This is a genomic window from Larkinella sp., from assembly GCF_965227735.1.
Taxonomy (GTDB): Bacteria; Bacteroidota; Bacteroidia; order Cytophagales; family Spirosomataceae; genus Larkinella.
In genome coordinates, this window is record NZ_OZ245776.1 from 1,960,576 (window position 1) to 2,018,246 (window position 57,671).

At 53.3% G+C, this 57,671-nt stretch carries 39 protein-coding genes and 2 tRNA genes (1 of these 41 running past the window's edge); 14 read left to right on the top strand and 27 right to left on the bottom strand.

Annotated features, from left to right (window positions below):
• Nucleotides 1–50: 50 nt before the first annotated feature.
• Nucleotides 51–866, bottom strand: coding sequence for a formate dehydrogenase accessory sulfurtransferase FdhD (gene fdhD / locus ACO064_RS07460; RefSeq protein ID WP_421826764.1), 816 nt, complete (start codon nt 864–866; stop codon nt 51–53).
• A 256-nt stretch (nt 867–1,122) separates the two neighbouring features.
• Here fdhD and ACO064_RS07465 point away from each other — a divergent pair, with 256 nt between their 5' ends.
• The 9 genes from ACO064_RS07465 (at nt 1,123) to ACO064_RS07505 (ending at nt 13,858) form a co-directional block, all read left to right on the top strand.
• On the top strand, nt 1,123–3,258 hold the full coding sequence (locus ACO064_RS07465) for a bifunctional aldolase/short-chain dehydrogenase (RefSeq protein WP_421826765.1): 2,136 nt from the start codon (nt 1,123–1,125) through the stop codon (nt 3,256–3,258).
• 122 nt (nt 3,259–3,380) lie between these two features.
• The gene (locus ACO064_RS07470) at nt 3,381–4,655 is read left to right on the top strand and encodes a sugar isomerase (RefSeq protein WP_421826766.1); all 1,275 of its coding nucleotides are present in this window, start codon (nt 3,381–3,383) and stop codon (nt 4,653–4,655) included.
• 143 nt (nt 4,656–4,798) lie between these two features.
• The gene (locus ACO064_RS07475) at nt 4,799–6,196 is read left to right on the top strand and encodes an FGGY-family carbohydrate kinase (RefSeq protein WP_421826767.1); all 1,398 of its coding nucleotides are present in this window, start codon (nt 4,799–4,801) and stop codon (nt 6,194–6,196) included.
• A 13-nt stretch (nt 6,197–6,209) separates the two neighbouring features.
• On the top strand, nt 6,210–6,785 hold the full coding sequence (locus ACO064_RS07480; RefSeq protein ID WP_421826768.1) for a Crp/Fnr family transcriptional regulator: 576 nt from the start codon (nt 6,210–6,212) through the stop codon (nt 6,783–6,785).
• A 111-nt stretch (nt 6,786–6,896) separates the two neighbouring features.
• Nucleotides 6,897–7,631, top strand: a complete 735-nt coding sequence (locus ACO064_RS07485) for an SDR family oxidoreductase (RefSeq protein ID WP_421826769.1) — start codon at nt 6,897–6,899, stop codon at nt 7,629–7,631.
• 100 nt (nt 7,632–7,731) lie between these two features.
• Nucleotides 7,732–8,208 (top strand): MarR family winged helix-turn-helix transcriptional regulator, encoded by a 477-nt coding sequence (locus ACO064_RS07490; RefSeq protein WP_421826770.1) that lies wholly within the window; start codon nt 7,732–7,734, stop codon nt 8,206–8,208.
• A gap of 79 nt (nt 8,209–8,287) precedes the next feature.
• Nucleotides 8,288–9,619, top strand: a complete 1,332-nt coding sequence (locus ACO064_RS07495) for a TolC family protein (protein WP_421826771.1) — start codon at nt 8,288–8,290, stop codon at nt 9,617–9,619.
• 22 nt (nt 9,620–9,641) lie between these two features.
• On the top strand, nt 9,642–10,697 hold the full coding sequence (locus ACO064_RS07500) for an efflux RND transporter periplasmic adaptor subunit (RefSeq protein ID WP_421826772.1): 1,056 nt from the start codon (nt 9,642–9,644) through the stop codon (nt 10,695–10,697).
• Between the two features lie 29 nt (nt 10,698–10,726).
• On the top strand, nt 10,727–13,858 hold the full coding sequence (locus ACO064_RS07505; protein WP_421826773.1) for an efflux RND transporter permease subunit: 3,132 nt from the start codon (nt 10,727–10,729) through the stop codon (nt 13,856–13,858).
• 111 nt (nt 13,859–13,969) lie between these two features.
• On the opposite strand, the gene ACO064_RS07510 is transcribed toward ACO064_RS07505, so the two are convergent.
• Complete coding sequence (locus ACO064_RS07510) at nt 13,970–14,683, bottom strand: head GIN domain-containing protein (RefSeq protein ID WP_421826774.1); 714 nt, start codon at nt 14,681–14,683, stop codon at nt 13,970–13,972.
• Between the two features lie 230 nt (nt 14,684–14,913).
• On the opposite strand from ACO064_RS07510, the gene ACO064_RS07515 reads away from it, so the two are divergent.
• A complete protein-coding gene (locus ACO064_RS07515; RefSeq protein ID WP_421826775.1) occupies nt 14,914–15,546 on the top strand; it encodes an HAD-IA family hydrolase in 633 nt (210 codons plus the stop codon).
• A 234-nt stretch (nt 15,547–15,780) separates the two neighbouring features.
• Here the strand turns inward: ACO064_RS07515 and ACO064_RS07520 are convergent, their stop codons facing one another.
• The 6 genes from ACO064_RS07520 to ACO064_RS07545 form a co-directional block, all read right to left on the bottom strand.
• Entirely contained in the window at nt 15,781–19,008 is a 3,228-nt protein-coding gene (locus tag ACO064_RS07520) for a PKD domain-containing protein (protein WP_421830997.1), read from the bottom strand.
• Between the two features lie 498 nt (nt 19,009–19,506).
• Nucleotides 19,507–20,121, bottom strand: coding sequence for an ABC transporter ATP-binding protein (locus ACO064_RS07525; protein WP_421826776.1), 615 nt, complete (start codon nt 20,119–20,121; stop codon nt 19,507–19,509).
• Nucleotides 20,122–20,237: 116 nt separating this feature from the next.
• Nucleotides 20,238–21,032 (bottom strand): acyl-ACP--UDP-N-acetylglucosamine O-acyltransferase, encoded by a 795-nt coding sequence (gene lpxA, locus ACO064_RS07530; protein WP_114407409.1) that lies wholly within the window; start codon nt 21,030–21,032, stop codon nt 20,238–20,240.
• Between the two features lie 99 nt (nt 21,033–21,131).
• Nucleotides 21,132–22,526 carry a bifunctional UDP-3-O-[3-hydroxymyristoyl] N-acetylglucosamine deacetylase/3-hydroxyacyl-ACP dehydratase gene (locus ACO064_RS07535; RefSeq protein WP_114407410.1) on the bottom strand — a complete coding sequence of 465 codons (1,395 nt, stop codon included), beginning with the start codon at nt 22,524–22,526 and terminating at the stop codon, nt 21,132–21,134.
• Nucleotides 22,527–22,601: 75 nt separating this feature from the next.
• Nucleotides 22,602–23,633, bottom strand: coding sequence for a UDP-3-O-(3-hydroxymyristoyl)glucosamine N-acyltransferase (gene lpxD / locus ACO064_RS07540; RefSeq protein WP_421826777.1), 1,032 nt, complete (start codon nt 23,631–23,633; stop codon nt 22,602–22,604).
• A 74-nt stretch (nt 23,634–23,707) separates the two neighbouring features.
• Nucleotides 23,708–24,982: an HD domain-containing protein gene (locus ACO064_RS07545; protein ID WP_421826778.1), complete on the bottom strand. Its 1,275-nt coding sequence runs from the start codon at nt 24,980–24,982 to the stop codon at nt 23,708–23,710.
• Nucleotides 24,983–25,157: 175 nt separating this feature from the next.
• Between ACO064_RS07545 and ACO064_RS07550 the strand changes: the two genes are divergently transcribed.
• Nucleotides 25,158–25,231, top strand: a tRNA-Ile gene (locus ACO064_RS07550).
• Between the two features lie 149 nt (nt 25,232–25,380).
• Here the strand turns inward: ACO064_RS07550 and ACO064_RS07555 are convergent.
• The 19 genes from ACO064_RS07555 to ACO064_RS07645 all read right to left on the bottom strand — a co-directional run bounded on the left by ACO064_RS07555 (nt 25,381) and on the right by ACO064_RS07645 (nt 52,456).
• Nucleotides 25,381–25,608, bottom strand: a complete 228-nt coding sequence (locus ACO064_RS07555; protein WP_421826779.1) for a hypothetical protein — start codon at nt 25,606–25,608, stop codon at nt 25,381–25,383.
• A 94-nt stretch (nt 25,609–25,702) separates the two neighbouring features.
• Nucleotides 25,703–26,245, bottom strand: coding sequence for an ATP-binding protein (locus ACO064_RS07560; protein WP_421826780.1), 543 nt, complete (start codon nt 26,243–26,245; stop codon nt 25,703–25,705).
• A gap of 336 nt (nt 26,246–26,581) precedes the next feature.
• Nucleotides 26,582–28,006, bottom strand: a complete 1,425-nt coding sequence (locus ACO064_RS07565) for a phytoene desaturase family protein (protein WP_421826781.1) — start codon at nt 28,004–28,006, stop codon at nt 26,582–26,584.
• Nucleotides 28,007–28,104: 98 nt separating this feature from the next.
• The gene (soxC, locus tag ACO064_RS07570; protein WP_421826782.1) at nt 28,105–29,334 is read right to left on the bottom strand and encodes a sulfite dehydrogenase; all 1,230 of its coding nucleotides are present in this window, start codon (nt 29,332–29,334) and stop codon (nt 28,105–28,107) included.
• Between the two features lie 2 nt (nt 29,335–29,336).
• Nucleotides 29,337–29,948 carry a c-type cytochrome gene (locus ACO064_RS07575; RefSeq protein WP_421826783.1) on the bottom strand — a complete coding sequence of 204 codons (612 nt, stop codon included), beginning with the start codon at nt 29,946–29,948 and terminating at the stop codon, nt 29,337–29,339.
• A gap of 115 nt (nt 29,949–30,063) precedes the next feature.
• Nucleotides 30,064–31,716, bottom strand: a complete 1,653-nt coding sequence (locus ACO064_RS07580) for a hypothetical protein (RefSeq protein WP_421826784.1) — start codon at nt 31,714–31,716, stop codon at nt 30,064–30,066.
• Between the two features lie 12 nt (nt 31,717–31,728).
• Nucleotides 31,729–33,126, bottom strand: coding sequence for a DoxX family protein (locus ACO064_RS07585; RefSeq protein ID WP_421826785.1), 1,398 nt, complete (start codon nt 33,124–33,126; stop codon nt 31,729–31,731).
• 10 nt (nt 33,127–33,136) lie between these two features.
• Nucleotides 33,137–34,480, bottom strand: a complete 1,344-nt coding sequence (locus ACO064_RS07590) for a RagB/SusD family nutrient uptake outer membrane protein (RefSeq protein WP_421826786.1) — start codon at nt 34,478–34,480, stop codon at nt 33,137–33,139.
• Between the two features lie 2 nt (nt 34,481–34,482).
• Entirely contained in the window at nt 34,483–37,521 is a 3,039-nt protein-coding gene (locus ACO064_RS07595) for a SusC/RagA family TonB-linked outer membrane protein (protein WP_421826787.1), read from the bottom strand.
• A gap of 776 nt (nt 37,522–38,297) precedes the next feature.
• Complete coding sequence (locus ACO064_RS07600; RefSeq protein WP_421826788.1) at nt 38,298–39,083, bottom strand: SDR family NAD(P)-dependent oxidoreductase; 786 nt, start codon at nt 39,081–39,083, stop codon at nt 38,298–38,300.
• Nucleotides 39,084–39,121: 38 nt separating this feature from the next.
• A complete protein-coding gene (locus tag ACO064_RS07605; RefSeq protein ID WP_421826789.1) occupies nt 39,122–40,003 on the bottom strand; it encodes a phytanoyl-CoA dioxygenase family protein in 882 nt (293 codons plus the stop codon).
• 269 nt (nt 40,004–40,272) lie between these two features.
• Nucleotides 40,273–40,343: transfer RNA gene (locus tag ACO064_RS07610), tRNA-Cys, on the bottom strand.
• Nucleotides 40,344–40,715: 372 nt separating this feature from the next.
• A complete protein-coding gene (locus ACO064_RS07615; RefSeq protein WP_421826790.1) occupies nt 40,716–42,200 on the bottom strand; it encodes an SLC13 family permease in 1,485 nt (494 codons plus the stop codon).
• The gene (locus ACO064_RS07620) at nt 42,173–43,138 is read right to left on the bottom strand and encodes a creatininase family protein (RefSeq protein ID WP_421826791.1); all 966 of its coding nucleotides are present in this window, start codon (nt 43,136–43,138) and stop codon (nt 42,173–42,175) included. The genes ACO064_RS07615 and ACO064_RS07620 overlap by 28 nt, the downstream gene beginning before the upstream one ends.
• Nucleotides 43,139–43,149: 11 nt before the next feature.
• Complete coding sequence (locus tag ACO064_RS07625; protein ID WP_421826792.1) at nt 43,150–44,589, bottom strand: APC family permease; 1,440 nt, start codon at nt 44,587–44,589, stop codon at nt 43,150–43,152.
• Nucleotides 44,590–44,592: 3 nt separating this feature from the next.
• The gene (locus ACO064_RS07630) at nt 44,593–45,759 is read right to left on the bottom strand and encodes an LLM class flavin-dependent oxidoreductase (protein ID WP_421826793.1); all 1,167 of its coding nucleotides are present in this window, start codon (nt 45,757–45,759) and stop codon (nt 44,593–44,595) included.
• A gap of 140 nt (nt 45,760–45,899) precedes the next feature.
• Entirely contained in the window at nt 45,900–47,624 is a 1,725-nt protein-coding gene (locus ACO064_RS07635) for an amidohydrolase (RefSeq protein WP_421826794.1), read from the bottom strand.
• 46 nt (nt 47,625–47,670) lie between these two features.
• Entirely contained in the window at nt 47,671–49,122 is a 1,452-nt protein-coding gene (locus tag ACO064_RS07640) for a RagB/SusD family nutrient uptake outer membrane protein (RefSeq protein ID WP_421826795.1), read from the bottom strand.
• Between the two features lie 145 nt (nt 49,123–49,267).
• Nucleotides 49,268–52,456, bottom strand: coding sequence for a SusC/RagA family TonB-linked outer membrane protein (locus ACO064_RS07645; protein ID WP_421826796.1), 3,189 nt, complete (start codon nt 52,454–52,456; stop codon nt 49,268–49,270).
• 930 nt (nt 52,457–53,386) lie between these two features.
• On the opposite strand from ACO064_RS07645, the gene ACO064_RS07650 reads away from it, so the two are divergent.
• The 3 genes in view from ACO064_RS07650 to ACO064_RS07660 are tightly spaced (at most 51 nt apart) and all read left to right on the top strand, a layout consistent with a single transcriptional unit that may run on beyond the window.
• The gene (locus ACO064_RS07650; protein WP_421826797.1) at nt 53,387–53,740 is read left to right on the top strand and encodes an ACT domain-containing protein; all 354 of its coding nucleotides are present in this window, start codon (nt 53,387–53,389) and stop codon (nt 53,738–53,740) included.
• A gap of 51 nt (nt 53,741–53,791) precedes the next feature.
• Nucleotides 53,792–57,040, top strand: a complete 3,249-nt coding sequence (locus tag ACO064_RS07655; RefSeq protein ID WP_421826798.1) for a SusC/RagA family TonB-linked outer membrane protein — start codon at nt 53,792–53,794, stop codon at nt 57,038–57,040.
• 13 nt (nt 57,041–57,053) lie between these two features.
• A protein-coding gene (locus ACO064_RS07660) for a SusD/RagB family nutrient-binding outer membrane lipoprotein (protein WP_421826799.1) crosses the window boundary here: on the top strand, nt 57,054–57,671 show its beginning. 819 nt of this gene lie beyond the right edge of the window; only the first 618 of its 1,437 coding nucleotides appear in the window; the start codon lies at nt 57,054–57,056; its stop codon lies beyond the right edge, outside the window.

Consider the following 57,671-nt stretch of genomic DNA (forward strand, 5'->3'; position numbering starts at 1 on the left):
AAACCGCTGTCAGGGCCTTCGACCGTAACGACGGCCCGGCGCTGACCGGGTTAATTGTACTGATTAAACCGGTTTTCCCGGACAAAACCGAGCAGCGTCATTCCGGCTTCCTTCGCCAGTTCCACCGCCAGACTCGACGGCGCGCCCACGGCGGCCAGCAGCGGAACACCCGCCATCCAGCATTTCTGCACCAATTCAAAGGCGACGCGCCCGCTGACCAGCACCCCAAAACGGCTCAACGGCAACCAGCCCTGCCAGAAAGCCGCACCGATGAGTTTGTCCAGCGCGTTGTGCCGCCCGATGTCTTCCCGAACCAGCAGCAACTGCCCGGTTTCATCGAACAAAGCCGCTGCGTGTAGTCCTCCCGTGTAAGCAAACGTCCGTTGGGCGGCCCGCAGCTTTTCCGGTAAACGATGAATTAGTTCCGAATCTACCCGAAAGTCGGAAGAAAGGGGTGTTTTGCAAACGGTTTGAACGGCTTCAATCGACGCTTTTCCGCAAATCCCGCAACTGGAAGCCGTATAACTGTGACGTTCGAGCCGCTGCCAGTCGATTTTGACGTCGGGCTGTAGCTCAACGCGGAGAACGTTGCCTTTTTTCTCCGAATCGGTAACACAATGTCGAACGGAAATGATTTGGGAAGGCGCAGAAAGTATATTTTCAGTAAATAAAAAGCCGAGGGCCAGTTCTTCGTCGTGGCCCGGCGTCCGCATCGTCACGGCCACGCTGCGCTGCTGGCGGTCGTCGGGCGGGCCAAATCCCAGGCGGATTTCCAGTGGTTCTTCCACCGCCAGCAGGTCGCTGTGCGCCTGAGGTTCATGGCTTTGACTGATTTTCTGAATGGTTACGGGTGCTACGGCCAACATACGGTTTTTATATTCTTTATTTAAAAAACCCAATTAACAGAAAAGAGTTTAAACGCGCTAAATTGGCAGATTATCGTCTCAAAAGCATCGGTTGACAGACAGAAAATTCATTTTTCAGGCACAAAATAGGACAGTACATGAAAGTAAGGCTGTCGGAAGCCATTATCTTTGGGTATAATTTGGTTAAAACCGCTTTTAAGTACAGAATTAAGGCTCTGAAGTTTCAATCGCGTCGGCGTTCCGACATCAATTCGATATGCTCAGTACGAACAAAACACGGCAGGCGAACGAGTTTCGTCATGTAAGCTACTTGTGGGACGAAGCCAAAGCCGCTCAACTGGCCGGTGACGAAGTAGCCCTCCTCATCTATCGTTCTAACCTCTTAGGTGCCGACCTCCGGCTGACCAACTACGGTGGCGGGAACACCTCCTGCAAAGTGATGGCCAAAGACCCGCTGACGGGCAATGATACGGAAGTGATGTGGATCAAAGGTTCTGGCGGAGACATTGGTACACTCAAAAAAAGCGGTTTGGCGGCTCTCTACGTCGATCGGCTGCGGAGTCTGAAAAACGTCTACCGGGGTATCGAGTTTGAAGATGAGATGGTGGAACTGTTCAACCACTGCATTTTCGATTTGTCCTCCAAAGCGCCTTCGATCGATACGCCCCTGCACGGTTTTCTGCCGTTTGCCCACATCGACCACCTGCACCCGGACGCGGCCATTGCCATTGCGGCTGCCAAAGACGGCAAGAAAATTACGCAGGAACTGTTCGATGGCACCATCGGCTGGGTCGAGTGGCAACGTCCCGGTTTTGACCTGGGGCTGAAACTGGCCGAATGCCTGGAGCAGAATCCGGGGATTCGGGGCATCATGCTGGGCTCACACGGTTTGTTTACGTGGGGCGACACGGCCTACGAAAGCTACATCAATACGCTGGAAGTCATTGAGAAATGTGCGGAATACCTGGAAGAAAACTACGGCAAAACCCGCCCGGTTTTTGGTGGTGCCAAACTCGACAGCCTTGACAAAGATGCCCGGCTGAAGCAGGCGGCAACCCTGGCCCCGGTTCTGCGCGGTTTCTGCTCCAACCATACGTCGATGGTCGGCCATTTTACGGACGACGAGCGTGTGCTGGAATTCATCAACTCCAACGATCTGGACCGGCTGGCTCCGCTCGGAACCTCCTGCCCCGATCACTTCCTGCGGACCAAAATCAGCCCGCTGGTGCTCGACCTGAAACCGGACGAGGACGTGACGGATACCGCAGCGATTCAGGAAAAACTGGCTCCGGCGTATGAAGCCTACCGGGCGATGTACCAGGAGTATTATGAAACCTGCAAACACCCGAACAGTCCGGGCATCCGCGATAAAAATCCGGTGATCCTTCTGTGGCCGGGTGTGGGTATGTTTGCCTTCGCGAAAGACAAGCAAACCGCCCGGGTGGCAGCGGAGTTTTATACCAACGCGATCAACGTGATGAAGGGGGCCGAAGCCATTTCGGAATATACCTCGCTGCCGCGTCAGGAAGCGTTCGACATTGAATACTGGCTGCTGGAAGAAGCCAAACTGCAGCGGATGCCAAAACCCAAACCGTTGTCGGGCAAAATTGCACTGATTACGGGCAGTGCGGGCGGAATCGGAAAAGCCATTGCCAAGCGGTTTGTGGCCGAAGGCGCGGTGGTGGTCATCAACGACAACGACCCCGACCGGCTGAAAGGCGCGGATGAGGAATTCCGCCAGCAATACGGCCGGGATACGCACACCTCCGCAACACTCGACGTAACCAGTGCCGAGACCATCAGCAAGGCGTTTGAAGCGGCTGCGCTGGCGTTCGGCGGGGTGGATATCGTGGTGAACTGCGCCGGTCTGTCGATCTCGAAACCGATTGAAGATCATACCGAAAAAGACTGGGATCTGCTGTATGACGTTTTGGTAAAAGGCCAGTTTCTGGTCACCCAGAAAGGCGTTGAGATCATGCGGAAGCAGAAACTGGGTGGCGACGTCATTAACATTGCCAGCAAAAACGGTCTGGTTTCCGGCCCGAACAATGCAGGTTACGGTTCGGCCAAAGCCGCTCAATTGCACCTGAGCCGACTCAATGCCGCCGAACTCGGCAAAGATCACATTCGGGTCAATGTCGTGAATCCGGATGCGGTGATTTCCGACAGCAAAATCTGGGCGGGTGCCTGGGCGGAAGGCCGGGCGAAAGCCTACGGCGTGACGGTGGCTGAACTGCCGGCGTACTACGCGAAACGGACCTTGCTGAACGAAATCATTCTGCCCGACGATATTGCTAACGCCTGTTTCGCGTTCGTCGGCGGTTTACTGAGCAAATCCACGGGCAACGTGCTGAACGTGGATGGCGGTGTGGCGATGGCATTTGTTCGATAATGTATGTCTTTGTTACACAGAGTTAATCAGAGATTATCAGGGTTAATCAGAGAAAAACTCTGGTTACCTCTGATGTTCTCTGATTAACTCTGTGTAATAAATCTCTTAACCCCTACCCTGTCATGCAACTCGAAGCGTATAAAATAGCCGATCATAACCAGAAGGCACTGGAAGCGCACCAGCGCAAGCTGTCATTCTGGACCGAGGAAGTCGCTAATGCGGAGGAGATCATAAAAAAACTGATCGATTTTCAGATTGCCATTCCGAGTTGGGCGCTCGGCACCGGCGGCACCCGGTTCGGGCGTTTTCCGGGCGGTGGAGAACCGCGTTCGCTGGAAGAAAAAATCGAGGATGTTGGACTGTTGCACGCCCTTAACCAGTCGAGCGGAGCGATTTCGCTGCACATTCCGTGGGACATTCCGAAGGATGGCGAAGCCATCAAAAGTCTGGCGGCTAGTTTCGGCTTGCGGTTTGACGCCATGAACTCCAACACGTTTCAGGATCAGCCGGGTCAGGAAAACAGCTACAAATTTGGTTCGTTGCAGCACGTCGACCGGGCGGTTCGGCAACAGGCCATCGACCACAATATTGAGGTGATTCGGCACGGCGTTGCCTTGGGTTCCAATTCGTTGACGGTTTGGCTATCCGACGGCTCCTGTTTTCCGGGGCAGCTCAATTTTCGGAAAGCGTTTGAGCGTACGCAGGAAAGTTTGCAGGAAATCTACGCAGCCCTGCCCGACGACTGGAAAGTTTTTGTCGAATACAAAGCCTTCGAACCCAATTTCTATTCGATGACCGTCGGCGACTGGGGCTCATCACTTCTGTTCGCCAATAAACTCGGACCAAAAGCCTACACGCTGGTCGATCTGGGTCACCACCTGCCCAATGCCAACATCGAGCAAATCGTTTCACTGCTGTTGATGGAAGGTAAACTGGGCGGTTTTCACTTCAACGACTCCAAATATGGCGACGATGATTTGACCGTCGGCAGCATTCGTCCGTATCAGTTATTCCTGATTTTCAACGAATTAATTGAAGGGATGGACGCTAAAGGCATGAATCACGCGACGGATTTGGGTTGGATGATCGACGCCAGCCACAACGTCAAAGATCCGCTGGAAGATTTGTTGCAATCGGTCGAAGCCATTCAACTGGCCTACGCACAGGCATTGCTGGTTGATCGGACGGCGCTGGAAGAAGCCCGCGACGCCAATGATGTGGTGCGGGCGCAGGAGATTTTGCAGGAAGCTTACCGCACCGACGTCCGGCCCCTGGTGGCCGAAGCCCGTCGGCGCGCGGGTGGTGCTTTGCAACCCCTGGCTCTCTTCCGACAATTGAACATCCGCCAGCAACTCATCGGCGAACGCGGCCTAAAAACCATCGCCACAGGACTTTAAATTCAATTGTGAATGAGCGAATGAGCGACGGGGCCGCCCGCGCGGTGAGTGAATAGCTCCGCCAACTACATACTTTCTGCGAAGCTATTCACTCACCGCGCGGGCGGCCCCGTCGCTCATTCACTCATTCACTCATTCAAAAAATGAAAACGCCCGTTATTGCCATTTTCGACGTCGGGAAGACGAACAAGAAGCTGTTTCTGTTTAACGAACGGTATGAAATCGTGTGGGAGCGATCGGAACCGTTTGATGAAATCGTGGACGACGATGGCGATCCGTGCGAAGACGTTGCCCGGCTCACGGCCTGGGTGCAAACCCTGCTGCGGGAGGTCTTGCAGTTACCCGAGTTCGACATCCGGGCGTTGAATTTTTCGACCTACGGAGCCAGTTTTGTCCATCTGGACGAAGAAAGCCGCCCCATCGGTTATTTGTATAATTACCTGAAACCGTATCCGGCCAAAATCCGGCAGCAGTTCTACAGTACGTACGGCGACGAAACGACGCTGGCGATGCAAACCGCTTCTCCGGCTTTGGACAGCCTGAATTCGGGCCTGATGCTGTACCGGATCAAGTATGACAAACCGAAGTTATTTCGCCGGATCTGGTATTCGCTGCACTTACCCCAATACCTGAGTTACCTGTTCACCGGCCAGGTTTTGACAGACGTCACCAGCATCGGATGCCACACGATGCTGTGGGATTTCAACAAAAATCAGTACCACGACTGGGTCATCGCCGAACAACTGGACAAGCTTTTCGGGCCTATTTTCACGTCGGACAGCGTTCTGAACGCCATCTGGCTGAACCATCCGCTGAAGGTTGGCGTCGGTTTGCACGACAGTTCGGCGGCTTTGATTCCGTATCTGGCCTCTTTTCAGGAACCGTTCGTGCTGATTTCGACCGGAACCTGGTCCATCAGCCTGAATCCGTTTAACACCATTCCGCTGACGGCGGAGGAGTTGCAGTACGACTGCCTGTGTTACCTGCATTACCAGGGCCAGCCGATCAAGGCGTCGCGCCTGTTTGCCGGGTATGAACACGAACAGCAGACCAAACGAATTGCCGCCCATTTCCAGACACCGGTCGACCAGTACAAGCAGGTCGATTATGATTCGGAACTGATTCAGTATTTGCGGGAATCGCGTCCCAATTCCGACAACCGGTTTGAGGACGTTAAAGCCCCTCCGCTCCAGGAATCGTTGTTCCGCCACCGCGATTTGTCAGTTTTCCGGTCCTACGAAGAAGCTTACCACCAGTTGATGCTCGATATTGTATCGCAACAGTTGATTTCGACCAACCTGGTGCTGGAAAACTCGCCGGTCAAGCGCATTTTTGTGGATGGCGGATTCAGCAAGAACCCGATTTACATGAATTTGCTGGCATCGGCTTTCCCCCACACCGAGGTGTTTGCGGCTTCGATGGCGCAGGCGACGGCGCTGGGATCGGCCCTGGCGATTCACCACCACTGGAATACCAAACCGTTGCCGGGTGATACCATCGAGCTGAAACATTACTCGGCTACCGGCCGGTATGCGGTTTAGGCACTGCGGATTCTTGGAAACCCTAAAAGCCTTTCTGAACACCCTCACACCCCTTCGTCCCGAAACCTGGCAACGGGTGGAACCGCTTTTTTCAGAAATCCGGTTGCCGAAAGGCCAGTATTTTCTGGAAGAGGGACGTAGAGCCACGCAAATTGGCTTTCTAACGGAAGGCATAATCCGGGCCTTTTACCGGAATCAGGCCGGTATGGAATACAACAAGCATTTTTTCGTCCCGAATTCCTTCGCGGGTGGTTATGCTTCGCTGATTACCGGCAAACCCAACCAAATCTGGCAGCAGGCCATGACCAACTGCCGCTTGCTGGTAGCCGATTTTGCGGCCTTCTCGGCCCTTTATGACAGCGCTCCCGATCTTGAACGGGCGGCCCGGATGCTGGCGGAACGGTTTTTTGTTCAGAAAGAAGAACGGGAAATTGAACTTGTTTTGCTGGATGCCCAAACCCGCTATGCGCTCTTCCAGCAACACTATCCCGGACTCGAACAACGCATTCCGCAATACCACATTGCTTCCTATCTGGGCGTCACCCCGACGCAGTTAAGCCGCATCCGCCGAAAAATAGCGCAGCGCTAACTTCTTTACCTATGTCATTTTTTTCTCGTTTCGTGTCTGGTAGTTTTGGCGGCAAACAATACGATAGTAGACTCTTTTTCAATGGTTTACTATCAACTGACAGCCTATTCTATGAAAGTCACGAACAATACGATTCTGCTGACGGGTGGCACTTCGGGCATTGGGTATGAACTGGTCAGGCGGTTTTATGAACTCGGCAACCGGTTGATTGTGGTTTCCAGTGATCCGGGTAAGTTAACCAACCTCTGCAGTCAATTTCCTGACATCGACACCATTCCCTGCAATCTCGCTGATCCGACGCAGGTCAATGCCCTGATCCGACGGTGCCTGGACGACTATCCAGACATCAATGTGCTGATCAACAATGCGGGGGTTCAATACCCGTACGATTGGCTAACCGAATCGGATGGTTATCAGAAAATCAGCGACGAAATCACGATTAACCTGACCAGCCCGCTGCAATTAGCCTACGGCCTTCTGCCGGTTTTGTTGAAACACCGCGAGGCCGCTCTGGTGACGGTGTCATCCGGTCTGATTTATGCACCTAAAAAATCGGCACCGGTCTACTGCGGAACCAAAGCAGCTATTCACACGACCACGAAAGCCCTGCGTTATCAGCTTGAGAAAACCGGTATAAACGTTTTCGAAATTATTCCGGCGCTGGTCGATACGCCCATGACGGCCGGCCGGGGAACGAATAAACTCACGCCCCAACAACTGGTGGATGAGTTTATTTTCCACTTCCGGAAGAACCAGTTGGAAAGCCGGATCGGGAAAACCAAACTGCTCCGGCTACTCCAGCGGCTCTCGCCCGCATTGGCCGACCGGCTGATGAAGAATGGGTAGCTTTTACCGCTCATCCTCCTGATCGACCGCATCCTCAAAAAATACAAAACTTTTTCAAAGAGAATTTGGTTGATATATCAACCTATTATAAGTTTGCAACATGATCACGCAGGAAGAAATCAGTATACGGGAAAAGATATTCAATCAGATGGGTGGACTTGTGGTATTTAATGTGAACCACTTTTTACACCAGGTTGCCAAGAAGGCCAACCGGGATCTGGCCAAAGCCGGTTTTACACTTCAGTATGAACAGCTTCCGGTGCTTTTTGTCGTCAATTTTGCCCCCGATGGCTTGCTTTCGCAGCAGGACATTGCCAATGCGTTACAGAAAGACAAATCAGGCATTCAGCGCTCTATTCGCACCCTGGAGCGCGACGGCTACCTCCGAATCACTCCGGACAACATCGATCGACGCAAAAACCTGATCCAGTTGACCCCGGCCGGCAAGATGATTATCGATCAGATTATCGAAGCGGCTAAAAGACAGGATGAAGACGTACGACGCCAGCTTGATCCGGAAGAGGTCGATACGCTGCTCAAACTCCTCCGGAAGTTGACGGCTTTGGTTGAAAGTTAATTTTTTATTGATCCGTATTGTTGATATATCAACAGTAGACCTGTCAACAATATAAGTTTTTCTTCGTTTATTACCAATCATGAAAAAGATCCTTGCTCTCTTTTTATCCCTTTCACTCACCGCTTCGCTGCCCGGTTTGGCGCAGACGAACTGGACGCTGAAAAACGCCATCGACTATGGTCTCCAGCATTTTGGCACCGTCCGGATTGCGCAATACCAAACCGAAACCGCCAATCAGCAGGCTCGCCAGGCGTTGGGGCTTTATTTACCGCAGGTTTCGGCCACCGGTAACTTCACCGACAACCTCAAACTGCAATCGACCCTGCTCCCGGCGGGCCTGGGCGGGAGCACCGAACCCACCCGGATTACACTGGGTTCGAAATACCAGACAAACGTGAATGCGCAGGTAACGCAGGCGATTTACGATAAATCGCTGCTCCTCGGCCTGAAAGCCGCCAAACCAAACCAGCAACTGGCCGAACTGAATACGCGCCAGACCAAAGAGGAGATCATTTATAACATCACGAGCAACTACTACCAGGTGTTTATTGCCCAGCAGCAGATTGCGTTACTGAAAGACAATATCGAACGAACGCAGCAGGTGCTCGACGTCCTGAAACTGCAACGGGACAACGGCGTCATTCAGCCGGTCGATTACACGCGAACGGAAGTGAACCTGAACAGCACCCGCTCGCAGTTGTCGCTGGCCGAAAACGACCTGAATCTGGCCCTCAACCGGCTGAAATACCAGACGGGTCTGCCGCAGGAGCAGGAACTGACCCTGGCAGACCCGCAGATTCTGACCCAGTTGCCCGTAGTACAACCCGGTGAGTTCGATGCCAAAAACCTGACGACGTTCCAGCAGGCCGAAACCAATTTGCTGCTGCAACGTCTTCAGTTGCAACGGACCAAAGCCGGTTATCTGCCTACGCTGAATTTTTCCGCCAACTACGGTTCGCTGGTGCTGGCCAATGAATTCAACCAGTCCTTCAAAAATTTTATGGGTTTCGGAAGCATTGGCGTTCGGCTGAACATCCCGATTTTCGACGGTTTGCAACGGGATGCCCAGGTGCAGCAGGCCAAGCTGACGGTGCTGACTCAGGAAGAACAGCAGAAACTGAATACGGCATCCTTCCGTCTCCAGTTCAACAACGCCCAGTCGCAGATTCAACGGGCGCAAACAAACGTTCAGAACGACGACCGGAACGTGAAGCTGGCGCAGGAGGTGTATAACATCACGACCTTGCAATACAAACAGGGAACCAAACCGCTGACGGATTTGATCAACGCCGACAACTCCTACCGGGAAGCCCAGTCCAATTACATCAATTCGCTCATTAATTTCTACCAGGCCCGGCTCGATCTGGAGCAGTCGCAAGGCACGTTGTTAAGCTTTTATAACCAGCTCTGATTACTAAATACAACCGACTAAAATGAAAAAGACCACCATTATCGTTGTAATCGCTGTTCTGGCCATTACGTCGCTCATCGGCTTCCGGCTGGCTTCCAACAAGAAGAAAATCGATGAAAAAAACCAGATGCCGACTAACACCAACACCGCTATTCCGGTGACTGTCGCGCCGGTTGCCGAAGGAACCGTCAGCCAGCAACTGGTCAAAACCGGCAATCTGATTCCGTTCAAGGAAGCGGACATTACGGCGACAACTGCGGGAAAAGTGACGCAGGTCAACTTTGATCTGGGTTCTTCGATCCGGCAGGGCGCGACGCTGGTGCAACTGGATAACAAACTGAAAGAACTGTCGCTCGAAGCCACCCGGCTGAACATTGAAAAGCTGAAAAAGGATGTGACGCGGTATACCACCCTGCTGGCGGGCAATGCGACCACCGAAATTCAGTTGAATGAGACAAAATACAACTACGAAAACGCCGTCAATCAGGCGGAGCAGATTAAGAAGCAGATTGTGGATGCCAACGTAAAAGCACCGATCAGCGGCCGGATTGTGAAGAAAAACATCGAACCGGGCGAATACATTACCGTTGGGACGGTGTTGGGAACGGTGTTGGACGTGGCCCGGCTGAAAGTGCAGGTGCCGGTGAATGAAAGTGACGTGTACCGGTTGCGCGAAGGCCAGACGGTTCGCGTGTCGGCGGATGTGTTTCCGGGAAAAACGTTCAGTGGCCGTATTTCGTACATCGCTCCGCAGGGGACCGAAGAACACAATTATCCGGTTGAAATTACCATCGACAACGCCGGTGGACTGAAAGCCGGGACGTTTGTCAACGTTGATTTCTCGCAGAAATCCAACCAGAAAGCCCTGCAAATTCCGCGCATGGCCCTGGTCGAGAGCATCAAAAATCCGTATGTCTACGTGGTGAATGGCAATGTCGTACAGAAACGTGTCATCAAAGTGGGCCGGGAGTTCGACGATTCCATCGAAGTGCTGAGTGGCTTAGCCGCTGGCGATCAGGTCGTAACGACGGGTCAACTGAACCTGAGCGACGGCAAAACCGTACAGATCACCAAATAACCGTACCCACGGCTTAAACGACTCAAACCATGTCCATATCCGAAATAGCGGTCAAACGGCCGTTGCTGGTAATCACCATTTTTATTGTACTCATCCTGTTTGGAGCGCTGAGTTACAAGCAACTGTCTTACAACCTGTTGCCCAAGTTTGAAGCCAATGTCATCAGCGTGGCCACAACCTACCGGGGAGCCTCCGCCGACGAGGTGGAAACCAACGTGACCAAGCGCATTGAAGACGCGCTATCATCGCTGGAAGGGCTGGATCGCATGACCTCAACCTCACAGGAAGGGGCTTCGATTGTGATTATCCAGCTTAAAAACGGCGTTAGTACCACCCTGGCCCAGCAGGATGCACAGCGGAAAGTGGAGCAGATTGTCAACCTGTTGCCCGACGAAGCCGACCGCCCGATTCTGAACAAATTCTCGACCGACGAAATTCCGGTTTTGCGGATGGGGGTTACGGCCGATATGTCGCCAACGGCCCTGTACGACCTGATCGATAATGATATCAAACCGCAGTTGTCAAACGTTTCCGGCGTGGGTCAGGTCAACGTTATCGGTGGTAACGAACGCGAAATTCAGGTGAATGTAAACCCGGAAAAACTCCGGGCCTACGGCGTGTCGATTGGCCAGGTTTCGCAGGCCATCAACGCGGCCAACACCAGTTATCCGGCCGGTCAGTTGGAAACGCGGGAATCGCAGTATTCGATTCGTTTTGATGCTTCCGTCGAAACGACCAACCGCCTGCGCGAGTTGATCATTGTCCGCAAACCCAACGGCAGTCAGGTGTTGCTCAAGGATCTGGCCGAAGTGGTGGACGCAACCACCAAACCAACCGCCATCAACCACATCAATGCCCTGCCGGCCATCGGGCTGCAAATCCAGAAACAGTCGGATGCCAATGCGGTGTCGGTCAGCCAGTTGACGCAGGTCAAGCTGACACAACTGGAAAAGCAATACAGCCAGTTCAAGCTGAAATTCAACATTGCTTCCGATCAGTCGATCTACACCCTGGCGTCGGCCAATGCCGTCGTCTTTGATATGGGGCTGGCCATTCTGATCGTGTCGGTGGTCATGCTGCTCTTCCTGCACAGTTTCCGGTCGGCCATGTTCGTGCTGGTGGCCCTGCCATCTTCGATGATTCCGACCTTTGCGCTCATGTACATCATGGGTTTTTCGCTGAACCTGATGACGCTGATGGCCTTGTCGCTGGTGGTCGGCATTCTGGTCGATGACTCGATTGTGGTGTTGGAAAACATCAACCGCCACCTCGAAATGGGCAAAGACAAACGGACGGCAGCGTTGGACGGACGGAGTGAAATTGGCTTCACCGCTTTAGCGATTACGCTGGTAGACGTCGTGGTGTTTGTGCCATTGGCCATGACCGGCGGTTTGATCGGGAACATCCTGCGGGAATTTGCCCTGGTGGTGGTTTTCTCGACGCTGATGAGTCTGCTCGTCTCGTTTACGCTGACGCCTTTGCTGGCATCGCGCTTTGGCAAAATTGAAGTATTGAGCAAAAGCTCTTTGTGGGGCCGACTGAACCTCGGTTTCGAAAGCCTGATCGACCGGCTGACGGCCGCTTATGGTCGGATTCTGGTCTGGGTGCTGGGCCACAAACGCTACGTGTTCATCGGTATTTTTGCCCTGCTGGTGGGTTCCATTGCCTTGGTGCCGGCCGGTTTTATCGGTGGTGCTTTCATGCCCGCCAGTGATCAGGGCGAAATGAACGTTCAGATCGAACTGGCCCCAACAGCTTCGATTTATCAGACTAACGCCCTGGCGCAACGGGCGGAGCAAATTATTATGAAGCACCCCGAAGTGACCAATGTGTTCACCAACGTGGGGTATACCAGCAGTGGGATTGCCACGGCGTCGAACAGCAACATTGCCGATTTGAACGTCAAGTTGATCGATAAAAAACTGCGCACCATATCGACCGAAGCCTTCGGCCAATTGCTGAAAGAAGAAGTGGGAAAAATTCCGGGTGTGAAAGTAACGGTTGTTCCGGTGGGGCTCGTTGGGGCTTCGCAGGCGCCGATTCAGATTGCCGTGAAAGGAACGAACCTGGCCGACATCCGGAAAGCCGCTGCGCAGGTGAAAGAAGTAACCCAGTCGGTGCCGGGCACACAGGATGTGAAGTATTCGGTCAAAGACCCAAAACCGGAAGTAACCGTCAACCTCGACCGTGATAAAATGGCCCAGTTGGGGATCAATGCTTCTGAAGTCGGGATTGCGTTGCAGAATGCTTTCCGGGGCAACGACCTGTCGAAGTTTAAGCAAAAGGGGAATGAGTATGACATTCTCATCAGCCTGGATCAGTTCGATCGTACCAAGCCGGAGGACATCAGCCGATTGACGTTTGTCAACAACCAGGGCAAAACGTTTGAACTCTCGCAGTTTGCTCAGGTGCAGGAGCAAATCGGCGAAAGCGTGCTGGAACGCATCGACCGGCTTTCTTCGGTAACGGTTAATGCCCAAGTGGTGGGTCGTCCGGTGGGAACCGTTGGTACGGATATTCAAACCAAAATGGCGAACGTGAAATTGCCGGAAGGCGTTTCGATTCAGTATCTGGGTCAGTTGCAGCAACAATCCGACGCTTTCGGTAGCCTCGGACTGGCGTTGATGATTGCCATTCTGCTGGTGTATTTCATCATGGTGGCACTCTACGAAAGTGTGGTCTATCCGTTCGTCGTCCTGTTCTCCATTCCGGTAGCCCTGGTGGGTGCCTTACTGGCGCTGGCCCTGACGATGGAAAGTCTGACGGTTTTCTCAATTGTCGGGATGATCATGCTGCTGGGTCTGGTAGCCAAAAACGCCATTTTGATCGTTGACTTTACGAACCAGTTGAAAGCCGAAGGGCACGATGTGGTCGACGCCCTGATCGAGGCCGGAAAAGAGCGGTTACGCCCGATTCTGATGACGACGCTGGCAATGATTCTGGGGATGTTGCCGATTGCGCTGGCCAGTGGTGCCGGTGCCGAAACCAAAAACGGGATGGCGTGGGTCATCATCGGCGGTCTGACGTCGTCGCTGATTTTGACGTTGCTGATCGTTCCGTCGATGTATCTGGTGGTCGATCGGATCATCGCCCGGTTTACCGGAAAGAAAGTAAAACCGAAAAAACCGCAGGAACTGGAAGTGGCACAGGCGATTGATTGATTTCTGGGAAGTAAGAGGTGAGACGTGAGAATAAAGAAAGGAGCACTTGTCGGTGCTCCTTTTTGGTTAAAAAGTCTTTTCTCTCTACTCTCACTTCTTGCATCTTTGAAATCAGTCCTTGCGCACGGTGCTTGACCCCGACAGGTTGGTTTTTACCTCGGGTACGCCCCGATACCGCACGCTGCTGGCGCCACTGGCTTTTACGTCGAGCAGTTTCGACACGCGCACGCGGGCCGTGCTGGCTCCCGACAAATCCAGCTCGGCTTCATCGACCGGATAATCGAAGGCTTCCACTTTGCTGGCTCCCGACAGTTCGCCGATCAGCAAGCCACTGGCGCCCCGGAGGTCGAGGTCCGATGCGCCCGACAGGTCGATATTGGTCCGGTCGGCATCGATGTCGACCGTTGAACGGGATGCGCCCGTCAGCCGGATGTCGAAATCCCGCAGACCCTGAAAACCGCTGATGTCGGAACGTGAAGCACCGGAAAAATCGACGCCCCGCAGGCTTGGCATCGTAATGGAGATGTTCATGTCGTAGCGCCGGTGCCGCGACGAGCCATTGCGATAGCGGGCATACAGCGTGCCGGCGCGGGTGTAGAGGTCAAGATCATCCAGATCCCGGCGGTTTCCGCGGGCTTCGATGCTAAAGTTACTGCCTTGTTCAACGCTGATGGTAAAGGCACTGCCCATGTCGAGCCGGTCGAAGTTGGTCAGGCCAAACGAGCGGTCATCTTCTTCGTAAGGGCCGACGTGTTCAAAGTCGCAGGAGGTGAGCGACACCAGGGCGAAAAGAAAAAAAGCGGAAAGAATGGTGGAAAATTTCATGATTGTCATAGCGATTTGTGGATGTATTTGCTGTTGTATGCGGCTATGACCCGCGTCGGAAGCGCTCCCCCTATGCGGTTTTGAAAAAAAGTTTTTAGTAGAAAAAAAAGTTGGGGGATGATGGATGGAAAAACCGCTTATCGGCCTGACCTTTGGGCGTTTCTCTTGAACAAGTTCCCATCCAAAGTGCCTTTCAGGATTTTATATCGGCTAGTAAAACAACAACGACGATGAATTACAAACTGGTTATTTTCGATTTCGATGGCACGCTGGCCGATTCGTTCCCTTATTTTTTAAAAACGGTAAACGTGCTGGCGGAAACCTATCATTTTCCACCCATCGATCCTGAAAATGTCGATCAGCTCCGGGGCATGGATGCCCGTCAGTTAATGAAAAACGCCAGGTTGCCCGCCTGGAAAATACCGCTCATTGCCAACGCCTTTATTCGCCAGATGGGCAAAGACATTGCGCAAATTCCGTTATTTGAAGGTATTTCCGATCTGTTAAAGCAGTTGTCGAATCTGGGCGTCCGGCTGGCCATTGTCAGTTCGAATTCGGAAGAAAATATCCGCCGGGTGCTGGGACCCGAAACGGCAGCCCTCATTACGCACTACGGCTGTGGCAGCTCGCTGTTCGGGAAACAGCACAAATTCAGGAAAGCCCTGGCGAAGGTGGGCGTTCAGCCCGGCGAAGTGCTTTGTGTCGGCGATGAAATTCGGGACCTGGAAGCTGCGAAAGGAGCCGGTATTGCCTTCGGTGGCGTTGCCTGGGGCTACACCCGCGCCGACATACTGGAAGCCTACGCCGATAGTACGGTTTTTTATACCGTACAGGACATCGTCAAAACCGTAGTCTCAGCCTGATCAGGTACAGGCATTTACACTCCTTTTTTCTCCTCTTTTTCCGCCATCCAGTTTGTCACAATGGATAAGGGCCAGAATAGCGTAGACACAATGGCTTTATGCCAATTCGGTTTGCCAGGGGCGCGTAACGCTTTTCCGCAATACCAGGCCAGAACAACAAAGGATATAAACCATGCCAATGCCATATCGTTGGTAATTTAGGTGTCGTTAAAGATAATAAAAAAGGTAACCAATTCACTCCAGTACTTCGACCCACCCCTTGCATTGCGTTCCCCGTTGCGTCGTCAGCAGGTAATAATACAGGCCGCCCGGTGCTTCATTCCCCCAGGTGTTTGTGTAATTTTCACTGCGGTAAATCAGTTTGCCCCAGCGGTTAAAAATCTCCAGCTTTGCTCCTGTGAATCCCACGTTGAACACATCATTTTTTCCGTCGTTGTTGGCCGTTACAACGTTCGGAACCTCACTCATGTTCTCGATGATAACCGGCAGATTGAGCGCCAGACTGCACCCGTTTTTGGAAGACGTTACTGTAATTTCATACTGCCCGGATTGCGGATATTGATACGGCTCGGGCGAGTTCGTCCGCAACGTGTCACCATTGCCCATCGCCCACGCCAGGCCGGTGGCCCCCGTCGTTTTGTTGACCAGCTCCACTTTCATGGGCCGCCCGCATTCCGAACTAAGCCGCACCTCGGCAACGGGCCGGAAGGAATCGTCGGTGGTAATCGTCACATTTTTAGTGGCTGAACACCCGTTTTCGTTTGTGATCTTTACGGAATAGGTGGTGGTTTGCGTCGGATTCACCACCGGGTTTCCCACCGTCGCCGTGCTCATTCCCTGCGTGGGTGTCCAGGCATAGGTGGTGCCACCCTCCGCCAGCAGTTGAACCGGTTGCCCCGGACAAATCGTGGTGTCTTTGCTGACCTTGAAATTGGCGGAAAATACTTTAATCACTTTTTTGGCGACATCGACCCGCTTGCAGGTCAGCCGGTTGTAGGCTGTCAGCGTAACCGTGTATTCGCCCGGTTTATCAAACGTATGGCTCACCTGCGCCGGGTTGGTCGAGGTGCCTGTATCGCCAAAATCCCACGCATAGGTAATACCGCCTTCGCTGGTATTGACGAAATTGAGCGTCAACGGCGTACAGCCCTGTATGACGTCTTTCTGCGTTCCCTGATAGGCATCGAAGGTAGCTTTCAGCCGGTCGATGTCGAATTTGAAGGCCGCATTGTTGCAGTTGGGGCTTTTATTGGTTGTGGACCACACCTGGGCCGTCGCCGGAAAGGACGTTCCTCCACAGGCACAGGCCGCGTGGTAAATGACCCCGCTTTTATCGAACCGGCTGGTTCCGCCATCGACGTGATCCCCGCGTCCGACTTGGTTTTCGCTGCCGAAAAAGGTAGCATATAGAAGCGATTTTCCGCCCTGCTCCAGCAACGCCAGCCAGAAATTACTGCCATCAGTCGTTTTTCGGAAGGCATCCGCCGTAACGGGCAACCCACGCGTACTGCTGTTGGCGTTGGCACTCCGGACGTTCACGTTGCCGCCCCAGCCCGACAAATAAATGTTACCGCATTCATTCACCAGAAAAGCCGTCGGCGAAATATCCGGCCCCACCCGGCCGGAACCGATGACGGTTGAAAACACGGTTTTTGACAGCGTGGGGTCGAGTGCGTGGATGAACTGACTGCCTCGGGCGTTCTGGTACACACTGTCCGTCACCGCGTACGTCCCCCGGGTTAGTCCGAAAACGTGCGGATTTTCCTGCGGATCAAGGTCGATGAGATAAGCGGCATCGTCGGCGGTAGTGCCCAGGTAGGTGCTGCGTTCGAGCTGGTTGTTGGTAAATTTGACCAGAAAACCGTCTTCCCGGCCACCGATGGCGGATTTAAAGGCCCCGGCAAGACCCGGCAAATCCGCACTCCGGGTCGTTCCGACGGCGTATAGTGACCCCGACGCGCCGATTCGCAACGCATAGGCGACGTCGTAACCACTTCCGCCAAAATACGTACTCCAGCGCAACTGGCTTAAATCCGGACTCAATTGCAGCAAAACCGCATCGGCCGGACCGTTGAGTTTGGGTTGTGGAGCGTTGGCCGTCACCGGAAAATCAGCGGAAAACGAAACCGTGGCCACGTAGACATTGTCATTTTTGTCGACCATGATTTCACCCCGCAGGTCGTCGCCGTAATTGTAGATGCCCAGATACTGATCGGCCACGTTGATACCGTCGTTGGCCGAACCACCGACGTATGTACTGCTTTTCAAGGTTCGACCGTCGGTGCTGAGGTTGGCCAGAAATAAATCGGTTCCGGCTCGGAAGTAGATGGTTCCGTAGAGACTACCCGGTTCGGGCAATCCATTCCCGATAGGAATATACCCCGTACCACCCGCAAACTTCCGGCTGTAGGCTGATGTGGTCGTCGGAAAATTGGCCGACGAAGTGACTCCGTAAATCAATAGCTCATTTTTACTGTTCACAATCAAGCTATTAGGCGTTTCTCCGGTCGCACCGCCCAGGTAGGTTGCATACAGCAATTGCTTCCCATCCGGACTGAATTTCATGATGGCCACATCCATTTCGGCCCCATACCGGGTTTGAAATGCGCCGGTGGTCGGCACAAAACTGGTCCCGTACACGGTTCCGGCGGTATAGAGATTGCCGTCGTTGTCGTAGGTGGCCGTATGCCCCCAGTTGTCACTGACCGAGCCCGAGTAGGTCGAAAAGATCAGGGTCGGGTCGATGGTGAGCGGTTGCTGTTTGTCATAGCCATTGGGAAAACGAAACGTGGCGGTTTTATCTTCCAGCACCCAATCCGCCGGAACCTCCGTGGTTTTGTTGTTTTTTTCGGTAAACGAATACGGTTTTTCTTCCCGAAAGGGTAAAAGGCTGGTTTCAACAACCAGTTGTCCCTTCTCCGAACGAACCGACGACGCCCCGTCATACCGGAGCCGGATCACCGACGGATCGGCACCCGGTTTTACCAGAAACTCGTATTTCATCGTCTGGTAATAGGCAAACAGCCGCAGGTCGATTCCGGGATAAATGTCGTGGTAAATAATTTCGCCAAAAGCCGGAACGGCACTCGCCCAGCGGCTGGCATCGTTTCCCAAAAAATAGTTGTGGTGTTCCGAAACGCGGTTTTTGGTTTCAATGTGGGCCGTGGGCAGGCTGTTTTGCAGTTGTACGTCCACGCCGTGGGCATTCACCAGCGGTTCGGCGCGTTCGGGTGGCGCTGCCGTTCGGGATGCAGACTGCTTAACCGGCCCCGAGTGAAGCCGGTCCAGGGTTTCGGTATCGTAAAAAACGTAATGGAGCGACTGCTTTTTCAGGAACAGAAAACCGCCCGGTAATTCGGCCCGGAACAACACCTCCGGCGACCACTGGCCTTTGTTCTGCACAAACCGTACGGCCCCGCCCGGAGCTTCAGCCTTCGCTGAAGACAGCAGTCCCAAAAGCACGAAAAACAAAGCGAAAGTAAACGTTCTGCACATAAACCGGCGACATCAGTAAAGGATTTCAAGATAATCATTTTAGAGGAAAGAGGTTAGACAAGAGATCAGAGATAAAACCGGTATGGAGCCTCCTTTCTTCTCTAGTCTATCCTCTTTTCTCTTAGTAACCAAGACTCCATAACGATGCAAAGAGTTGCAACTGTATGTTCCTGATGGGACGTTTTGAGGTACACTTAAATCCTACAGGACTTTCGCTTTCTGCCCCCAACCCCCTAAAGGCCGGGCGGCCGGTGCCGGGCTTAAACATCTGGATTTCGAAGCCCCCTTTAGAGGGTTGGGGGCGAAAAGCGGATGTTTAAGCCCCCTAAAGGGGACTTTAGCATCCGGATTAAGCTGCGTCCAAGTCCCCTTTAGGGCCGGGGTCGCGTTCGACTTTAGGGGCAGAAAGCGAAAGTGTAACAAAATTATCAGACGTGAGTCCTATCCTTGAGGAAGCCCGAAAAATTACTTCCAGCGGCTGATGTCGATGACATTGGGGCAGAAATCGTATTCGTCGGGCTGGTTGGAGCCGATCAAAACCAGTTGGTCGGAAAGCAGCCGGACGCGCTCCCGGTACCAGGCGACGCCCTGTTTGTCGAGGTTGGAGGTGGGTTCGTCCAGCATCACGATGGCGGCTTCGGAGTAAAACGCCAGGCCCAGTTTCACCCGCTGTTTCATGCCCGACGAAAACGCTTTGATTTCCTTGTTCCGGGCGTGGCTCAGGTACATCAGTTCACAAAGCTGGTCGGGCGTAAGCTGGTTTTTGAACGGTTTGAAAGCCTGGTGGAACGTCAGCAGTTCGAGGAGCGTCAATTCTTCAATTAATTCAAGGTACGGAGCCGCTACGACCAGGTGGCGGAACCAGTCGTCAACATCGAGCGGTTTTTCCTGAACCGTATAGTGGATAGTACCTTCCGAAACGGGCAAAACACCGGCGAGGGTCTGGAGCAGGGTCGATTTCCCGCTGCCGTTGGGGCCGACGAAGGTATAGCTATTCCCGGCCCGCATCGTCAGATCAACGTTCCGGAAAATCCACTCGCGCCGGAAGCGCTTGCTGAGTCGTTCGGTGGTGATTTGCATATATTTCAAACAAAAAAATAACGAATGTCGAATATTGAATAGCGAATAACGAAATCTGGGAACTGGAGACTTCGCTATTCATTATTCAATATTCAGTGTTCGTTATTCAATTCCTCTTACTCTCCCACTTCCCGCCCCGATGGGCCTTTCATGATGCCGCGTTCGGAGTTGCGGATGAAGTTGACGATTTCGTCGCGTTCGTCGGAAGGAGGCAGCTCCAGGTCGATGCGGGTAAGCGCTTCGGCGTTGTTCAAACCACGCAGGTACACATACCGGTAAATTTCCTGAATCTGGTTGATTTGCTCGTTGGTATAGCCGCGCCGACGCAGCCCTACCGAGTTGATCCCGGCGTAGGTAATCGGTTCGCGGGCGGCTTTCGAAAACGGCGGAACGTCTTTCCGCACCAGTGAACCACCCGAAATGAAGGAATGAATCCCGATTTTGGCAAACTGGTGTACGGCACTGAACGCGCTGATGATCGCCCAGTCGCCGAGCTGAACATGGCCCGCCATCTGGACGGTATTGCCAATGAGGCAGTGGTTTCCGATCCGGCAATCGTGTGCGACGTGCGCATAGGCCATGATCAGGCAGTCGCTGCCGATCTCGGTCCGGCGGTGTTCTTCCGTTCCCCGGCTCACCGTGGCATACTCCCGAATGGTGGTATTATCGCCCACAAAGGTGAGCGTATATTCGCCTTTGAATTTCAGATCCTGGGGAATGGCCGAGATGACGACCCCCGGATAAATCCGGCAGTTTTTGCCAATGCGGGCGCCCTCATTGATGACGGCATGGGAGCCGATCCATGTTCCTTCACCGATTTCGACATCTTTATGGATGATTGCAAATGGCTCAATAACAACGTTTTGAGCAATTTTAGAATCAGGATGGATGTATGCGAGTGGTTGAATCATTAAACTTCGTGGTTTAACGTTTTCGGTTTAACGTTTTCGGTTTAAAGCGGGGCGTTGGAATGAAACGCGTCCTTAAACTTTGAACTGCAAACCTTAAACCTATTTTTTCTTAACAAGACTGGCGATCATTTCGGCTTCGCAGACAAGTTGCCCGGCGACATATCCCCGGCCGGACATTTTGACGATCCCCCGCTTCATGGGCGAGATAAATTCACAACGAAAAATCAGCGTATCGCCCGGAACAACATTCCGGCGAAAACGGCAGTTTTCGATACCGATCAGGTAGGGCCAGTAGTTCTCCGGATCCGGAACGGTGCTCAGCACCAGAATTCCGCCGGTTTGGGCCATCGACTCGAGTTGCAATACGCCCGGCATGACCGGATTTCCCGGAAAATGCCCCATGAAATATTGCTCATTCATGGTTACATTCTTCACCCCCACCACGCTGCTCTCGTCCAGGGCGATGATTTTGTCGATCATCTGGAACGGGTAGCGGTGCGGGAGCAGACTGGCGATTTTATGAAAATCATACACCGGCGGCTGCGTCGGGTCGTAGGCCGGGCTTGTGTTCGCGGCATTTTTCTGCATCAACTTCTTGATCTTCTTGGCAAAAGCCACATTGGCCGCGTGGCCGGGCCGGGCTGCCAGAATCTGCGCCTTGATGGGCCGACCTACCAGCGCCAGGTCGCCAACGAGGTCGAGCAGCTTATGGCGGGCCATTTCGTTCGGGTAGTGCAGATCGAGGTTATTCAGAATCCCCTCCTTTTTGTTGACGCTAACTTTCGGTTTGTTCAGCAGGTCGGCCAGGTAATCCAGCTCGCCCTCGCGCACATCCCGATCCACAATGACGATGGCATTGGTCAGATCACCGCCCTTGATCAGGTTCTGTTTGTAGAGCATTTCCAGTTCGTGCAGAAACACAAAGGTCCGGCACATCGCGATCTGCGACGAAAACTGGCTGATGTCGTTCAGAAACGCGTGCTGGCTCGTGATGACCCGCGAATTGTAGTCCACCATGACGGTGAGCCGGTAATCGTTGAGCGGCAATGCAGCAATTTCAATGTCTTTTTCGGAATTCTTATAATGAACGTATTCGTTGATTTCGAAGTAGTTACGGTACGCGTTCTGTTCTTCAATACCGGCATCCTGCAAGGCTTCGATGAACTTGATCGAGCTGCCGTCCATGATGGGCGGTTCGGGGCCATCGAGCTGAATCAGAATGTTGTCGAGTTGCAACCCGACCAGCGAGGCCAGGGCATGTTCGACGGTATGAATCCGCGCGCCGTTCTGCTCCAGGGTGGTGCCGCGGGACAGATCGACCACATTATCGACATCCGCATCGACAATCGGCTGGCCCGGTAAATCGACGCGTTGAAACTTGTAACCGTGATGGGCGGGTGCGGGCAGGAACGTCATCGTTGCCGTAACGCCTGTATGCAACCCCACACCTGAGACCGATACCGATTTTTGAATTGTTTGCTGTTTGGTATTCATTCCGTAAGCTTCTGACCAGAAGACTATTATCGTCACTTCATAACGGACATTCCGTAGGAAACCGTTCGTTTGTAACTACTGATTGTTTAGTTTATTTTCTAACACCCCGATGCGTTTTTCGAGTGACGGCAGCCGTTGAAAAACAAGGGCCGATCGCAAGCTGTCTTTGACATCGAAAGCGGGCATGCCATTGAGCGACAATCCTTCTTCCTTGACGGATTTGGTAACGCCCGACCGACCGCCCACTTTCGTGCGGTTGGCCAGAACGATGTGACCGGTGATACCGCTTTGCCCACCAATGACGCAGTTTTCGCCAATTTTGGCGGAACCGGCAATGCCACTCTGGGCCGCAATAACCGTGTTTCGGCCAATTTCAACGTTGTGCCCCACCTGGATCAGGTTGTCCAGCTTGACGCCTTTCCGGATGATGGTGGAACCCACGGTAGCGCAATCGATGGTGGTGTTGGCCCCAATGCTGACGTTGTCTTCAATGATGACGTTGCCCAACTGCGGAATTGCCCGGTAGCTTCCGTCGGGTTCGGGGGCGAATCCGAAGCCTTCGCTGCCAATCACCGCATTCGGTTTGATGACGCAATGCTGACCAATTACCGTATTGTCGATGATTCGCGCGCCGGTATGAATGATCGTATTGTCACCGATGGTGACGTTGTTACCAATATAAGCCTGTGGGTATATTTTGACATTGCTGCCAATCAGGCAATTTTCTCCGATGTATGAAAACGCTCCGCGGTAGGCACGGTCGCCAATCCGGGTTGTTTCGGCGATAAAGGAGGGTTGCTCCACGCCAATTTTTTCTGTGGGCTGGAGCCGGTTTACCTGCTCCAGTAACTTTGTAAAAGCGGAATAGGAGTTATCTACGAAAATTAAGGTCGCCTGAACGGGTTGCCGGGGTTGAAAAGACTGGTTGACAATGACGGCTGACGCGGCTGTTGTATACAGGTACTGTTCGTATTTCAGATTCGCTAAAAAAGAGATGCTGCCTTCCTTACCCTCTTCTATTTTGGACAGTTGACTGATTTTCAGAGATTCATTCCCATCAACTGTACCGCCGAGCAGGGCAGCAATCTGCTTCACTGTAAATTCCATAGAGTTGACGTCGTCGTCGTTGGGGCTATGTAAGACTCGGATATTTGTGCCGCTAAGGTAGAGAACAAATTGAACTATACCAACCGAACCGGTTGCAGGGCCAGGTTTTTCGCCCAGCAGAGGTAGTATCGCCTGACCATATTGGTCAGGGCTTTAATACCGGGCAGATCGGACGCATCGGCAATGTCAATAATACGATCATCTTTCAGCTTGATATTTATATTATCGATAGACGGTAAATAGGCGGAATTAGTGGCAACACCTTCGACCAGAAAATAGGACAATTCGTCCTGCTGAATCCCGGCTTCCAGCAATTGCTGCTCAATTTCGCGCACCAGATCACCGGCAAAAGGCTGGTCCGACAGGATGATTTTAAACAGCCGCCGGTCAAGCAGCATCTGGCACAGCGTGGACAAAACGCGGTCGGGATGTCGGCTCCAGAATTTGACCGACGTCCAGATGTCGTAATCGTCCAGTTGCGTAAACGCGTTCAGGTAGTCCGGATTCTGCTGAAAGTCTTCCATTGTGATCGGTTTTGACAGAAAAGTGTGCAGGGCGGGGGTCGTAAAAACCGCTGTTTCGCGGCCCTGACCCGACCCGCTTTGTGTCAGCAAAAACCGCGCCCGTCGGATGATCTGCACCAGCATCGACTCGGCGCAGAGCGACGTTTTGTGCAGATACACCTGCCAGTACATCAGCCGCCGGGAACTCAGAAAGTTTTCGATGCTCAGAATTCCCTTGGCTTCCACCACCAGATGGTCGTCGACGAGGTCGAGCATTTTGATGATGCGATCCGCGCCGATGGTGCCTTCGGCCACGCCCGTGTAGAAACAGTCGCGGTTGAGGTAGTCCATCCGATCCATATCCAACTGACTGGAAATCAACTGGTGGAAAAACGGGCGGGGGTAAGTTCCCTCGAACATCTGAATAGCGATCGACAGGCCACCGTTGAATTGCCGGTTTAGGTCTTCCATCAGCATCAGCGACAGGCGCTCGTGCGGAATGCCTTGCAGGATGGTATATTCCAGGACGTGGGAAAACGGCCCGTGGCCGATGTCGTGGAGCAGAATGGCGATTTGGGCGGCATCGCATTCCGGTTCCGAAATTCGGTGGCCTTTGCCCCGCAGGGTCTGAATGGCCTGCCCCATCAGGTGCATGGCACCCAAAGCGTGGTGAAACCGGGTGTGTAAGGCACCGGGATACACCAGTTCCGACAGCCCCAGTTGCTTGATCCGCCGGAGCCGCTGAAAATACGGATGCTCGACCAGATCGAACGTCAATTCGTTCGGGATGGTGATGAACCCGTAGACGGGGTCATTCAGGATCTTTTTTTTGTTCTGGGAAGCCAAATGGAATGGAACCGTTTTTCAGACAAATATACGCCAAAATGGAGTAGAGTGTTGCACGACACCAGCGAGACCATGCAATCGGGCGACTTTTGTGGTTACGATTTGACGCGGAAGTCGATTTTTGTATATTTGCAGATGCTTCGCCCTCAGGGTCGGAGCCCCGGTTTTCCGGTGCGGGCCTATAGCTCATTCGGTTAGAGCAACTGACTCATAATCAGTAGGTGCTTGGTTCGATTCCAAGTGGGCCCACCTTGGTAATCAAGTAGTTAGCCACTCTTTCACGAGAGTGGCTTTTTTTATTTGATACACCGTTTGATACACAATTTACATGAAATTTTTGCCATTCATTGATTTGATTATGGTATCTTCAAGATATCCAACTGCCTTTCTTAACACGCTTAGTTAATCTGAAAACCAGCATTTACGGGTTCGGATGCTTTAGTCACGCCAAGTAGGTTGCCTTTTTCTTTGTTCTGTTTAGGGATTTTCATTCTTTTCTGGAAAATACCATCTAAGTTATCAAACGGCAGCAGTCGCGTTAATGAGTACCAACGCGGGATCAGTCCGAGCAAGGTAACGAGAAAGGCTTCTTCCAGCAGATCGATATAGTTGCGGATCGTAGTCACACTCACCCCAGCGAAGCCGCCAGCATCGAATAGTTCAATAACAAACCTTGGACCGTGGTCAGCATCCGCAGCAAGCGACTCAACAAAGTGGCCGTTACCGAGTGCCTAGTTTCCCCAGCAGGGGCAAATCCCGCTCAACATAACGCTGGATAAAGGAGCGATACCATTGGGTGCGAATGCGGTCCGAGTCGATGAGAAAAGGTTCCGGAAAACCGCCCCGGAACCAATGGGTCAGATACGGTGTCGTGCTTACTTCAGTCCGAACCAGCGGAGTCAACTCCATAAAAGTGATCCGTCCTGCCAGGGTTTCACCACTCCGGGCCAGTAAATCCGGAGAAGCCGATCCCAGCAGAATGAAACGTCCCGGCTGGCGGTTCTGGTCGACCAGCGAACGCAACTGCGGAAACAACTGGGGCATCCGTTGAATTTCGTCCAGAATGACGGTATGGGTGGCGTATTGCTCCAGAAGCCAGCCGGGGCGGTCGCCCAATCGATCCTGATCTTCCGGCCGTTCCAGATCAAAGTATAAGATGGGTTTGCCCGTATTCTCCGTTGAAGAGCGGGCCAGCGTCGTTTTCCCGACCTGCCGGGGACCAACTAAACCCACCACCGGAAAATACAAAATAGCCTCCCGCATCGGGTTCTAAATCAAACGGGCAACTGTTTTATTCATACATATTGTAAAATTCAAATGTAGATGGATAATCGACTTTAATGCTCCTCTGACCGAATAATCAAAAGGCGGTTGGTTTTTGCCCTCAAAGTTGTAAAAAAGTAAGTTTTCGTAGCTAAGAGCTTGACAAAATGCCGAGGGTTTTAGACCCTCGACTTGCTAATGGATTGCGTATCAGGTTTTGTCAATTATCACCATCACTATATCGTTAATTTTCAAGTGAGGGTAACGGCAGACCATGAATTAGCAGAGCGGCCAGTGCTGTATCTGTGTTTCAGTGGCATCACCCTCACGGTTTGCTTACTGGTTAAATAAATCTTTCAGAGCCTGTCGAGCGGCATGATACCCGCACATGCCGTGAACACCGCCCCCCGGTGGCGTTGAAGAAGAGCAAATATAAAGCCCTTCGGAGGTTCGGTAGGGCGACCGGCGCAAAGCAGGACGGGTGAAAAGCTGGCCGAGATCAATACTACCGCCGTTGATGTCGCCCCCGATGTAGTTGGGATTATGCGCTTCCAGTTGCTCCGTATTCATGGTATGGCGCGCCAGAATCCGGTCACGAAAACCGGGTGCAAACCGCTCGATCTGCTTCTCGATGGCGTCTGTGCGATCTACTTCCGAGCCGTTGGGAACGTGGCAATACGCCCAGGCCGTGTGTTTCCCAGCTGGTGCCCGTGTCGCATCGAACAAACTTTGCTGGGCGAGCAAGACAAACGGCTTTTCGGGATGCTGCCCCTTTGATGCCAACCGTTCCGATTCGGCGATCTCTTCCAGCGTATTTCCGATGTGAACCGTCCCCGCCCCGCGACAACCTTCAGCCGTAAACGGAATCGGGCCGTCCAGCGCCCAATCGACCTTGAAAACGCCCATGCCGTAGCGGTAGCGGTTCAACTGCCATCGATAAATCGAAGAAAACCGGTGTCCGGCAATTTGCAGAAGCTGTTTAGGCGTAATATCAAACAAGACCGCTTTAGCCGATGGTAACTGAGCAAGTGAAGAAACATAAAAATTTGTTTCGACTTTACCACCCAGCGAGACAAAATACGACACCAACGCATTGGCAATCTGCTGTGACCCGCCTTTGGGAAGAGGCCACCCGCGCAGGTGGGCCGCCGTCATCAGAACCGTAGCAATGGCAGAAGTCGTAAAATTGGAAAGTGGCTGAATGGAATGTGCCGCCATACCGGCCCACAATCCTTTGGCCTGTTTCGTCTTGAACCAATGGGCTAACCACGTCGACGGGGGCAGGGCTTTCAACCCGAAAAGCGCAAAATCAATGGGGTGTTTTGGGAACGTCAGCGGCCCCAGAACGTCGGCGTCGATCCGGGGCCACTGGTCGATCAACGGTTTAAAAAAGTTGAGATAGGCCTTTTCATCCGCTCCCAGCGAACGGGCGGTTTCTTCCACGGATGAGGCCAACACAGCCGCCGTCCCGTCATCGAACGGATGGGCAGCCGCGACCGGTGGGTGAATATATTCCAACCCGTGGGCGTCAAGTGGCAGCGTGCGAAAAAACGGCGAACTGGCCGCCATAGGGTGAATCGCCGAGCAGATGTCGTGCCTAAAACCGGGAAGCGTCAATTCCGCCGTGCGCAAACCACCGCCGAGTGTCGATTTCCCTTCCAGCAGCAACACCGAAAGCCCGGCCTGTTGCAATGTAATGGCGGCTGCCAACCCATTGGGACCGGACCCTATAACAACGGCATCAAATTCAGTTTTATACATGGAGTGAAAAAGGGTTTTTACACAGAGTTTATCAGAGTTAATCAGAGAAAAAAACTCTGCTCAACTCTGATTACCTCTGATAAACTCTGTGTAACCATTTAAACTTCCGGCCGGAACAGCACCTGCCCGCTGGGTTTAATTTGCCAGGCCGTGATCGGATTCAAATGATACCCACCCGTGTTTTCACCCCGCGCCGTAAGCAGCTCATGGAGTGTAGGTTGCAGATAATCGGTTTCGTCGAGTACCCGGCTCATGATGACGGTTTCGCTGCCGTTCCATTGCCACAGATACCGGAACCGCGTGTGGGCTTTGTCCAGCACCGGCCCCTGCAACTGTGCGATTTGCCACGTTTTTCCGTTGTCCGTACTGACTTCCACCTGCCGGACTTTTCCGCGACCACTCCAGGCAATGCCCCGGATTTCGAGCCAGCCTTTCTGAATGGTGGCTGGATACGTCGGATAGGTGATGACCGAACGGGCGTCGATGGTGAAACTGAACTGCCGGATTTTTCCGTCTTTGATCGGTTCGGTGTATTTCGAAGTTTCTTCGCGGGTCATGAACGGCTGATCGGCCAGTTCGAGTCGGCGGAGCCATTTCACGCTGGCGTTGCCTTCCCAGCCGGGCAGAAACAAGCGGGCGGGGTAGCCCTGTTCCGGTCGCAGCGGTTCGCCGTTTTGGGCGTAAACGATCATGGCGTCGTCAAAACCCTTGCTGACGGGGATGCTGCGGGTCATGACGGCCGCATCGGAGCCCTCCGCCAGAAACCAGGTGGCTTTGGGATGGACACCCACTTCCCGAAACAAGGTAGAGAGCATCACGCCCGTCCATTCGCTCTGGCTCGTTAACCCGCAAATATCCTGCGGACTGAGTTTTTCGTTGGCGCCCCGGCCCCGGTAATTCCCCGAACATTCCAGAAAACAGATGCGCGAAACGGATGGAAACCGTTTCAAATCCGCCAGCGTGAATACCGTCGGTTTGTCGACCATCCCGTGAATCACCAGTTCGTACTTTGCCGGGTCGATCACCGGCACACCGCCGTGATGCCGTTCGAAGTGCAGATCCGAAGGCGTGATGATGCCGTATAAATCCTGCAACGGCGTTCGCGACGAGATGTCCGACGGGCTTTTGAGCAGTTTCTCAAATTTCGAGCGCGTGCCCAGCTCGCCCGGCGGTGCACCCGGCACTTTGGTCGGATTATCGGGCCCGAACGCTTTTTCCGGAATACCGATCTGTACCGCTTTGGCAAACGAGGTCTGCGTAATGGCAACGGCGGCTGTGGCGGCTCCGCCCAGCAACATCCGACGGCTTATTTTCTGTGGTTTGCTCATGCTTACCGAACTTCTTTTCCGCCCTTTCGATCATCTGGCACAAAGAATTTCTGCGCGGGCATGACTACTTTGGGTAAGGTTTTGGCGTCGATCACCGCCGTTGAATCAATGATTTTGTTGGCTTGTAACAAAAAGGCCGTCAGGCTGTATACTTCGTCGTTGGTCAGCGTTCCGGGTGTGGTGAGCGGCATCGCCCGGCGAATGTAATCGAACAAAGTGGTCGCATAGGGCCAGTAATTGCCGATGGCTTTTTCTCTTCCGGTCAACGACGTGGCCACGAGCCGTCCGCCGAGGGTGGCGCTTTCTACGCCCGTGGCACCGTGGCAAACCGCACACTTGGCCGCGTAGAGCACTTTTCCGGCGGAAACCGTACCGGAACCTACGGGCAAACCGGTTCCGTCGGGCCGAACGTCGATGTCTAAAACCGCAATCTCCTTCGCCGTGGCCGGACGACCCAATCCGAAGCGGGCGGGCCAGCCGACTGTATCCGGTTTGGCCGATTGTTCGGTTACCAGGCTGTTGCCCCGGGCCTGATAACAGGCCTGCGCCGTGAAGAGTAAAAAACCAGTTAGCCCGGCCCCCAGGATTTTTAAGCAGGCGGTTTTGGGAATCATTTTATACCAGATGAAAACAGAAGGCTAGCATCCGAATTGGGTTGTATGCTGATCAAAAATAACGATTGCCCGGTTTCTAAAGTGGGTTATTTTCGTCGTTTTCAAGAATTATCGATTAATATTTGCCAGCCTGTAAGGTGCTTTCCGAAAGGGCGTATTTCCGGTTGACACGGTCCAGTACGACATAAATGGAGTCTTTCTTTTCGTCGATACCGGTCAGAATAACACGCGATCCGTCGGTGGTTGAATACGTCAGAATCATTCGGTTGCGTTTCACCGGGCGCGATTCTTCGGCGATGCCGCGGGTTCGGCGGGTCGACCAGGCTCTGGGATCAATTTTGTGGTCTTCATCGCCAATGTTGGCCCGTGCTGCTTTTGGAATCCAGTTGTCGGCCTTTGCTTCCTGATTTTCCTGGCGGTTTCGGCCAGCCCGCCCACCCGGTTCGCGCCCATCGACCGTAGCGCGGTTCGTCTGCCGGATTTTATCCTGTAAATACAACACCTGATTCACCGTGTCGGCATCGTAGTAAAACACCCGTTTTCCACCGGCTACGCCCGACACCTCGAACGTCCGGTTGATGTCGCGCATGGGCGAACCACCGCCATTAGAAAAATCCAGTTTTGTCGGGCGATTCACCTTGAAGGTCAGCGACGACCATTTTTCAAACGTCGCATTTTGCCAGCGAACCGTGTCCAAAGGCGAGTAGGGAATCACCTGGTTATTGATTCGGAATTCGGTCACGTTATACAACCCCCGCAGTTGCGTAACGCCTTTGACCGCCGGTTGTTTGTATGGATCGTAGAGCAGGTTTACCCATTGCAGGTAGGTCAGCCACACCAGAAAAATCCCGAACGTGGCGGTTTTCAGGCCGATGCGGGTGAAACGCTTCCACCCTTTCGACAAATCCGGATAAAAGCGGATGGGGACCGTAAACCGCTCCAGAATCAGCAGGTTGTAAATATTCCGGGCGTCGTACACCAGTAAAAAAAGTGCCATCACGACGAAATACGAACTGTAGACGTGAACCCCGCCGTCGTAGGCAAAATTGACGTAAACAATGTCTCCCAGCGCGCCCAGCAGCAAAGCGGCCCCGATGGTGGTGGTGCCCCGGAAAAACAGCAACGCTCCTGCCAGAATCTCGACCAGACCCGTAAATACCTGATACCAGGGCACAATGCCAACCGACATCCAGAAAATTTTCTGCGCCGTAAAATCACCGAAGTCGGTGTTCAGCAAGCCTTCGGAGGGATATGGCATTTGGGTTGGGAACAGCTTGGTGAAACCAAACCCGATGATGCCGATACCGGCCCGGTACCGCACGATGACCCGCAGCCAGTAATATAAAATGTTGTACTCCTGTCGTTTGCGGTCTACGGCCGTCCAGACGAGTCCGCCAACGATGGCGATTCCCAGAACGATGAACCAATCCGCGTAACCGAGCAGCAAGGCTCCACCGCCTTCGCCACCACCACCCCGGCCTGCTCCAAAATACCGCAGCAAACTGGGCGAAAAACGGGCGACTTCGTAGAGATCGCGGTAATGCAAATGCAGCCAGTCGAGTTCGAACAGATTTTTGTACCACTCGGGGCTGAGCGGTATGGAAAATAAAACGAAAAAGACGAAGGCGATGCGGAAAAGCACTTTCTGGAACGTCGTCCAGGGGCGTCCCCGGGCGTCCGAAGCGGGTTTGTTCGTATCGGGCAGTTTGCTGTCGGCCGGTTTGGGTTCCAGCACGATTCCGTCGGTGGTGTTTTTTTGAATGGCCATGACCGGTTGGGGTTAGAGTTTCAGCGCTCCGCGACGCCCCGTTTTCCGGGCCTCATCGAGCAGGTATTTTTTGTCTATTTTCTGCAATACCGCATAAACGGAATCCCGGTTCTGATCGATGCCCGACAGGACAATCGTGCCGGGATTGGGCCGGTCAACGTGAAGCTGGAGCGTTTCGGTAGCGTGATTCGGATTGCGGTTCCGGAGCGTCAGCCGCTGGTTCGATTCGTCGGTGTCGTACTGGTAGTAATGCCGCCCTGCCGAGCCTGAAAACTCATACTTGCGGTCACGGTCGTTTACATGGATGAACTCGACGTTCGTGCGATCCAGGATTACCGGGCGGTTGGAGCGGATGCTGAGCGTGGCCCACTTTTCGAAAACCACGTCCTGCCAGCGAACCGAATCCGTTGCCGAATAGGGTATTTCCTGTCCGTTGATGCGAAATTCGCTGACGTTATACAGCCCGCTGGCGTCGGTTAAACCAGGTTCCTGCGGAAACTGGTAAGAGCCCTCCCGGTACCCGGCGTAGGTTTTATAGCCATACAGCCCCACAAAAAACAGCAGAAAGGCACTTTTGAGAATCAGCCGGGCGGTTTTCTGCTGGTCTGAAAAAACCGGATTGAACCGGTTGGGAATCGTGGGGCGTTCGAGCGTGAGCAGCGTAAAAATCCGCTGGGCATCGAATGCCAGCAGCACCAGCGCGAGCGTGATCAAATAGAAACTGTAGATGTATTCCCCCCCTTCGTAGGCCAGATTCGACATGAATACATTGCCCAGAAACGAAATCGTGAGAAACGCGCCAATCGAAGCGGTTTTCCGATACAGCAACAGCAGGGCCGCCAGAATTTCGACTCCGCCGAGGAACGATTCATACGAAGGAACGATGCCCAGGCTCAGCGAGAAAATCTTCCAGTCGGTCAGGTCGCCGTAGTTGGTGTTCAGGTTGCTGAGGGAGGGCGTTGGGGCCAGAATCGGAAACAGCTTAATAAAACCGTAGGCCAGCAAACCGACTGCCAGCCGATAGCGCAAAACGACCCGTAGCCAGTAGTACAATGCATTGTATTCTTCCCGGTCACGGTAGCTCCAGATGATGGCACCCACCAGCGCAATGACGAAGACAACCACCCAATTGGCGAAGGTGTCGGGGCCGTCAAAAAAACGGGGCTGGTAGCGGGCGAGCTGAAAAATATCACCATACGATAAAGCCGCCCAGTTGATCGAAAAGAGTTCCTGGTAAAATTTCGGGTCGAGCGGAACCGCCTGAAGGATAAAATACAGAAAGGCGATCCGGAACACGATTTTCTCGTAGCCCGCCCATGCCGTCTGTTCCGGTTCGGCCGTTTTTTGTCGCGAAAAAACGGCCCCGTTTTTGGGTTCAATCTCTATACTCTCTCGTCTAACGTCTTTCATCTTCTTACAATCAATAGCCTGGATTTTGCTCTAACGTCTTGTCAGTCAGGAGTTGATTAACCGGAATGGGCAGCAAGAACCGGTTCGGATCGGTCATGTTCAAAACCGCAGCGGCCCGGCCCGTCCGGACCAGATCAAACCAGCGGTGCGGTTCCAGCGCAAATTCCACCCGCCGTTCGTCCTCGATGGCGAGCAACAGGGCGGCCTGGGTCGCGGCTGGGCTGGCCGTCAGACCGGCGCGGTCGCGAACAGCGTTCAGATCGCCGAGGGCGTCGGTCACTTTGTTCAGTTGGGCGCGGGCTTCGGCGCGAATCAGGTAGAGCTCGGCGATGCGGAAAATATAGCTCGGATCAGAGGCCGGGTTGCGGTAATACAGCGTGCCATACCAGCGGTTCTGGTTGTCTCTGGCCACCAGCACACTGCGGTTACCGCCAATGGTCGGGTTGTTCGCCAGCGCGACCAGTGCGTCATTAGGGGCCCACTGCCGCGTGCCGCCGTTGGTTTGCGGTTGCCATTGGCCCCGGTGGCTGTTGACTTCCGTCGTGCCGTTGTAGAATAGCTCGAAAACCGACTCCCGGGTTCCGCGTGCATCATTGGCAAAGAAGGCGTTGTACGGTTTTAGAAGGCCGTAATTGGTCGCATCGGTGATGAGTTTGGTCGCAAATTCTTCGGCTTTGGCCCAGTCTTTCTGGTAGAGATAATACCGGGCTTTCAGGGCCCAGACGGTTTTTTTCGTAGCGCGGTACCGATCGGTCGTCGCAGGCAACAGTGGATCGGCGGCTTCCAGATCGGCCAGCACCTGGGCGTAGGTTTCGGCCTGCGTGCTGCGTTTAATGCCGGAGTTCTCGGTGGGCGAGAGCGTCGGTTTTGTAATCAGCGGAACCCCGCCCCAGGTCCGGGCCAGATCGAAATAGGCCAGCGCGCGGATGAAATAGGCTTCGCCAAGGTATTGATCCCGAAGGACTTGCGTCAAGGTAGGGTCGGTTACGCCCGGCACTTTGGCCAGCACGTTATTGGCCCGGTTGATCGTCTGGTAAATGGCAATCCAGGTTCCGGCGATGGTTGAGTTATCGGCGTTCACTTTGTGGTTGATAAACTCCTGAATCTGCGATTGCGAACCGGTCCATTGAATGTTGTCGCCCGACAGATAGCCGATGGACTGAAAACCGGTGCCGTAATAATTGGAGCTACCCAGGGCGCTGTAAATACCGCGAACGGCGGTTTCGGCGGTCGCCTTATCGACAATCGTCTGCGTATCCGAAATGGACTCCAGCGGTTTGACGTCCAGAAACGATTCACAGGAACTGAAAACCGCCAGGGTAAGAATGGAAAAAAAGTAGGTGATGGGTTTCATGATCAGAGTGTTACGTTAATGCCGACTTGTACACTGCGGGGTTGCGGGGGCGTTCCGAGGTCAATGCCCTGTTGATTGGCGTCGCTGCTCGCGCTGGATTCGGGGTCGAGACCGGTGTATTTCGTCAACAGCCACAGATTACTGCCAGCCACATAGAAGCGAACGGCTTCAATTTTTGCTTTTTCGGTCAACCGTTTCGGGATCGTGTAGCCGAGGTTGAGCGAGCGCAGGCGCAGAAACGAACCGTCTTCGAGCCAGCGGCTTCCTCCATCGCGGTAATTGTTGATGTTGATGCCGTCGGGGCGCGGCACGTCGGTAATGTCACCCGGTTTTTGCCAACGGGCGTTGTTGCTGGCAAAAATGATGCGGGCGGCATCGCGGGCGCCACCGCCCTCGCCGAAGAATTTGTTGTGGTTGTAAATCTTGTTACCGTACTGGAACGCGAAGAATACCGCCAGATCGAAACCTTTATAAGTCAGGTTGTTGGTCAGACCACCGAAGAATTTCGGCCAGATGCTACCCACAATCTGCCGGTCGGCCACGGTGATTGCTCCGTCGTTGTTGACATCTTCGTAAATGACATTGCCGGTTTGCGGGTTGACACCGAGTTGTTTATACACCCAAAAGGAATACAGCGGTGTGCCTTGTTGTTGCAGGATCAGGTCGCGGCTGCCGTAGCGCAGCGGGTTTTCCAGCTTCTCGATTTTGTTGATGTTCTGGGCCACGTTGAAGCTGGTCGTCCAGGTCAGACTACCGCGCCGGATGTTCTCCGAACGAATACCCAATTCAAACCCTTTGTTGCTGATTTCGGCGGCATTGCTCCAGTAATTGCTAAAACCGGTGGTTCCGGCCAGCGCCAGTTGCAACAGCCCGTTGGTCGTATACTTGTTGTAAACGTTGAATTCCGCCGATAACCGGTCATTGAAAAAGGACGCATCCAGACCGATGTTGAACTGGTTGGTGCGTTCCCATTGCAGGTTCGGGTTGGCGAGTTGCTGGGGTGCAATGCCGGGACTGCCCTGGTAGGATGCTCCGCCCGTCCAGAGCCCCTGAGCCGCAAAATTGCCAATGCCGTTCTGGTTTCCGGTGGTCCCATAGCTGGTTTTCAGTTTCAGATCGCTAACGATTTTGGAATCTTTCAGGAAGTTCTCCTGCTTGATGCGCCAGGCGGCCCCGATGGCCGGGAAATACCCCCATTTGTTACTGGTTCCAAACCGGGAAGAACCATCCGCCCGAATGCTAAAATCGACCAGGTATTTACCGGCAAAATTGTAATCGATGCGGGAAAAGAACGATGCCAGGTTGCTCTTCGACCAGCTTTGGGAACTGGCCGTGGTGGCGGCTGATGAAATCTGGGTGAACAGGTTGTTGGCAAATCCCCGGCCTTCGGCGTAAGTGCGGGTCAAAACGTCGCTTTGCAAGGTATTCCCGACCAACACGCCCACGGTATGATTGCCGAATTTCTGCCGGTATGTCAGGGTTTGCTCGTTGAGCCAGGTCGTAAACTGCGTGATGCTGGAGGTGGCCAGACCGGCCGGACTGCCCGAAATGAGGAGATTGTTCCAGTATTCCGATTCGTTGTAATTGTTGTAGTCGATGCCCCAACTCGTGCGGAAGCGCAGATTCGGCAGGATTTGCGCGTCGGCGTAGAGATTTCCGATGTACCGAAGACTGGCCGACTGAACATCGTAATTATCGATCAGTAACGTCAGGTTATCGAAACCGGCCCGGCCCACCGGAACACCCTGCTCGTTGAAAGGCGACAGGTACGTCGGGGTATGCAAAGCTGCCTGGAGCAAACCACCCGCCGGGCCGTCGCCCGCCCGGGCCTGGTTGCGAAACGTGCGCGAAAACGTATTGCTGACGCCCACCTGAATCTTGTCGTTGACTTGCTGGTCGATGTTGACTTTAAAGCTGGCGCGCTCGAAATAGATGGGTTTGATGATCGCTTCCTGCCGGTTGTAGCCGCCCCCGATGTAGTATTTGGTGGTTTTGGTGCCCCCCGATAACGACAGATCGTAATTCTGGAGCCGACCGGTGCGGAACAGTTCACCCAGCCGGTCGTAGGTTTTCTGCTCTTCCGGCAAACCGCGACCGCCTTCCGCAACGGGGCGGAACGGGCGGTTTTCGGCGGTTCGATTCAGGCTGGGGGTATCTTTTCCGGTATTGATCCACCACTCGTTCACCAGTTGCGCGTGTTCGGGGCCGGTGGTCAGTTCCCAGAGTTTGGCGGCTTTGGCCACGCCATACGACGCATTGAAATTGATTTTCGGTTTCTGGTTAAAATTGCCCCGTTTGGTCGTGATCAGAATCACGCCGTTAGCGCCCCGCGACCCGTACAAGGCCGTGGCTTCGGCATCTTTCAGGATTTCAACACTCTCAATATCAGACGGGTTGATGTCGGCAATGGGCGAGGTAGCTTTTCCGCCCGTTCCCACGCTTTGCAGGCTGTTGTTGTTGATAAAAACGCCATCGACCACATACAACGGGTCGTTGTCGGCGTTGATGGAGGTGGCTCCGCGCACCCGGATGTTGACGGTTTCGCCCGGCACACCGGTATTGGAACTGATCTGAACCCCCGAAACCTTGCCCTGCAACTGAGCGTCGAAACTGCCCGTCGGGATGTCTTTGGTGGCGGCCGGATCAATTTTAGCAATCGATCCAATCAGATTTTTGCGTTCCTGTGTGCCGTAGCCCACCACGATGACCTCGCTCAATTGCCGCTGATCGGGTTGTAGCGCAATCGTTAACTCCGTTTGATTTCCAACCTTGACTTCCTGAGTCAGATACCCTATAAATGAAAAAACCAGCGGGGTATTCTGGTCCGACAACGTAAGCCGAAAGGTCCCATCGGCCTCTGAGGTCGTTCCCCGGTTGGTGCCTTTGATGCGGATGTTTACGCCCGGCAGCGTTTCGCCGTTTTTGTCCGTTACTTTTCCCTGGATGGGATAGGAACTTTGGGCAAGCGACGGCAGGGACTGTGTCAATACCAGCAAAAGGACGAAAAGGAAAAACCGTTTCGGATACGTTTTAATGGGCACCGTTGAGAAAACCGGCCTGATCGCTCTGGTTCTGTTTGTCTTTAGAAAATATATATTTTCCATATACTTAGTATAGTAATTGAATTGATCTTGAATTTACGAGCGGTTACCCCGGTAGACAGGCCAGCAGGCCCGTAAGAAATAATCAACCACCGAAAATTCGAACACGCACAGCGAGCCTGTCTATCGGGGTATCAGCCAGTAAATGAAAATGGCAGAAGCAAATGGGTGGCTACGGTTGTCAGCAACAACAGCAGCGGGAAGAACTTGTCGGGTCTGGAATAGCCCGTTTAGAGGAGGAAAAAACCACCACCTGCGTCACCGGGAGCGATGACGAAAAAGCCGTACATATCCTTTTCATTGCAGTAAATGAAAAAAGTTAGTTGAGCCCAATTGCCTGGCTGGTGGTTAGCAAAGCCTGGACATTGTTTGTATTCTACTAAATCAGGAGACAAAGTAAACTACTCCTGCCAGAACAAAGCAATAATTAGCCGGTATAATTTATATAATATTTTAATATTATTGAAATATTTATATAATTACGCGATATAATTAATTTCTATAAATTAAAGTGGGTATGCTTAGCCGTTTTCCAACTGCGCAATAGGTAATTGAAGCCAAACGAGATTTAGAGGACTGTACACAAGAACCTGTTTCGATTTCTTTTCCTTTTAGATCATCAGAATAAAAAAGGAATTGCAAATGAAATAGGATGAATTATCAGATATAAGTACTAATAAATATACTTTTTCATTTGATGGCAGCACCAAAACGGTTTAATTGTGTTTGGGCTCGTAAATACCGCCAACGACTTTTTCAACCAGCGATTTGGGCACGACTCTCGGCAGGAAAGCGCCCACCTGGTTGATAAAACCAGGAATAATCTCCGATTCGCCCCTGAACAGGCCTTTAACGGCAATTTTTGCAACCGACTCCGGACTCATGTTGAGTTTTGACGCCGTTTTCTTGATCGATTCACCCATGCGGGCGCGGTTGACGAAGTCGGTATCGGTACTGCCCGGACTCAGACAGCTCACCGATAAATTGGAATGCCGGAGTTCGTGGCGCAGACCACGCGTAAACGAAACAACAAACGCTTTGGAAGCCGCGTAAATCGACACGTAGGGGACTGTCTGATAAGCCGTTGTGCTGCCCACATTTAATAAATACGCCTTCTTCTGTTCTTTCAGAATCGGCACAAATGCGTACGAAATTTCGACCAGCGCTTTGATGTTGACGTTGATCAGTTCCAGTTGTTCAGCAATCGGAATCTGCTCGAATGAGCCATTCAGGCCAAAACCGGCGTTGTTGACGACCACTTCCAGATCGTTCCGAAACGGTTGATACCAGTCCTGAATGGTCTGGGCAACACCCGGCTGCGAGAGGTCGAGTGTCAGGGTGTAAGTGAAAATACCGTGTTGCTCCTCCAGACGACGGGCCGTCCGGAGGAGTTCTGATTCATCGATGTCAATGAGAAACAAATCATAGTTCAGCCGGGCCAATTCCCCGGCAATGGCTCGTCCGATGCCTTTGGCAGCACCCGTTATTAAAGCAGAAGGCATGTGTAAAATTAGATTTAATGATCTGGTGAACGATTGAATTACCCCAAAAGACGGCTCCAGTTCAGGTTCTTCAACGCGAACTTTTCGCTGCGCTCAGCTTGTGCCGCATCCCTCTTTTGCTTTAAACCGGCCAGTTTGTGGTAGAAAGGCGTTGGACTATCGGCATTTTTGGGCTGATAAGCACCCGTAATAAACGGAATGTACATTACCCGGCGACGGCTTTGGGCTCCCACCACGGGCGACTGCTGAACCCGGTGCCACAACCGGCCATCGTGAATGGTTAAATCCCCCGCTTCAATATTGAAGCCCACCTCTTTCGGGTCCGGTTCATTGTCTACAAAATATTTCTTCCTGAAAAACAGTCCCATCAGACCCTGCGTGTGGGTTCCGGCCAGAACCCGCAAACCGCCGTTCTCAACGGAGCAATCGTCCAGGTGCAATCCCACGTTCAGCATCGGCTGAATCCGGCTCCCCATAAACAAATCGCGCGGGCTGTCGGTATGCCACCCCAGTTGTTTGAACTGGCTGAAAGGCGAATTCACGTAATGATTTACGACCAAACCGTCTTTTTCATTTTCACCAATCCGGCCATCATAAGGTCCCAGCAATTCCAGTAAAATCTGGAAACGGGGATCTTTCAAAAATTCACTTAAAACGTTGCTGTAATGGGATGTAAACGCCAGTCGCTGAATCAGGGTGCGGCCCGTTTCGTCAAAACCGAACTTCAACGGAATACCGTTTACTTTCTTCACGTCTTTGCTCAAAAATGCATGCTGCACGTTTTGAATTTCTCTCAGAAATACGGCAACAGTCTCTTTTTCGACGAAGTTTTTAAATTGAATAATGCCATGTTGTTGAAAAAATAGCCGCTGTTCGGCCGTCAGATTATTTTCGAAATGGAAAGGGGCAAATGATTTCATAAAAGCCAATGATGTTGCTGGTGGTCTGATTTGCATCAGGAAGTTGAAAAGTGGGGCGTATTCCACCCGGCGTAACGACCCTCCCGGTCGAAACGCTGTCATTTTCCGCGAAAAATGGAATGGGAAAGAATCGAATAAGTATGCCTTAGCGGCAACAACAGCAACAAGGAAATGCTTTCAGACGGCGTTCAACCAGCGTCATAAGCGAAGGAGGTAAAATGTAGTGATGAAAAAATGACCGAAACCTACGGAGTAATCATTGAAAAGTGAGGTCCCGAGCGGATTCGAACCGCTGTGGGAGATTTTGCAGACCTCTGCCTAGCCACTCGGCCACGGGACCTTGTATACTTATTCAACAAAAAGCAAATGACGAATCAATGGGAGCGAAACACTCCGGGGTCTATTTCAGATTGAACAGACTGGAAGAAGGCAAGAAATCAACAACAACAGGACACGGGTGTGTTAACAATACCGCCAGTAAAAGACGATGAAAACGAAGAAGGCCGGAAACCGACTAAACAAATCGAAGCTACGGGAACTATACGGGTTAATTTCATACAACGAAACTGACAAGGAATGGCTACGGAGTAATCAATGCCTTAAATAATAGTCTACTTAATCATTAGACAAAGTAAAGTATATAAAATTAAGATTCCAAATTTCTTCTGAATTAATTGCATATACTTTCCAATCATTCTTAAAACCGTACGGACTAAATCATCCAGGCATACGCTTTAGCGGCCGCAATCAGGAGCAAAAAACCAATGATAGCCAGCAAACTACCCGCCAGCATCATGTCTTTAATGGTGACTTGTCCGGTGGTCAATACGATGGCATTCGGTGGAGTTGACATAGGCAGGATAAAGGCAAAACTGGCAGCAAACGTTACCGGAGCGCCCAACAGAATCGGGTTAATCCCGGTCGAGTCGGCAATGCCGAACGCCATCGGTAAGGCTATAGTCGCCAGAGCCGTATTGGCAATGAACAACTTCAGGAGCAATACCACGCCCGTCAGTGCAATCATCAGATACCAGGCATTGCGGGTTCCCGTCGATGCGACGGCTTCACCGATGATTTTGATGATGCCCGAACTCTCCAGGGTTTTGGCTAAGGCCAGTCCGCCACCGATGACGAACAGAATTCCCCACGGCAGTTTGGACATACTCGTCCAGTCGAAAAGCAATCCGGTTTTACTGGAAGGGTCCGGAACGCTGAACAACAACAAAGCTCCTGCCATACCAATGATGGTATCGTTCAGAAAACCCAGCCCGAACCGGTCGATCAGCACGGGGCGCAAAATCCAGCCAGCCGCCGTGAGTATAAACAGGCTGCTCACGGCGTATTCCTGAAAAGTGACCGGACCCAGCGCGGTAATTTTGTCATCGATAATCTCCGAAGCATTCGGCAGCGAGCTGACATCCACCCGAAACAGCACCTTCACCAGCATCAGGTACGTTGCAATCAGCATCAAAACCGCCAGCGGAAAACCGACGACAAACCAGCCGGTAAACGAAACGTCGATCTGGTAAAGCTCCCGCAAATACCCCAGCAAAACGGCGTTGGTGGGCGTTCCGATGGTGGTGGCAATGCCGCCAATGCTGGCGCAGTAGGCCAGTCCCAGCAGCAGGCTGGTCGAAAACTTCCGAAATTCAGCTTGCAGACCGGCCTCCCGAAAATCAGCTTCCAGCAGCGTCAGCACCGAAGTGGCAATCGGTAAAACCAGCAAAGCGGCTGCCGTATTGTTCACCCACATGCTGACAAAGGCCGTCGCCACCATAAAGCCCAGCACGATCCGCTGGCTGGAGGTTCCCACGAGTTTAACGATGTGCAGCGCGATCCGGGTGTGCAAGTGATGCCGTTCCATCGCCAGGGCAAAAATGAATCCGGACAGGAACAGCAAAACCGTCGGGTTGGTGTAGTTGGCCGCCGTGGTGGGCAGGTCGAGAATGCCCAGGGTCGGAAACAGGACCAGGGGCAAAAAAGCCGTTACGGGCATCGGAACGGCCTCGGTAATCCACCAGACCATGATCCAGCCCGCTACTCCGATGACCAGCTGGATCTTCGGCTCAAACGGAACCAGTCCGGCAAAAGCCAGCACGAAAAAGACGAGCGGACCCGCCACCAGCGATCCGTAGGAAGTCCAGGATTTAACCGGGAGCAGCGGTGGGGTCAGTTTTTGGGTCGGAGTGCTTTCCATTTTTCGATAAAAGCGACGGCGGCTTCCACAAACCGCTCGGTTTCGATGCGTCCTTTTTCCGACGAAGCCGTGGTTAAATCACCAATTCCCCATACGCCCGTCGTCGACATTTCGGCTGCGGATGTTTTTTTGCCGGTTTCTTTCGCTTTCAAACCCTCCGCCAGAAACACCAGCAAAGTAGCCGGGTCACCGTCCAGCACCTCCGGAACCATGGCGTCCATGTGTTTCGGCATCGTCAATTTGGCAGTTTCCGCCCGATCCATCTGCACCAGGTTGGGCGTCAGGTAGAGCGACGACGAGGTTTCGCCAACGCCCGCGTGCCGGTCGAATACCTTGGCGCGAATGTTGACTTTTTCCGTCGCATTCGCCGTCGTTTTGGCGGGTGTGGCCGGCGCAGGCACGGTTTTGCGAAAAGCCGCAATGGCCTCCCCTACCTCCACCGCAATACCGGCGGTTTCCTGGTTGATGCGATCCACCAGATACGTACAGATGGCGCGGTTTCCGCCGTGGGCGTTCAGAATCAAAAACCGCTTGAAACCGTGCCGGAGCAGCGATTGGACGGCTTCGAGGTGAACCTGAACGATGGTTTCGGCCTTAAGGGAAATCGTTCCCGGAAAATCCAGATGAAAGGGCGACTGCCCGACCAGCAAAACGGGCGCCACCAGAATATCTGTTTTTTGAGCCACCAGCTTCGCGCGTTCCACACCGTTCAGGTAGTCGGTTCCGATGGGTAAATGAAGTCCGTGCTGCTCCAGAGCCGCCACCGGAATGATGACCATATCCGATTTAGTCAACAACTCCCGGACTTCCGGCACGGTCATGTGCGGCAGGTAATTCTTGACTTTCTGTTCGTGCCACAACGGGTTTGTCTGGGCGTTCGACGCCGGACCGACCAAACCGGCCAGCAGGATTGACAAAAGAACGAGGCTTTTTTTCATACCAGTATAGTTTATCCTTTCACTGACTCGTCCACCCGGTTCCGGCGGTTAATTCCGTAATAAATCGGGACGCCGATCAGAGCGATGATCAGGCCCGGCCAGGTATACGTTGGCTTGTAAATGATGAGTAACCCGCAGAAGGCAACGCCCATCAGGATGTACAGGGCCGGTAAAACCGGGTAACCGAACGCTTTGTACGGGCGCGGCACCTCCGGTTTTTCCTTCCGCAGAATGAAAATCCCCCAGATCGTCAGGATGTAAAACAGCACGACAACGAACGAAATCATGTCCAGCAAATCGCCGTATTTTCCACTCAGACACAGCACCGACGCCACCAGACTTTGAATCCAGAGGGCAAATTCCGGAACCGCGTGCTGGTTCAGCTGGGCGGTTTTCCGGAAAAACAAACCGTCTTTGGCCATGCTGTAATACACCCGCGCACCGGCCAGAATCAGACCGTTGTTGCAGCCGAACGTGGCAATCATGATCATGATGGCAAACAGGGCCGTGCCGCTGGCGCCAAAAATGGCCTGGGCAGCCGCAATGCCGACACGGTCTTTTTCCGTAAACCCGATGTCCTGCAAGGGCAAAACCGCCGTAAACATGATGTTCAACGAAACGTACAGAACGGTAACCATCAGCGTCCCCAGCAGCAGGCTCAGACCGATGTTCCGCTTCGGGTTGGTGATTTCGCCGGCCACAAACGTGACGTTGTTCCAGGCATCGTAACTGATTACCGAACCCACCATCGCGGCTGCAATCGCCCCACCTAAAGCCGGAAGACCAATGTAGTTTTGAAAAGAGCCGTCGCCGGACAGTTTGCGAATGTGCCACGCGTCGCTCCAGTTGGCCGTCCAGACGTCCGGTTTCAGGTAGATAAACCCGAACACGATCAACCCCAGCAGGCTCAAAACTTTGGTGGACGTAAACGTGGTCTGGATGATTTTTCCACCTTTCACGCCTTTCGTATTGATGTAGGTCAGCAGCAGAATCAGGCCGATGGAAAGCACCTGAGCCGGTGAAATCCGGAACGAACCCAGGGCGAAAAGCGTCACGTCCTCGCTCAGTTCCGGCACGAAATAGGCCAGAAATTTGAAAAACGAGACGCCAACAGCCGCAATCGTTCCGGTCTGGATGACGGCAAACAGACTCCAGCCATACAGAAAAGCCACCAGCGGATTGTAGGCTTCTTTCAGGTACACGTATTGCCCACCCGCTTTCGGATACATGCCGCTCAACTCGCCGTAGCTCAGGGCCGCCGTCAGGGTCATAAAACCGCTGATCAGCCAGACGGCAATGAGCCAGCCCGCCGAACCAATGTTGCGGGTGATGTCGGCACTCACAATAAAAATCCCGGAACCGATCATGCCGCCCGCCACCAGCAGCGTTGCATCCAGCAATCCCAATTCGCGCTTCAGTTCCACAACCGGCTTTACCTGAACATCCTCCATCGGCTAGACCAGAACAGAATTGGTTAAGGGCGTCACGGGTGTTTCGGCGGGAATGCGGTTTTGCAAAACCGGCATCGAGACGTTTGGCAGATGCGGCAGAACCAGGTCGGCGAAGTAATTGGCCTCTTCAATCAATGGAAAACCGGAGAAAATGAACGCCCGGATGCCCATATCCATATAACGGTTCAGCTTTTTGATGATCTGCTCGGGACTCCCGACCAAACCGCCCCCGCAGCCCGAAAACACCTTGCCGATGTGCGTCCAGAGAATGTCTTCCACGTAGCCATCATCGTCGGCGGTTTCGCGCAGTTCGTCCTGGCGTACCACCCCCAGCGAGCGCGAATCTTCGCCCCGGCTGCGGATTTCCTTTGCGCGTTGCTCATCAAATTTCGACATCAGCCGTCTGGCATACGCCCGCGCTTCGGCTTCCGTTTCGCGCACAATGACGTGAACGCGCAACCCGAAATCGATTTGCCGCCCCTCGGCAGCCGCCCGCGCACTCATGTCCTGCATGGTCGCGTACATGCTTTCCTCCGATTCGGGCCACATCAGAAATACATCGCAATGTTTGGCGCAGACTTCCCGTGAACCGGGCGAGGTACCGCCGAAATAGAGCAGCGGACCGCCGTTTTGCTGGTACGGTTTCACCGGATCGGCGGGCATGTTGAACTGGTAAATCTCGCCTTTGTAGTCGATGCGTTCCTGGGTCCAGGCCTGTTTCAGAATTTCGATAATTTCGGCGCAACGGCGGTAGCGGAAGTCGGGGTTTTCGCGCGTTCCCGGCAAATCCGAGTTGATGATGTTGAGAATCAAGCGTCCTTTCAGCATGTGGTCCAGCGAGGCAATGGCGCGCGCCAGCATGGGCGGATGAATTTCACCGGTTCGGATGGCCGTCAGCAAGTTGATAGACTGGGTTTCGGGTGCTACTCCGGCGGCAAACGTCAGCACATCCTGCCCGACCGTGAACGCCGTAGGAAACAGAATGGAGCTGAACCCCCGGTTTTCGGCCGTCAGCGTGATGTCGCGACAATGCTGAAAATTGCTCCGGCGCCCGTCGTCCAGAACGCCCAGATACTCGGTGTCGCCCCCGATGATGTCGTTGAACCAGGAGATTTCCGCAACGCGCTGGGGCGTCCGGATGGATACGGTTTTTATGTTCGATAAAGTCATGATTGTGAATGGGCTAAGTGACTATGGACGATGGTCTGCAGTTAATAGTCAGCGGTCAATGGTCTCTTAAAAAAAATGTAGCAGGGAGCAAAGCGCTCCCTACTAGACACATACAACTAACTTTTCTGTCAATTAAAAAGCTATCGTTTGAACACCGTCTGGCCTTCCTTGATGGTTTCCAGCACAACGATGTCTTTGATTTTTAGCGGATCAATGGTCAGCGGATTGTCCGACAACACCACCAGATCGGCCAGCTTCCCCTTTTCGATGGAGCCTTTCGTTTTTTCTTCAAAATACTGGTACGCCCCGTTGATCGTCAGCGCACGCAGTCCTTCGATGGGCGTAACCCGCTCCTCCGGCCCGATGGTTTTTCCGGAACGCGACTGGCGGTTGACCGACGACCACAGCAAAAACAGGTGATTGACCGGCGTAACGCCGTAGTCCGTGTGGTTCGTAAAAGGAATGTCACGCTTCAGGGCCGATTTCAGCGGACTCGAATAAAAGGCCCGGTCCTCGCCTAAATTCTGGACGTGAACATCCCCCCAGAAGAAGGTGTGGTTCGTGAAAAACGACGGCACCAGCCCCAGCTTTTTGTATTGATCCAACTGGTCGGCGCGCACAAACTGGGAGTGAATCACGACGGGTCGCCGGGCCGTGCTGGTCGTTTTCAGGTCGCGGTTGGCCGCTTCGATGGCCGTGAGGTACATGTCGATGGCCGCGTCGCCGTTGCAGTGCACAAACACCTGAATGTTGTTTTCGAACCCTTTTTTAACAGCCGCGTTAAACTGCTCCTGCGTCGTTACCGGAAAGCCTTTGCACTCGATGTTGTCGCAGCCCGGCACTTTGGTCAGATACGGTTTCCCGAAAAAGGCGGTTTTCCCCTGCGGAGAACCGTCGGACACAAACTTGAAGCCATTCAATTTCAGGTGGTTATCCAGTACACCGTATTTGAAATCCGGATTCCCCAGCACCTTGTCGATGATCCCGTACGACGGCAGCGTTTCAATGTCGATGAACAGGGCCTTGCGTTCGGCGGCTTTTTTGAGCAGTTGCAGCGATTCGAAACTGGTGCTGCCGTCCTGGGCCGTCGTAATGCCGTGGCTGGCGTAGAACGTCTGCTGATCCTTTAAATCATTGATCTGATCATCCAGCGTCTGCGGTTTACTGTCACCCCTACCCCGAATCAGTCCCTGCGCCTTTTCCTGAAGCAGCCCTTCGGGTTCGGTCGTTCCTGTTTTCCGAACAATCATCCCGCCCGCCGGATCTTTCGTGCTGCTGTCGATGCCCGCAGCTTTCAGAGCCGCCGAATTGGCGACGGCCATGTGGCCCGAAACGTGCGTAATCACCACCGGATTGTTCGGAAAAGCACCGTCCAGATCCTCTTTGGTCGGGTGCCGTTTCTCCGCCAACTGGTCAACGTCGTAGCCGAAACCGCTGATCCATTCGCCATCCGGTATCTTCTTGTCGGCTTTGTGTTTCTGCAATTCGGCCACCAGATCGGCGATGTTTTTGACCGGGCCAACTGGCGGGGCCGCCACGTTGGCAGTTTTGGCCCGGCCCAGGCCCATGAAGTGGCTATGCCCGTCGATGAAACCGGGAATAACGGTTTTTCCACCCAGATCCACAACGACGGTATTGGCTCCTTTCAGTTTGGAAATATCCGCCGTCGAGCCGACCTCCAGAATTTTGCCGCCCTGCACGGCCACCGCCTGCGCTACAGAATTGGAGGCATTGACGGTGATGATTTTGCCATTGATGTAAATCTTATCGGCAACAGCTTTGGGCGATTTTCCGTCGCCAGGATTTGTACTGAAGGCGTAAAAAGGTAGGGCTGCGAGGGTGAATAGCGCGAGGGTCTTTTTCATGATAAAGGACATTCAACTGACAGAAAGTGGTAATTAAAAAACAGCATTAACGTGGCGCTAACGCATTATACGCCAACTCGTTGCTCGGAATCGCCCAGACATAATTACCGGCTGTTGGTGCGATTTCAGGAGCCGTTCCGGCATTGCCGGTTTTGGCCGGTAAAGGCTGTACGCGACGCAGCAGGTCGGGCGTCCGGAACCCTTCGCCCAGCAATTCGATGCGTCGCTCGTTCAGGATGGTGCTGACCAGTTCATCTTTCGAACCAAGGCCCGTCGTAAACGTAAAAGCCGCATCCGACCGGTTTCGAACGGCCTTCAGCAAAGCCGTGGCCGTGGTTAGATTGCCGGTTTGGGCAGCCGCTTCGGCATAATTCAGCAGGACTTCGGCGTAGCGAATCAGGGGAACGTAATCGGTATAGGGCGCCGAATTTTTCGGAAACTTCCGCAGCAGTTTCTGGCCCGTTGCGTTGGTGGTAATCAGGTTCTTACGGGCATCCGTCGAGGTAGCCGAAGCGAAAACCGGATCAGCCGCAATGGCCGTGGTGCTCAGGTACAGAACCGGCGATAAGTAATTGGCAGCCAGCGCGCTCTGCAAACCCGGTGCTTCGGCGGGGTTAATAAACGGAATGGTAAACAGGGCTTCACCGCCGACGTACGATCCGCCAAAAACCGTGGCGATGCTGGCTTCCAGCCGGTGCGTCAGCGTTCCCGAAACATACTGGTAGGGGGCGGTCGTGGGCACCAGTTTAGCCGCTTCTATCACCACATTGGCATAATCCCCTTTCGACAGATACGCCCGGGTTTTCAGGGCAATCGCCGTCGCTTTGTGCGCCCGCGACGCGTTCAGGAGCGCCGTTGCATAGGTGGCTGGCAAATCGGTTTCGGCTTCGTTCAAATCCTTGATAACCTGCGTATAGACTTCGGCAACGGTGCTGAACGGAAAGTCGTTGTTACTGCCCGACGTTTCGGCTTTCAGACGCAGGGGCAAAGCCGGGCTGCTGCTGCTCTGGGCAAACGGTTTGGCGTAGGTTTGCACCAGACTCAGGTAACTGAACGCCCGGAGAAACTTGGCTTCGGCGATGTAATTTTTACGCAGCGAATCGCCCACCACTGTCGAGTTGGTCAGGTTTTCGATCAGCAGATTGGACGAATTGATCGTCGTATAAGCCGCACTCCAGACCGCGTTGACAAAATCCCCCGATGCCGTAATCGACTGGTTCCAGACGTTGGCACCGGTCGAGTTATTGCCATCGTTCTGGCTGAATTCGTTGCCGCGTTGTTCGTTAAAAACAATAAACCGGCCCCCGTAAAACGACTGGCTGCTGAACTGTGCGTACAAACCGTTCACCTGCGCCAGCACTTTGGCGGGTGTGCTGTAGGCCGACTCGTTGGAAATGGTGGTAACCGGCGACTTGTCCAGCAGGTCTTCCTGGCAGGCCGACAGCACAAGGGCCAGTGCCAAAACCGTGTAGAATGTATAGTTGCGAATTGATTTCATGGATAATGACTTGTGTATGACTTCCACTTTTGCCCCGTTCCCCTGAAGGGGACTTGGACGCGGTTAATCTGGATGCTAAAAGTCCGGCAGCGGCCGACCGTCCTTCAGGGGAACGGGGCGAAAGTGAAAGTCCTGTTGAGAAAATTTAAAAACCGACATTTAAACCGACAGTGAACACCGACGCATTGACCGGCACGTTCTGGTCTTTCCCGGAATTGATGGAGTTGCCGTTAATCGAAACTTCGGGATCGGAACCGGTGTAGTTGGTGATCGTGAAGAGGTTAGCCGCCTGCACGTAGGCCCGCGCCGATGCGATGTATTTGGCAATTCCGATCCGCTGCACTGGCACGCGGTAGCCCAGCGCCACATTTTTCAGCTTGACAAACGAACCCTCCTCGACATTGGTCGTGTTGGCCGACGAAAAACCGCCGGTGAAGCTGTCGCCCCAAACCAGTTTCGGAATGTCGGTCACCTGGCCCGGCGTAGTCCAGCGATCCTTGATAAACGTGCCATTGTTGAAATACCGCTGATCGGAAAGCGTGGCCCGGGTTCCGTTGTAGAGTTTGTTGCCGCCGGAAAAGATGATCCCAATCACAACGTCGAAGTCCCCGTACGCCAGGTTGTTGTTGAATCCGCCATAGTAGGTCGGCAGCGAAGGTCCCTGAATCCGGCCATCGGCATAGTTATCGATGGCCGGGGCCGTACCGCCTTCGAGGTAGGTAAACCGCTTGGCCACCGCGTCATACTGAACCGTTTCGTTGTTGCGGTTGATGTACAGCTTGTTGCCATTGGCCGGATTGACGCCCGGCGACGGCACTGCAAAAATGGAGCCGACCGAATAGCCCACGCGGGTGATGTTCTGAATGCCGAAGGTGCTGAGGTTGGCGGGGTAAATGTCACCGCCGGGCCCTAAGGAGGTCACCCGGTTTTTGAGCGTGGCGATGTTGAAACTCGCATTCCACTGAAATTTGCCTTTGGTCAGAATCCCGGCGTTGATCGCCAGTTCAACGCCTTCGTTGTATAACGATCCCACGTTGGCGGCAATCGAATTGCCCGGAATGCCTTTCGACAGCGGCTGGGGCGCGTTCAGAATCAGACCGTCGATGGTATTTTTGTAGTAATCGGCCTCCAGCGTGATGCGGTTATTCCACAAACCGATGTTCAGGCCGATGTCAATTTTCTTGCTCGACTCCCAACGCAAATCCGGGTTTCCGGCCTGCCCGAACGAAAGGCTGGCGACTCCCGCATACGTACCCGATCCAAACTGCGACAGGGCCGCGTAATCGTTCAGGCTGCTGTTGCCGACAATGCCGTAACTGGCCCGGATTTTGACGTCGTTGAGCGTTTGCGACAGCGAGGCATTTTTGTAAAACGGTTCCTCCGACAGGTTCCAGCCTACCGACCCTCCGCCAAAGTTGCCCCACTTGTTTCCCGCAGCCAGCGCCGACAGACCATCCCGCCGGAAGTTGAAACTGAACAAATACTTGCGCTTGTAGTCGTAACTCACATTGCTGAAATACGACAGCAAACCGTTTTCCGAAAAGACGTTCGCGGTCGGTGTGATGGTGGTGAAACCGCCTTGATAATTGGTATAAAACGGATCGGCCAAACCGGTGCGGGTTGCGCCCCAGCCATCCACTTTCCGGTAAATTTCCTCGTGCCCGACGAGCAATCTCAGATTATGGTTCTCAGCAAAGGTGGTGCTGTAGGAAAGCGTGTTCGTCCAGTTGGAGCGGAAGTACACCGTATTGGAATTGGTGGCTGCCCCGTTGGTGGCAAAACCGTCGCCACTGTAGGGATTCCGGAACTCCTTGTTTTCAACCACGTAGTTATCAATCCCGTAGACGGTTTTCAGTTTCAGGTCTTTCAGGAGTTCAATTTCTGCGAAAACGCTGCCGATCAGGGTGTTGTTTTCGGATGAATTTTTGTCCAGATCCAGAATCGTTTGCAGGTTGTAGGCATTAAAAACGCCGAGGGCCGCGCTGTTGGGCCCATAGCCGATGTTGCCGTTCGCCCGGTTGATGTTGTACGATCCGTCCGGGTTGTAAACCGGTACGTTGGGAGGCAGAATGTAGGTCAGCCGCGCCAGGGGTTGCAGACCAATGTACTGCGTGTTTACACTGTTTCCGGACGAAGACGCCACCGAGTTGGGACCAATCGCGCCCGAATTGGGCCCGGCATTGACGGATTTGCTGTACGTTAAGCTGGTTCCGATGCTGATGCTGCGGTTTAGTTTATGCTCCAGATTCAGGCGCGCCGACTGCCGTTTGAACGTATTGGTTTTCAGAATACCGTTCTGGTCGGAATGGTTGAGCGACAGGAAATAGTTGGTGGCGTCATTCGCCCCCGAAATGCTGACGGTATGGTTCTGCGACACCCCGGTTTGATACGCGACATCGTTCCAATCGGTGCCGACGTCGCTGCCATCCGCATTTTTCCCCAGCACAAAACCGGGGGTCAGACCGGCGTTGACCCGGGCTTCGTTTTTGATCGTTACGTAATCGGCGGGGTTCAGCAGCGGCAACAGATTGAACGGTTTACTGAAGCTCACCCAGCCATCGTAGCTCACCTTGGTCCGGCCCTTCTTGCCTTTTTTGGTCGTAATGACCACGACACCGTTGGCAGCCCGGGAACCGTAAATGGCCGTTGCCGAGGCATCTTTCAGAATGTCAATGGTTTCGATGTCGCTGGGATTGATGTCGGCCAGCGGGTTGTTGCCCACCGCGCCACCGGCTGAACCCGTAAAAACCGTAACTCCATCGACCAGAATCAGCGGATACACCGATGACGTAATAGAATTGATTCCCCGGATGCGAAAAACCGGGGTTGCGTTCAGGGCACTGCTGGGCTGAACGATGTTGACACCGGCAGCCTGCCCGCCCAGGAGTTGATCGAGGCTTTGAGCCGGGCGGTTTTCCAGTTGCGTTGCCGAAACCTTGGAGGCCGAGCCCGTAAACGCCTTTTTGCTTTCGCTGGAGTAGCCGGTAACAATCACTTCATTGAGTTGACGCGTGTCGGCAGTCAGGATAATGGCAAACGACGTCTGATTGCCGATGGGCAGTTCCTTGGCTACATAACCGATGGACGTAATAACCAGCGTTTTGCCGGTCGGTGGCACCTGCAGCGAGAACTTGCCGCCCGCATCGGTTTGTGAACCGACATTGGTTCCCTGAACAACGATGTTGACGCCCGGCAGGGGTTGGTTATCGTCCTGACTGGTCACGGTTCCGGTAAGCAGCCGGGTCTGGGAAAAGGCCGTTAGTGGTAGTAAAACCAGCAGCAACACGGTTTTCAACAAGGGAATGATTCGACCGAGTGGAATAGTTGTTTCCATGTAAAACAGAGAAATTAAAATGGATCAAATGATGAAGAGACAACGCCACTTTTCTCTTGCTGAACCGGAAAAGCGGTTTGTCTACCTGTAATAAACTATTAAATCTATATTTTTTATATAGATTTAATAGCATCGTATTGATTTCTGGCGAAAAACCCGATAAACAGGCCGGCAGGCCCATAAGAATAATCAACCACCGAAAAATCAGATAAGCCTGGCGGGCCTGTCTATCGGGGTGTCAGCCAAAAAATGAACGGAAAGAAGAAGAGTAACTGGCGTTTAACAACAACAGCATCGCCCGCAGGGCGCACAAGCCAAAATGGGATGAGAATAGACCACCTGTGCCATCGGGTTCGATGACGAAAAAGACGTAAATATCCCTTTCATTGTCGTAAATGAAAAAAGTTAGTTGCTTCCGATCCCTTTGCTGGTGGTTAACAAAAGTCCGGGTAAATTGTAATTCTACTTAATCAGCAGACAAAGTAAAGTACTACCTCTACTAAAATGCAACTCCTTTCGAGTTTTTTTGAGAAATAGACCCAGAATAGTCGTATAATTCTATCTGTACGTGAAATATTCTAATCTGAAGCGGGAAATAAAACCGATTTCAATGTAACTTACTTTTTAAAATAGTAAATCTATAAATTTTATAGAATAGTATTTGGAATTCCCTGATTTACTATTTTATCTTTGCAGCACCTTCCATTTCGCCTGCAGGAAACGGGAGGTATTCCCCGAATTGAAACGTATAGATTTACCATCCATGCAGAAAAATGCGTTACCTCCTCTCCGTCTGAATGATCCGGTTCCGGTCTCATTTACGTGTATTTTCCCTTGCTGTTGTTGCTGAATTCTGACTTCGGTAGTCTTTCGTTACTCATTCATTCCACGTTTCCGGTTGCGACTGACTGAACATCCGTTTGATTACCCATGCTCTTTGACCAGCGTCTATTCATCAACCTCATTCCACCCATGATCCCGACTTCCTGCTACCGCTTTGCCGACGAAAATCGAAATCTGACCAGTGAATTGGTTACGCTCCATATTCTGGGTTTCGACCGACAGGGATTTACCCACGATGTGCTGAAAGCCGTCAGTAACGACGATCTGGCGCATATTCTGGCTGTCCGGATCGAATCCACCGGCCTGCGTTCCGAAGGGTATCTGAGAGTCCGGGTTGGAAGTCCGGAGCTAATCCCGGTACTGGTTCAACGCCTGAGAAAAGTGATCGGGTTAGTCAGCGTTTTCCGATCAAAGTCTTCAGCAGCCCAACAGACCTCTTAAATTCCGACCGCCTTTTTCAATCAATTGCTTATCAACCTAAATAAATGTACCATGAGAAGTTTCTACCTAGCCACGATTGCGGCTCTGTTTCTCGCGTTTACCGCGATGGCCCAGGAGCGATCCGTCACCGGAAAAGTCATTGACCAGAGCGACGGATCGCCCATCCCCGGCGTCAACATTCTCCTGAAAGGCACCACGACCGGCGCCGTAACGAGTCAGGACGGAACCTACAAAATCAGCGTTCCTTCGGCGGGTGGCACCCTGATTTTCTCCTTCATTGGCAAGAAAAATGAGGAACAGGCGATCGGCCAACGGTCTGTAATCGACGTCAGGCTGGTCGACGACGCCCGGCAACTCTCCGAAATCGTCGTGACGGCACTGGGCGAAAAACGCGAACGCAAAGCCCTGGGCTACTCCGTTCAGGAAGTGAAAGGCGACAATCTGACGTTTACCAAATCCGTCGATGTCAACTCCTCGCTGGCGGGCAAGGTGGCCGGGGTGCAGTTGTCGGGCTCTCCCAGTTCGAGTTTCGACAACGCCAACATCGTCATCCGCGGCATCAACACGCTGGCCCCGCAGGTGAGTGGCGCCAACACCACCCCCGGCGCAACCGGACCCGGTATTTCGTCGTACGGTTCCACCGGTAACAACCCGCTGTACATCGTCGATGGCACCCCCACCGACCAGCAAAACATTATTATGGACAACGTGGAGAGCATCTCGGTGCTGAAAGGCGCGTCGGCCACGGCCCTCTACGGCAACCGGGCGGCCAACGGCGTGGTGCTGATCACGACCAAACGCGGCACCCGGAAAACCGCTCCCAAAATTGAGTTCAACCTGGGGGCTTCGTTTGAGAATCTGTACATTACGCCAACCTACCAGGACGCCTATGCCGGTGGCTACGCGTCGAACCAGACCAGCAAAGGGACGACGCTGGACGATGAGGGCTTCATGGTTTTCAAATACAATCCTGCCGTTCATCCCGCCAGTTGGGCCTCGTTTAACGGGCAGCGTTTTCTGGACTACGGAGCTGATGAGAGCTGGGGACCGAAAATCAATGGCCAGGAATACCGCGCCTACTGGTCGTGGTACCAGGGTTCTGATTTCGGAAAAACCACCACGCTGACCGCCCAGCCCAACAACGTCCGGGATTTCTTCAAAACCGGCGTCAATCTTAATAACACGGTTTCGGTCAGTGGCGGGGGCGAAAAATCGGAATACCGCATCACCTACGCCAACCAGCACCGTACGCTGACGTTCCCGAACGCGTACCGGGATCAGCACCAGGTCGGTATCACCGGTTCCTACGACGTCAGCAAGCGGCTGACGGTTTCGACCGACCTTACTCTGACCAGCAATTACACGAAAGGCAAACCCATCGAAGGCTACAACTCGATCAGCCCGACGATGGTCTTCAACCAGTGGTTTCAGCGACAGCTCGACATTGACCGGCTCAAGAATTACCGGGCCGAAAACGGCGCGATCATTTCCTGGAACATTGGCAACCCCAACGGAACGGGTGACCTGAGCGTCATTCAACGGCCGCAGTACATGAACAGCCCCTATTTCTCGGCCTATGAAGAATACGGAACGGAAAAACGAACCCGCCTTTCGGGGAATATCGGACTCAATTACCTGATCAACGATGTGTTTACCATTACGGCTGCGGCCCGCACAAGCCTCAATCCCGGTAGCGGGGATTTCCGGATCGGAACGGGAGGCAAACGGCTGGATTCGTATTCCCTCTATTTTCTGAACGACAACGAATCGAACTTTGAAGCCAATCTGAACTTCAAAAAATCGTTCAACGACCTGTCGCTGACGGGCTTCGTGGGTGGAAACCTCCGCCAGAACCGCTATGACTTTCTGTTCAACGGAACAACCGGCGGTTTGTCATCTCCCAATTACTTCGACATTGCCGCTTCCATCACCCGGCCCACTACGGCCCGCGTGATCAACCAGAAAGATGTACAGAGTGTCTACGGGAAGGCGTCGCTGGGGTATAAGAATTTCCTCTTCGTCGACGGAACGCTGCGGAATGACTGGTCGTCGGCCCTGCCGGTCAACAACAATTCGTACCTCTATCCCTCGATTTCGGGAAGCTTCGTGTTCTCGGAACTCCTCGATGGCGGGGTGAAAAATGTGCTCCCCTACGCCAAACTTCGGGCGTCCTACGCGCAGGTCGGCTCCGATCTGGGTTTCAATCAGGTCAATACCGCCCTCGTCAACGGTTCGCTCTATAACGGGAATCCGTCCGTGGAGATTGGCAACCAGTACCGAACCGGTCAGGTGCAACCGGCCCTGAGCAAATCGTGGGAAGTGGGGGCCGAAGTACGGCTTTTCAACAAACTGAACGTCGATTTTGCGTATTACGTCGACAACAACATCAACCAGATCCTGAGTCTGGACGTTTCGCCCACTTCCGGCTATTCCTCGGCGCAGGTCAACGCCGGGAACATTCAGCGGAAAGGCTGGGAACTGAGCCTGTCGGGAACGCCCGTCAAACGCGGCAACTTCAGTTGGGATCTGACGCTGAACCTGGCCCGCAACGTGTCGTTCGTGAAAGACCTGACCGCCGACCTGAACACCTATACGTACGCGACCAGCGGAGACATTCGGGTGGAAGCCAACAAAGGCCAGAAGTGGGGCAATATTTACGGCCGCATCTGGACCACCAATGCCGCCGGACTGCCCGTTTTCTCGGCCGCCAACGGCACGGTTTCCTACACGACCGGCAATTACCTGGGCAACATCCAGCCGGATCTGACGGGCGGTCTGTACAATACGCTCAGCTACGGGCCGTTCAACCTGTCGTTTTCGCTCGATTTCCAGAAAGGCGGGCTGTTCTATTCCACCACCAAAATGTTTAACGTCGGCACCGGCTTGTCGGAATACACCGTGGGCGTTAATGATAAAGGCAACGACATCCGCGATTTTCCGGCTGCGGGCGGTGGTGTTCGGATGGATGGCGTGCTGAATGATGCTCCGCTGACGGTGTATGTACCGGCCCGGTTGTATTATTACACCAATTACCAGCGCGACAGCCGGAACCTGATTCTGGATGCGTCGTACGTAAAACTCCGTGAAGTCCGGTTTGGGTACTCGCTTCCGGCCAAGCTACTTTCCCGCATCGGCATTTCGCAGGCCAACTTCGGCATTCTGGTCAACAACGCCCTGCTGATTGCGGCTCCGGCCCGGAAATGGGGCCTCGACCCCTCCGAAATCGAAAACTACTGGTACGAGGGAGGGCAGCTTTCCTCCTCCCGCACAACCGGTTTCAACCTGCGACTCACTCTTTAATTTTCCCGGAATCATGAAAAAACTAGCTGGTTATATCTCGTTTACCGTCCTGCTGCTGGCTGCATCCTGCAAACCGGGCGAATTTGGCGACCTGAACGTCAACCCGACGCAGGTGGCCACGGCTACTACCAAGTCCTTACTAACGAACTCGTTGCAGGATCTGCACGGCACGGTTTTTGGCATCAACAGCGGCATTCTATACAGCCAGTACATCTCGGAAGGCCCCTATCCCGGTGCATCGCTGTATTCCACGGTCAACTTCGACTGGGCCGAATATTATTACAAACCGCTGAACAACCTCCAAACGATTATCAACTACAACAACGAGGGCGCTTCCAATGCCGATCCCGGAGTCAATGGTTCCAAAACGAACCAGATTGCCGTGGCCCGGATTCTGAAAGCGTATTACTTCTGGTGGCTGACCGATCGCTACGGCGATCTCCCCTATTCGGATGCCTTGAAGGGAGCCGTGAATTATTCCCCAAAATACGATTCCCAGAAGGACGTGTACTACCAGGTGTTCAAGGAACTGACCGAAGCGTCGGCGCAGTTGACCACGGCTGAAAGCGGACCCAGTGGCGACATCCTGTTCAACGGCGACGTAACGAAGTGGAAAAAGTTTGCCAACACC

What these genes read in the sequence shown, in the direction of transcription:
- fdhD (WP_421826764.1), bottom strand. Translation starts at nt 866, where the DNA reads ATGTTGGCCGTAGCACCCGTAACCATTCAGAAAATCAGTCAAAGCCAT.
- ACO064_RS07465 (WP_421826765.1), top strand. Translation starts at nt 1,123, where the DNA reads ATGCTCAGTACGAACAAAACACGGCAGGCGAACGAGTTTCGTCATGTA.
- ACO064_RS07470 (WP_421826766.1), top strand. Translation starts at nt 3,381, where the DNA reads ATGCAACTCGAAGCGTATAAAATAGCCGATCATAACCAGAAGGCACTG.
- ACO064_RS07475 (WP_421826767.1), top strand. Translation starts at nt 4,799, where the DNA reads ATGAAAACGCCCGTTATTGCCATTTTCGACGTCGGGAAGACGAACAAG.
- ACO064_RS07485 (WP_421826769.1), top strand. Translation starts at nt 6,897, where the DNA reads ATGAAAGTCACGAACAATACGATTCTGCTGACGGGTGGCACTTCGGGC.
- ACO064_RS07490 (WP_421826770.1), top strand. Translation starts at nt 7,732, where the DNA reads ATGATCACGCAGGAAGAAATCAGTATACGGGAAAAGATATTCAATCAG.
- ACO064_RS07495 (WP_421826771.1), top strand. Translation starts at nt 8,288, where the DNA reads ATGAAAAAGATCCTTGCTCTCTTTTTATCCCTTTCACTCACCGCTTCG.
- ACO064_RS07500 (WP_421826772.1), top strand. Translation starts at nt 9,642, where the DNA reads ATGAAAAAGACCACCATTATCGTTGTAATCGCTGTTCTGGCCATTACG.
- ACO064_RS07505 (WP_421826773.1), top strand. Translation starts at nt 10,727, where the DNA reads ATGTCCATATCCGAAATAGCGGTCAAACGGCCGTTGCTGGTAATCACC.
- ACO064_RS07510 (WP_421826774.1), bottom strand. Translation starts at nt 14,683, where the DNA reads ATGAAATTTTCCACCATTCTTTCCGCTTTTTTTCTTTTCGCCCTGGTG.
- ACO064_RS07515 (WP_421826775.1), top strand. Translation starts at nt 14,914, where the DNA reads ATGAATTACAAACTGGTTATTTTCGATTTCGATGGCACGCTGGCCGAT.
- ACO064_RS07525 (WP_421826776.1), bottom strand. Translation starts at nt 20,121, where the DNA reads ATGCAAATCACCACCGAACGACTCAGCAAGCGCTTCCGGCGCGAGTGG.
- lpxA (WP_114407409.1), bottom strand. Translation starts at nt 21,032, where the DNA reads ATGATTCAACCACTCGCATACATCCATCCTGATTCTAAAATTGCTCAA.
- ACO064_RS07535 (WP_114407410.1), bottom strand. Translation starts at nt 22,526, where the DNA reads ATGAATACCAAACAGCAAACAATTCAAAAATCGGTATCGGTCTCAGGT.
- lpxD (WP_421826777.1), bottom strand. Translation starts at nt 23,633, where the DNA reads ATGGAATTTACAGTGAAGCAGATTGCTGCCCTGCTCGGCGGTACAGTT.
- ACO064_RS07560 (WP_421826780.1), bottom strand. Translation starts at nt 26,245, where the DNA reads ATGCGGGAGGCTATTTTGTATTTTCCGGTGGTGGGTTTAGTTGGTCCC.
- ACO064_RS07565 (WP_421826781.1), bottom strand. Translation starts at nt 28,006, where the DNA reads ATGTATAAAACTGAATTTGATGCCGTTGTTATAGGGTCCGGTCCCAAT.
- soxC (WP_421826782.1), bottom strand. Translation starts at nt 29,334, where the DNA reads ATGAGCAAACCACAGAAAATAAGCCGTCGGATGTTGCTGGGCGGAGCC.
- ACO064_RS07575 (WP_421826783.1), bottom strand. Translation starts at nt 29,948, where the DNA reads ATGATTCCCAAAACCGCCTGCTTAAAAATCCTGGGGGCCGGGCTAACT.
- ACO064_RS07580 (WP_421826784.1), bottom strand. Translation starts at nt 31,716, where the DNA reads ATGGCCATTCAAAAAAACACCACCGACGGAATCGTGCTGGAACCCAAA.
- ACO064_RS07585 (WP_421826785.1), bottom strand. Translation starts at nt 33,126, where the DNA reads ATGAAAGACGTTAGACGAGAGAGTATAGAGATTGAACCCAAAAACGGG.
- ACO064_RS07590 (WP_421826786.1), bottom strand. Translation starts at nt 34,480, where the DNA reads ATGAAACCCATCACCTACTTTTTTTCCATTCTTACCCTGGCGGTTTTC.
- ACO064_RS07600 (WP_421826788.1), bottom strand. Translation starts at nt 39,083, where the DNA reads ATGCCTTCTGCTTTAATAACGGGTGCTGCCAAAGGCATCGGACGAGCC.
- ACO064_RS07605 (WP_421826789.1), bottom strand. Translation starts at nt 40,003, where the DNA reads ATGAAATCATTTGCCCCTTTCCATTTCGAAAATAATCTGACGGCCGAA.
- ACO064_RS07615 (WP_421826790.1), bottom strand. Translation starts at nt 42,200, where the DNA reads ATGGAAAGCACTCCGACCCAAAAACTGACCCCACCGCTGCTCCCGGTT.
- ACO064_RS07620 (WP_421826791.1), bottom strand. Translation starts at nt 43,138, where the DNA reads ATGAAAAAAAGCCTCGTTCTTTTGTCAATCCTGCTGGCCGGTTTGGTC.
- ACO064_RS07625 (WP_421826792.1), bottom strand. Translation starts at nt 44,589, where the DNA reads ATGGAGGATGTTCAGGTAAAGCCGGTTGTGGAACTGAAGCGCGAATTG.
- ACO064_RS07630 (WP_421826793.1), bottom strand. Translation starts at nt 45,759, where the DNA reads ATGACTTTATCGAACATAAAAACCGTATCCATCCGGACGCCCCAGCGC.
- ACO064_RS07635 (WP_421826794.1), bottom strand. Translation starts at nt 47,624, where the DNA reads ATGAAAAAGACCCTCGCGCTATTCACCCTCGCAGCCCTACCTTTTTAC.
- ACO064_RS07640 (WP_421826795.1), bottom strand. Translation starts at nt 49,122, where the DNA reads ATGAAATCAATTCGCAACTATACATTCTACACGGTTTTGGCACTGGCC.
- ACO064_RS07645 (WP_421826796.1), bottom strand. Translation starts at nt 52,456, where the DNA reads ATGGAAACAACTATTCCACTCGGTCGAATCATTCCCTTGTTGAAAACC.
- ACO064_RS07650 (WP_421826797.1), top strand. Translation starts at nt 53,387, where the DNA reads ATGCTCTTTGACCAGCGTCTATTCATCAACCTCATTCCACCCATGATC.
- ACO064_RS07655 (WP_421826798.1), top strand. Translation starts at nt 53,792, where the DNA reads ATGAGAAGTTTCTACCTAGCCACGATTGCGGCTCTGTTTCTCGCGTTT.